The following is a 57,671-nucleotide window of genomic DNA, read 5'->3' on the forward strand; positions in this document are numbered from 1 at the left end:
GAACGAGCCCAGTGCGGCGACGAAGTAAATCCCGTGTTGCTCGCATGCTACGAGGGTAGGCATACGCGAGGGGAAAGTTGCCACCGCGAATAAGCGCAGCAATTTTGTAAGAATCCACGCGATCATTCTTAGTTTTACCGCCATGAATGGCCTTCATATAAAGGGCATGACCGAGAATGAAAGCAATGCCCTGGTCTTCACAGAAATCAGCGATCCAGTACCAGCAGTGCATGCATTCGACGCCGATGATCAGATCGTCCAGGTAGGGTTCGATCAGATGGAGCAAAGGTTCTGGTTTGGCTGGAATCTCTTTATGCAGAAGGGTGTCGCCCTGCTGATCCAAGATACAGACATACAGGCTACGGGCATGCAGATCAATTCCACAGTAGTGACGGTGAGTGCTATTGTAAAAGTTCATTGAGTCTTCTCCTGTTAGGTTTGGTCGCCTTTTCAGCTTAGCCAAACAGGCTGAGCTGGGGGAGAAGGCTCAATGAGTATCAAGCGCATGTTGTCGGACTGGTTTCCGCTGCGCTCCAAATCAGCCGCAAATGCGGGCGTTAATTTCAAAGGTGACCATGACTGACTGGAAGAAATATGAGCGTTTCATAGCCGAACTTTGCTCTGAGGACTATCAATCTCAAGATGTCACGGTCATCCCAAATGCCAAAATAAAAGGTTGCTTAAGTCAAACGATTAGGCAAGTAGATGTCCTTATAGACTCTCGCTTTGGTGACGATAGAAATCGTAGGATTATTGTAGATGCTAAGAAATATAGCCGCCCCCTAAATGTTAAAGACGTTGAAAGTTTCCATGGAATGATGATGGACTGCTCCTCAAAAGTCGGAATTTTAGTTTGTCCGAACGGTTATAGTGAGGCGGCAAAAAGAAGAGCACAAAATTATATTAATTTGAAAATTGTTGCTCTCTCTGAATTGGAAAATGTCGATCTCTCGCTGTGGGATAACTGTATAAGTGATAGTTGCAATGAAAGAAAAGAGCGAGGTCTAGTACTTTGGGATTCGCCTATTGGTATAGGAGCACCATCTACTCCAGTATCAATTACTACTATTGGTAAATGCGATGTCTGTGGGGATTTTCATATTTGGTGTTGGGACTGTGGTGGTAAATTTTTTTTGGGCGATGAAAGTGAGTTGAAGTGCAACTGCGACCACCCTTGGTTTTGGCTTACCGCCATCGAAGAAGATGAAAGTAGTGAAGGTGGCAACGAAGTATTGAAGTCTGTATACCTGCTTTTGGTTACTTTAACAGATGCATTAATCGCGGATAGAAAGCCGCTAAATTGAAATTAACAATCGCATATTGTTCGCCCCTGCGGGGCTGGGACCTTCGCTCCGCTGCGCTTCACTATGGCCCCAAATGCGGGCGTTAAAAACCAAAGATACTCGGAGTGCACATTGGAAATCGATATTATTGAAATGATGTCTCATGGAGAGAATCAAAAAGTTGAGTTTCTGCGCGCCGACGTCTCCCCACTCATCATCGCAAAAGTAGTGTCTGCATTTGCAAACACAGATGGTGGGACGATTCTGCTTGGGGTCAGTAATTCTTCTACTATAGATGGTGTAGACCCTGATGCAGCAAGGTCAAAGATCGAAAAAGCTCTTGGGATGCTCAGCTCATCTGATGTTGTGAGTTTCGATATAAAGCAAACACGTATCGTTCTAAATGTTGCTGTTATAAGGGTCGAAAAATCGGATCAAATTGTTTTTTGTGACTCAGGTGCCTACATACGAAGCGGCGAGAAAATTAGAGTGATGCACCAAGAGGAAATCAGATCACTAGTCGGCTCGTCAAGTGGTTCAATTGACGCCCTTTCTGGCGTTTTGGAAAAGCAAACTTTAATGATTGAAGCTCTAGAAAAGACCATTAGCAGCCTGAAAGGCGAAGTTGCTGAAGGAAATAGTCTCAAGTCGAAGATTAAAGACCATTCGATAGGAGGTATTGTTGGTGTGGTGGTCGGTATCGCTCTTGGCGCAATCGGTTTTTAACAAGGCTAGGCACGGCGACGGCTTTTTCGTTGCGGCTTCGCCTCCACTTCAAAGCTGCGCGTGTTGGCGGCGTTATATCAGCATTTCCTCAACATCCGCTCTTGACCGAGAACAGCCAAAACCAAAAAAGGACCCACGATTTCTCGCAGGCCCCTTTTTGGATTTTGGCGCGCCTGACAGGAATTGAATCTGCGACCTTCGGCTTCGGAGGCTACTTCCAAGCCCTTTAGAAAATGTCACTTGGTCAGCAAGTCTTTCTGAGAAAATTTAATTTACGGAAATAAAAACAACCGCTTAATAAAGAAAAACCCTTAATAGCTCTTTTACTCTTTATCCCGACTTATACCATTCGCTGCACAACGCCACCGTTATATCGGTCATATCGCGTGACTTTAAGATGTCCGGTTTTTGACCAGCTTTGACCTTTGGCGGTATAGATGGCGTGAACGATCGTCTGATGAACTGAAGCTCCGAAACCATCCATTAAGCCTAAAAGGATAATGTGCAGTAAATTTTTACAGTTAATGTTAAATTGCCAAGCAAACCACCCAATACTTCTGACGGAGGGAAATAATTCTTAAACATAAAATTTAAGAATATAACTTTTACCTGTAACCGCCTTGAGCTCTTCTTATCACACTATCAAAACGCATATATCTATTAAAAATAAAAAAACAAAGCTCTACATAAACTCAACCCACATTAAAAACCATAAAAATTTATCAAATATAACCATCTGATACAAAAATCTAAAAAAAAACCACTACTCTAACTATTAAAAGAGCCCTGCAAAACATTATATAAAAATAATAAATATTAAAAATAAGAATTATAAAATTGCTACAACGTTTTTATCAGACGAATCTGTTACCTGTGCGATTGATTTCAAAACACCAAAATTAATGACAACAGGTATCACAATGAAACCAACCCCTCTTGCGCTCTTCAGCCTTATCGGAATAAGTACTTTTTGCAGCAATGTTCAAGCACTGGATATCAAGCTTGGGCATGTCTTGGCACCAACTCATAACTGGCATGTCTCTGCGGAAGGTTTTGCTCATGACGTACGAGAAGCTACCGATCAGCGTGTAAATTTTCAGGTTTTTCCTAGCGGCCAGCTTGGCAATGAAACTCGGCTGATAGAAGGCATGCAAATTGGCAGTATGGATGCCGGAGTTATTGGGTGCGGATCCTTTCAATCCTTAGAACCCAAGTTTGGAATCGTTGAGCTGCCTTACTCTTGGGAGAGCCGAGAAGCAGCCTACGCAGCTTATGATGGTGAACTAGGCAGCATCCTCGAAGAACTGGCGGAAAATAAGAGTATTAAAGTTCTCAGTTGGTGGGAAAATGGTTTCCGTCACGTTACCAACAACCGGGGGCCAATTGAGTCTCCACACGACCTAGAAGGTCTAAAGATCAGGGTCACTCCTGACAGGATGCGTCTAAATACTTTTGAAGCACTCGGTGCAAACCCCGCCCCACTTTCCTTTGGTGAACTCTACTCGGCATTACAGCAAGGCGTCTTTGACGCTCAGGAAAACCCCCTTTCCATTATTCACTCCTCTTCTTTTTACGAAGTTCAAGATTACATCTCTTTAACGGGCCATGTTTGGGCTCCTGCTTGCTTAGCAATTGCTGGCCCCACTTGGAACAAGATCAATGCGGATGATCAGGCAGTTATCCAAGCTCTAGCAGACGAGTGGCGCGATAAGCAACGCGCTATGGCCCAGGAGGATGATAAAAACATGCTCGAAATGCTGGCTGCAGAAGGTATGCAGATAAATGAAGTCGACACAGCGTCCTTCAACGAGCGGGTTCAAGGAGTATGGAACGATTATTCCGATGTGTTTGGTGAGGAATTGATGGAGACCGTCAGACAGTACCAAACGGCTGAATGATATGACCTTTTCCAGGCTTGTAATGCGTATATCCCATCTAAGTTTGGCCGTAGCCGCCTGTGGAGCCGCCGCGTTGGCGGCCCTGGTTATCTATACGGTCTTTATGCGCTGGGTCGTGGGACAAACGCCTAATTGGGCGGAAGAGTTGCCGCGATTAGTGCTGATCTGGACAGCCCTATTGGGCTCAGTTACCTGCACATACCAACGCTCTCACCTCAATGCCGGGTTGCTGCCGCTGATCGTACGCTCCATCAACGTCCGCCGAGTCATCAACAAGGCCACGGATATTGTTCTACTAGTAATGCTTCTGGTGCTAGCCAAGGCTGGTTGGGATCTAGCAGTACTGACCATGAGCATGACCACTACAGCGTTAAAAATGCCTGTTGGTGTCATTTATCTCTCAGTGCCAGTGGGTTGCGTAGGTATGGCGTTGATGCAAGTACAGCACGTGTTGTCTCCAGGAGATTCGCTATGACCGCAGGTGCACTTACTCTGCTGGGCGTCTTTGGATTCGCTATTTTAGTTAATATCCCGATTGCCTTCAGCTTGATTCTCGCCGCTCTCGTCTATCTGCTCGTGTTTGGTGCGGCCCCTATGATGGTTTCAGCGCAGCAGTTCGTCGGAGGGATGGATAGCTTCACCTTGCTGGCGATTCCCCTATTCATTCTAGCGGCACAACTGATGAATAGCGCTGGCCTGACCAAGCGTATCGTGCATCTTTGCATGTCCCTAGTCGGCGATATTCGGGGCGGGCTAGCTGTCGTAGCAGTCATGGCCTGTATGTTGTTTGGTGCCTTATCGGGGTCAGGAGTGGCAGATGTTATTGCCATCGGCAGCATGCTGTTACCTGCAATGCATAAGAATGGCTACCACAAGGGTTTTAGCAGCGCACTCGTTGGGTGTGCAAGCTCCTTCGGAACAGTGATCCCTCCTAGTATCGTCATGATTGTCTATGGCACCACGTCTAATACATCGGTGGGTAAACTCTTCATGGGCGGCGTAATTCCTGGCCTGTTGTTGACCCTCTCATTAATAGGTGTAGCACTTTATATTTCGCGGAAACATGGCTGGGCTGGGGTCAAGCCTTCCGGCCCCGCAGAACGTCGCCGAGCGGTCATCGATGCACTGCCTGCACTCATGGTACCGGTGCTAATCATTGGTGGAATTCGCTTCGGCGTATTCACACCGACCGAAGCAGCGGCCTCCGCCATTCTCTATGCCCTTGTACTCGGCTTGGTGCTCTATCGCTGCCTCTCACTACGAGACATTATCAACTGCGTCATCGCCACAGCAGAAACGAGCGCCGCCATCTTAGTCATTATCGGCGCTGCTGGTCTCTTCGCCTGGGGGCTGACTTATGAGCAGGTACCACAAACCATCGCAGGGATCATCGGCGATTGGACAAATAGCACACACACTGTGTTGCTGTTGCTAACTGCAGTATTGCTGGTGCTCGGAACCTTTATGGAGAGCATCGCCATCATCATCATCATCACCCCCATCGTCATGCCTCTGCTCTCCCAGTACGGCATCGATCCTGTGCATTTCGGTGTGCTGCTGACCGTCAACCTCGCTATAGGTGCCAATACGCCCCCCCTGGGTATAGACCTAATGGCGGCCTGTCGTATTTCGGGTATCAGCGTTATGGAAACGTTACGCCCGCTTTCTCTAATGCTGATGTCCATGCTTGCCGTCCTAATGCTCATCACATTCGTGCCTGACATCGTGCTGTTCTTACCCAACCTGATGGAGTGACTTTAATGCTTCATAGCACACTAACAGGCTGTCGAAGCTGGCTTTTCGTACCAGGGCATGACGCCGATTGTTTGGCTGACGCGTTGGACTCTGGGGCCGATGCCATCGTTATTGATCTGGAGGAATTCACCCCGGCAGCATCACGCCATACTGCCTGCCAAGCGTTCGTCAGCATGGCCGAAAGCTGTCGGCAAAGAGGCGTCTCTCCCATGGTCCGAATCAATGCCTTAGATAAGGGAGGCCGAGCAGAGCTGAAACTGCTAATGGGTGCCTCTCCTGAGGCGGTCTTCCTGCCCAAAGTCGAGGAAGTAACACAACTGACGGCACTTTCGTCAGCACTTAGTCGCGAAGAAAAACACTGGGGTATAGCACCAGAAACTACCGCCATTATACCGACTATAGAGAGCCGCTTGGGGATCAAGCGGATCAGCGAATTATTACATTCTTGCCCGCGCGTTTTAGCCGCTCTGCTCGGCACTGGTGATTTAGCACATGACCTAAAGCTGTCTCCAGAAGAGCGTAGCGCCTCGCTAGCCCCCTTCCGACAGTTATTTCTCAGGGCTTGCGATGATGCCGGCATGTTGGCAATTGACGGCCCGTGGCCAGCAAAAAAAGGGTTCGAAGCAGACCAGTCTTGGTCTTATCAATGCGGCTTTCGAGCTCGTTGTGTTGTCGATTCTCGCCAGATTAAGCCCTTGCATCGGCTGTTATCTGCCCCGTCTACCTAACCATTCGTTCAAAGAGATCTTGCCCATGAGCAACGCCGTCACCCCGACACGCAACGGGGGCCAAATCCTGATTCAACAATTACGCCAGCATGGTGCTCGGCGCGTTTTTCTGGTCCCTGGCGAGAGCTATCTGCCCTGTATTGATGCACTTAATGAGCATCGTGATGCTATCGAGCCTATTGTCTGCCGCCAAGAGAGCGGTGCTGGCTACATGGCCGAGGCCTATGGCAAGCTAACCAACGAGCCTGGAATCTGTTTTGTCACCCGAGGGCCTGGCGCCACCAATGCATCAATTGCCGTCCATACGGCTTATCAAGACTCGACACCGATGATCCTTTTTATCGGACAAGTCGGCAACGATTTCATCGAACGCGAGGCCTTTCAGGAGATCGACTATCGCCGCATGTTCGGACCAATGGCCAAATGGGTAGCCCAGATTGACGACACTGCACGGATACCTGAGTTCATCGCCAGAGCCTACTCTGTCGCGACCAGTGGCCGCCCTGGCCCAGTAGTTTTGGCCTTGCCAGAAGACACGTTGTGGGGCGAAGCCTGTGTTGCTGATGTGGAGCCTCGGCAGCGCCTACACAGTTACCCTAGCCAACAACAATTGCGCGAGTTGCAACAGCATCTAGAGCGGGCCGAAAAGCCATTCCTATTACTGGGTGGTAGCGGATGGACCGAGCAGGCCCAAATGGATATTGCTGCGTTTGCCGAGCGCTACGCTCTTCCCGTTGGCGTTGCCTGGCGACGCCTAGAGTGTTTTAACCAACACCATGAGAATTTCGTTGGTCACGTTGGTAGCGGCATGCATCAAGCTTTGCGTGAGCAGCTCAAGTCCTGCGATCTGATTATTACGCTGGGGACACGATTAGGCGAACCTACGACAGAGGGCTACAGCTGGATCGAATCGCCCGTGCCAAGCCAGACATTAGTCCATATCTATCCCGACCCCGAAGAACTGGGGCATGTTTATCGTCCTGACCTTGCTATTAATGCCGACGTGGTTGGTTTTTCGGCAAGCCTAGGAGAACTAGCTCCCGAGATAACACCAGCATGGAAACAGGCGACGGCCACTGCTCGACGAGCCTATCTTGATACTCTTATACCTTTAGAGGCGCCTGGACGGCTTAGCCTAGATAAAGTCACCCGAACGGTAGATCGACTACTGAACGGCAAAGGCTGTATCACTGTCGGCGCTGGCAACTACGCACTTTATGCTCATCGCTATATCCAGTTTGGTGGACTTGGCAGCTCGTTAGCTCCCACGGTTGGTGCAATGGGTTACGGCCTTCCCGCAGCCATCAGCAGTAAGCTCGAGCACCCTCAACGGCCGGCCATCTGTTTTGCCGGTGACGGTTGCTTCCAGATGAATTTGCAGGAGCTCGGTGTGGCCCTGCAGTACCGACTGGGTATCGTCATACTCGTCTTCAACAATGGCATGTGGGGCACCATCCGCGCCCATCAGGAGAATGACTTTCCTGGCCGAGAGATTGCGCTGACATTCACCAACCCTAAGTTTGACTCCCTGATCAAGGCCTATGGCGGACATGGAGAGATCGTCGAGGACGACGCTTCGTTCGAAGCTGCCTTTAATCGTGCCCTAGCCTTTACTGAGCAAGAACACTTGCCCGCTTTGATTGAGCTGCGTTATGACGCTGATGGTATTGCACCAGGAGAGCGTCTAAGCGCAATCCGTGCTACAGCTCTTGAAAGCCAAAAATATAGTAATGACACAGGAGAGCTCTGATGACTGAGTCTACTTTCTCGACACTCCGCATTGATGGACAGCGCCTATGGCGCTCATTAATGAACCTTGCTGACATTGGTGCCACACCAAAGGGGGGCAATTGTCGGTTGGCGTTGACGGAAGAGGATCGACTTGGTCGTGAGCTTGTGTCTAGCTGGTTGCGAGACGCTGGCTTGACCATAGATGTTGATCAAATGGGCAATATCTTCGCTCGTCGTGCGGGAAGCCGTAATGACCTACCCCCGGTGGCCACCGGAAGTCACCTCGACACCCAGCCCACCGGTGGCCGTTTCGATGGCTGTTACGGTGTACTAGCCGGGCTGGAAGTTATGCGGGTTCTCAATGATCACTCTATTACTACTGAAGCACCACTAGAGGTAGTGATATGGACTAACGAAGAGGGCTGCCGCTTCGTTCCAGTCATGATGGGATCTGGGGTGCATGCTGGCGTAATCCCGCTTGAGACCGCGCTAGCTGCCAAAGATCGCAATGGAGACACTGTAGCTGCTTCGTTGGAACGTATCGGTTACAGCGGTGACATTCCTATGGGTAGCAAAACCTTCGGTGCCTATATCGAATCCCATATCGAGCAAGGTCCAGTACTTGAAGCAGAAGGAATAGCTGTTGGCGCGGTAACCGGCTCTCTAGGCTTGCGCTGGTTCGATGTTGTGGTCACCGGTCAAGAAGCCCATGCTGGGCCGACACCCATGCCCTATCGTCGTGATGCGCTAAAACGGGCCGCTGAACTCATCGGCGATATCCTAGCGCTGGCTGATCCGTATCAGCCGCACGGTCGCGTCACCTGTGGGGAGTTCGACCTTTATCCAAACTCACGTAATGTCATTCCTGGGCGAGTAACCTTCAGCGTTGATATTCGCCATTTGGAGAACGAGACGCTTGAACAGATGGAGCACGCTCTCCAAGATATCTGCTCAAAGCATCATGAGCCTGGAAAAGTAACCGTAGAACTGCAGGACGTTCAGCGGGTGCCACCGACACCATTCAACAGCGACCTAGTAGATCTCATTCGCGCTAGCAGCGATGGACTTGGCATACCCTACCGCGATATCGAGACCGGGGCCGGTCACGATGCCGTCTTCATAAGTCGTGTTGCACCCACGGCTATGATTTTCGTTCCCTGCGAAGATGGTATCAGTCACAACGAAAGCGAAAATGCTACACCAGAGGATCTTGAGGCTGGCGCCAACGTGCTGTTACACACCATGCTGCGCAAGGCCGGTATCGCAGCATCTTAAAATAAGGATATGACAATGCATGATAAAGCTTACTGGCAAACGCTAGCCAGCCGTCTACAGCTGACCACTCAAGCCTTCATCGACGGTGAATTTGTCAACAGCTTTGACGGCTCAACTCTAAAGGCTTACAACCCGGCGACAGGCCAGATGATAGCCAACGTGACCGCCTGCAGTGGTGTGGATATCGATCGTGCGGTACTTGCCGCACGTCGAGTCTTCGAATCGGGTGACTGGTCTCGCTGTCCTCCACTAGAGCGCAAACGAGTTTTGCTCCGCTTCGCCTCGCTTATCGAAACGCACGCTGAAGAGCTAGCGCTTCTACAAACACTCGAAATGGGAAAGCCAATCGCTGATAGTTTGGCCTTTGACTTGCCCGAAACAGCACGCTGTGTGGCCTGGTATGCCGAGGCGATCGATAAACAGTACGGTGAGATAGCCCCCACCAGCGAAGACGTTCATGCCACCATCACCCGCCAGCCTCTCGGTGTGGTTGCTGCTGTGGTGCCATGGAATTTTCCACTGATGATCGCCGCCTGGAAATTCGCCCCAGCACTGGCAGTCGGCAATAGCGTCATACTCAAGCCCGCCGAGGCCTCTAGCCTTAGTGCTCTCAGGCTAGCTGCACTAGCCAAGGAAGCGGGCCTGCCGGATGGCGTATTCAATGTCACCCCTGGCCACGGCGCTATCGCTGGCGAAGCGTTGGGAATGCATCCACAGGTCGATGCACTCGCCTTCACAGGATCCACCGCCACAGGCAAGCGATTTATGCGCTACTCCAGCGAGTCCAATCTAAAGCGGGTATGGCTCGAATGCGGAGGCAAATCTCCGCACATAGTCTTTGCTGACTGCCCAGACCTGGATGCCGCTGCACAAGCCGCTGCCGCGGGTATCTTTACCAACCAGGGGGAGGTGTGTATTGCAGGCTCTAGGCTGTATGTGGAAGCGTCTATTTTTGATGATTTCTTGCCACGACTGGTTTCCGCGGCAAAAAACATGCCAGCTGGCGATCCGCTGGATCCCTCTACGCGTATGGGAGCGTTAGTCAGCGCCGATCATCATGCCAAGGTATTAAACTTTATCGAGCAAGGACTCAGCGAAGGCATGGCTCTCCACCACGGAGGAAAGCATGCGACGCCTATAGAAGGAGGATGGTACGTTGAACCAACAATCCTGGAAGGAACCCAAACCACCACGGTGATGCGCGAGGAGATCTTCGGGCCAGTGTTAGGTATAAGTCGCTTCACCGACGAGACCGAGGCCCTCGCCTTGGCTAACGACTCGATCTATGGACTTGGAGCTGGACTCTGGACCGCTGACCTTGGCCGTGCGCATCGCGTATCAAAGCACCTTCAGGCTGGCTTGGTTTGGGTCAACTGCTATGCCGATGGTGATATTAGTGTTCCCTTCGGTGGCATGAAGCAGTCCGGTTTTGGTCGTGATAAATCTCTTCATGCGCTGGACAAGTATTCAGATCTAAAGACGACCTGGTTCAATTTAGCCTACAAAAAATAATACCATCAGCTATTTAGCTGTTTCGACATCAGACATTTCGTCGAACACTTCAAGTCCAGTGGTAAGCCGCTCCTCAAGCTGCACCTTGCCCATAGCATTAAGGAAAAACTCCATAAAGATGGTCTCAGCTTCGCTGAAACGAGCATCCTGATGCCACATCACGTGCAAATCGATTTCAGCGACACCATCATAGGGCGGAAGGGGCCAGAGCCGACCTTCCGCCACATCTCTCTGCACTAAATGCTCGGGCAGGCAGCCAATACCCCATCCAGCAATTACCATCCGCTGAATTTCTTGGAGACTGCTCGACTGACCTACCACATTCCCCTTCAACCCATGATGGGCACGAAACACGGCAAGCGAGGAGAGCACACCATCAAGTTGCTCGCTACCAAAGGAGACATAGTTTTCACTCCTTAGGCTATCCATCGGCAAGTTGTGACGCCCAAAAAGCGTATGGCTTTTGCCGCAGTAGAGCCGATACCGCTGCCGCGCTAGTATCTGACTATTCAGATTGCTCGGACACTGCAGTGCCAGACAAATACCCATGGCTCCCTGCCTTTGAGCCAGCGCATTCTGCACCTCTTGGCTCGACATATCCTCGATACTAAATGTGATCTGGGGGAACTGCTTATGAAAGCGCTCGAACACACTGTCCAGAAACCGGCATTGAATGCCCGTGATGAAGAGGAGAGAAATATGACCGACTACCTCAGGATCAAAATCTCCCACTGAAGCCGCTAATCGGGCTACGTTAGCATAAATATCGATGGCTTCTCGATAAACGAGATGACCAGCTTTTGTTACAGTAAAACTATGGCTATCGCGCTCAATCAGCCGTTGTCCTAGTCGCTCTTCCAGCCTCTTCAAAGAGAGACTGACCGCTGGTTGCGATAAGTACAACCTGCTTGCAGCCTTACTGACGCTCCCCTCTTGAACAATCACAATAAAAGTTCTGAGAAGATTCCAATCCAGAGTATCGTGAACGGGTCTCATAAAACCTCTTCTTTATTCTTAGCAACATAGTCCATTTTCATACCAAAAAAGACTTACTAAAAAATTAAAAACAATATAAACATAAAAAAACACGCAGAGCATAACACCGTCTTAACACTGCACCACAATGATGCTTGAGATAAATATGTTTATATTTTTTGTGCCAATTAAGTGCCAAAAGAATTAACTAAAAATTAAAAATAGGCTCTCTAACATCATACACAGAACCTCTACATGAAAAAGCAACCTTGTATAAATCTGATTAATCTTATTTATAAAAAATAGAAAACTCTAGATTTTTATATTCTATTGACCGTTAACCAGTGCCATGACTAGATTACAAAGCTTCATGCAGAAAAGCTAACTACTTAGTAAAAATACAAAGAGGTAGACAATGAACCGCTCCATTGCCGTAATCATCCTTACCCTGAGTGCATCACAAGCCATGGCCACCGAGCTGAGAATGCTCACTAGCTATGATCAAACCAGTGCTTATACCCGCGAAGTTGCCCAACGATATATAGCAAGAGTTGGGGAGGCCAGCCAAGGAGATATTAAGATCAACTTGAATGGCCCCGATGTTGTATCACCTTTCGAGCAGCTCGAGCCTGTGTCATCTGGTGTTTTCGACCTGCTTTACACCCATGGCGCCTACCATACCAATACCACTGGTGTAGGCGCCGCTATGGATGCCGTCTTCGTAAACCCTGATGCCACCCACGAATCAGGCCTCTGGGAATTTATCGATACATACTACAACGAGCTTGGGCTTAAGTTAATTGCAATCCCTCCATTGGGCAGTAGTGGCTTTCAATATGTACTCAAAGAGCCTATTGAGGGTACACCAGGCTTGGAGGGGCGCAGAGTTCGTGGCAGCGCGACTTATACCAGCACCACTCAAGGGTTAGGTGGAACACCTGTACTGATGTCTGGAGGCGATGTTTATTCGTCTCTTGACCGAGGAGTGATTGATGGAGCCGCCTGGGGACTCAACGGCGTCGAAGATTTCGGTTGGAACGAAGTTGCAGGATATTTTACCAAGCCTACCTTCGGCCAAACCTACACCTATCTGTTCATGAACCTGACAGCATTCAACGCGCTCGACGAGGCAAAACAGGACCTACTCCTCGAACAAGGCAGAGCGCTGGAAAATGAAACGGCCGCCATCCTTGATGAGCTGGCGCAGCAAGAGTGGGCTTCACTGAGAGAGAAGGGAATGCAGGAAACATACTTCCAGCCAGCTGATGCGGAGCGACTCGATGCCCTGGTCAATGAGGGTATTTGGCAGTTAGGGATCGACAAGTCCCCTGAAGCGGTTAGCAACATGCGTGAGATCGCCGAACAGAACAATATGACCGCAACTGTCGAGTAGGTACCACCATGCCCCACCCGATAGCTAGACTCCATGACCGTATCACGCGATTCGGGTTCTACCTTGGCGGTGCCACCTTGTGTGGCATCGTCCTATGCTTCTGGGTCGAAGTGGTCGCTCGTTACTTTTTTAATGCCCCGACTCTATGGTCAAGTTCCCTTGTGGCTTATTTTCTTTGTATCGCGGTATCGTTGAGCATGCCAGAACTAGCACGCACGAATGGCCACATCGCAATCACTGTACTACCTGAAAGGCTCTCTCCTATCATGCGACAGCGCTATGACCGGATGATCGCCCTAGTGGCTGGAAGCGTCTGTATTGTCACCGCCTGGATCATCGTTAAGGAAACACTCCGGCAATTTGATGGAGGCACGACAACCGCGCTGGGTCTTGATATTCCTAAATACTGGGTTTCAAGCTTCATCTGTTATGGCTTTATCAATACCTCTTTGCACTTCCTGCGCCACGCTTTGTTTGCGGCCCCCCCACACAACAGCAACGAGCAACAGGAGGCTTAAAACATGGAATGGTACATTTCTCTAGGTATTGCGCTCACATTGCTGATGGGGCTATTTGCTCTGGGCGTGCCGATTTTCATCGCCTTTCTTACCGTCAACGTCCTGGGGACTTTCTGGCTGATGGGGAGTGCGGGCTTCGGCATGTTCGCCAATAGCGTATACAGCACCGTTACGTCAGAGACTCTCACTACCATCGTACTATTCGTTCTAATGGGAGAGTTGCTGTTCCGCTCAGGCTCGATAGACGTCATTTTCGATGCTCTGGACACCCTTATGGGCCGCATTAAAGGACGCCTGTACTTTTTTGTCATTGTACTTGCCACTCTATTCGGTGCTCTATCGGGATCAGCGTTGGCGGTAACCGCTATGCTGAGTCGCTCAGCGCTGCCTACAATGCAGCAGCGTGGCTATGATGACCGCCTTTCTATCGGCCTGATTCTGGGTGGAGCCAGCTTGGCACCAATCATCCCCCCGAGCCTACTGGTCATCATAATCGGCTCCATGGTCGATATCTCAATCGCGCGACTGCTGATCGCCGGTATTATCCCCGGTATTCTCCTGGCAGGACTATTTGTCAGCTACGTCGTAGTGAAATTGATGCTCAATCCTTCCTTGGCACCTACTGCCGACGAAGGTGGGGGTGGAACGTGGCGAGCACGCGGAAAGGCACTACTGAAAATGGCACCGTTCAGTATCATTATTTTCTCAGTGCTTGGGCTAATCATGCTAGGGGTTGCCACGCCTTCGGAATCTGCAGCCACTGGCGTGCTTGGTGCCATGTTGGTAGCGGTTTACTACCGCCGATTCACTCTCAAAATGGCCAAGCAGGCGGTACTTTCTTCGCTGGGCATCAGTGCCATGATCATAGCTATCCTAGCCTGCTCGAAGTTGTTCAGCCAACTGCTCTCTTTCGCTGGTGCGACCTCCGGCCTAGTCGGGTTGGCTACCAGCCTAGAGCTGGACCCCATGTGGATGTTGTTACTACTGATGCTCGTGCCACTCATTGCGTGCATGTTCATCGATCAGATTGCGTTCATGATGGTTGTCATTCCGATTTATGCACCGTTAGTCAAGCTATACGGCTTCGACCCCATCTGGTTCTGGACTCTATTTTTGATCAATATCTCTGTCGGCAGCCTAACGCCCCCTTTCGGCTATAACCTATTTGCAGTGAAAGGCGGCGCACCATCAGTACCTATGCAAACGATCTTTGCCGCAGCTTGGCCGATCGTCATCTGCTTCCTCTTCGGCATGCTAGTACTGTTCTTCTTGCCCTCTCTTATCACGTTTTTACCCAGTTTGATCTGACCACTCGGAGATGTTTATGTATCACATCGCACAGATGCCAGCACCGATTGACACCCACATCAGTCAGCAACTACTCGAGTGTGAGACGGCCACTATTGGTCACTTCAGAGAAAATGGATTCATCGATCCAGCTATCCACTCATTGCTCGCTCAGACTCGGGTGGTTGGGACTGCTGTGACTCTCTCCCTTCCGCCTACAGATGGCACGCTGCTTAATCACGCGATGCGCTTAGTACGCCCTGGAGACATATTAGTTATCGACAGGCAAGGCGACGACCGACACGCATGTTGGGGTGGAGTGATGACTCACGTAGCCAAGAAGCTAGGTGTGGGAGGAGTCATCATCGACGGAATGGCGACGGACGCACAAACTATTCAAGAGCTAGGATTTCCGGTTTGGTGCCGAGGCATTTCAGCCTTGACGACTAAATTGGCGGGGTTGGGAGGCACTATGAATATGCCAGTAACTCTCGGAGGGCTCGTTATTCACCCTGGTGATATTATCCTCGCTGATGAGAGTGGTGTTCTAGTAGTACCTGCTCAAGAAGCCGTTACGATTGCCTCAAAGGCCATTATGCTACAACAACAGGAAGAGGCAATTCTCCAACGGGTGGCCCAAGGAGAGTGCTTACCTGATATTAGCGGAGCCACCGAAATCATTGAGCGAGTTAACAGAATAGAACCTTAACTAGTTATAAAGCTGACAGCTGCTAAACGAAGTCCGCTAAGAAAGTAATGTATTAGCCAGTGCTCTGTTGCCGCAGAAGCACTTTCCCATTTCCTATGCAGTTGACGGCCTCTCTAGTGTAGCGATACTCCTTCAAGCCTCCCCGAAGTGACGTCGAAAAGATAAAACTTATAGGCCTAGAGTACTAAGCATAAGTTTCAGCTGGTTATTTAGCATGGGCAGCCCTGGTTGTACCATGCAACCTAGACTCTTTGCTTTCTTTAAAAGATGAGTTTCTGAAGGATCCATAATAATATCAGCAACTACTTGATCTTTAGTCAAGCCATTAGCATTTAAAGGTAAAGGATCATTTTTTCTAAGCCCAAGCGAAGTAGCATTGACGACAAGGTCATGGCCTGCGGGATTATGATCACCTAATACGATGTTGATATTCGGATGTTCTTTTTTAAGGTTATAAATAAGTGCCTCTGCTTTTTCTAGCGTTCTATTAAAGATGGTGATTAATGAAACATTTTCTTCTGCTAGTGCAAAAGCAATAGCGCTTGCAGCCCCACCAGAGCCAACTAAATAAACAGAGCGACCTTTTGGTTCAAAACCGTTCGCTTTTAATCCGGCTACAAAGCCTTTTCCATCAAGAATATATCCATGATAATGCCCACCAGAGGTGCGACGAACTACATTAACAGCTTGTGCACAACGTGCATCCTCTGTTAACTGATCGCACAAATGTGACATAGCCGATTTATGTGGCACTGTAACTACGAAACCGGCTAGATTTTGCATAGAAGAGAGGCCTTTCACAAACTCTTCCAGGCGATCTCGATGCACATGAGCCGGGACCATAACAGCGTCAATACCATTCTCTTTACATAAATCATTAAATTTTTCTGGTGTTTTCACGTGTTCAATCGGATCAGCGATAATGAAACACACTTTAGTTTTTCCGGAAACATTCATATACCCCACCTTAAAAAGTCAATAGTTAAAGAAACTCATAATCATTTTATATAGATAACACCATCAAGCATTCAAATAAACATTCATCCTTTTCGCTGCCTGGCGCAAATGATTTTCAGCTGCCAATGCAGCGCCATCACAATTTCCACGTTTAATATTCTCAAATATCTCAGCATGCTCTGAAAAAACTTCATTTACTAAATCATGAGAATATTTAGAGGTATTTAGCCTGGCCTGACGAATCAGCTTTCTTACTGAATGATCAAGATGCTCATTTAAATCAATAAAATATCCGTTATGAGTTGCTTCAACTATCGATCTGTGGAAAAGGTAGTCCTCATGATCGGCAAGCTCCCCTTTAGCGATAGCCAACTCCATTCCCAGCAGCGCCTGTTGAATCTTTTTCAGGTCTGTACTATCGCGTTTTGATGCAGCAATTTTCGCAGCCCCTGATTCAAAAAATATCAAAAAATCAATAATTTCCTGAAAAGTTTCTTCATCCCTGGCTGGAAAATCACCAACTTTAAACGACCGAGCATGAGTGTTCTCGGCAACGGTTGTTTTTTTCCCCTGCCCAGTATCAATTACCCCCTCCTTTTTTAGGTAAGAGAGAGCTTCCCGAACTACCGTCCGGCTTACCCCAAACTGTTCACACAGCTCACGTTCGCTTGGCAAGCTATCCCCTGGTTTTAGGAGTCCATTGTTTAACTCTCTATAAAACCAGTTAACTAATGAGTCCGATAACGGCTTAGCAATATCCATTTTAGATAAAACCTCCAAAGAACTTTACAATTTTCTCTGACAATTGTTTTACATTACTTGTTTAGGTAACCAAGTAGCTATTTCAGGATATATCGCAATAAGCGCCATACCCAAGACAATCACTAAAACATAAGGAGTAACCGACTTATAAATATGCAGCATTGTAATTTCTTTTGGCGCGACCCCTTTCAGGTAGAAAAGATTAAATCCGAAAGGAGGAGTCATGTAACCAATTTCCATCATGATAATAAACATTATGCCAAACCAGATGGGGTCAATGCCGTTAGCTTGTATCAAAGGTACAAAAACAGGCAGAGTGATCATCATTATCCCAACTGGATCCATTACCATACCCAGTAAGAACACAATAAATAGCATAGCAAATACTACCCCCCATTCTCCCCCGGGTATAAACGCCATGATGTCTGTAATTACACGCTGGGCCCCCATAGAAGTATAAACGGTACTAAATGCATATGCCGAAAAAAGTATCCACATTATCATGGAAGTTAGAACTAAGCACTTAATCGAGGCATCAGAAATCAACTTAAATGTTAGTTGTTTATGGACAGCCGCTGATATTATAGACCCAAGTACTCCAACAGCAGCAGCCTCCGTTGGGGTGGCCATGCCACTAAGAATAGAACCCAGCACCAATGCCACAATCATAATCGGCAGTAAAACCCCTTTTAATGCCACAATTTTTTCATTCCAACTCCCTCTATCCTCCTTCGGTAGAGATGGGCCAAGGCTCGGGTTTATAAAGCACCGTATAGCAATATATGCGGATACCAAAATCATAAGCAAAATTCCTGGCATAACCCCAGCAGCAAATAGTGCTCCTACTGAAACACCTGTCAGCATTGAGTAAAGAATCATTACGATGCTTGGAGGAATTAAAATCCCAAAACCACCACCCGCATTAATGCACCCTAGCGCCATTTCTCTATTATAACCACGGGCAAGCATCGCAGGCAGAGCCACGGCTCCCATAGTCACAACGGCTGCGCCACTTACACCTACCATTGCCCCAAAAATAGCACATATAAATACTGTGCCAATCGCCAATCCTCCACGCACTCCTCCCCACCATAGGTGCATCATTCTATATAATGATAGTGCAACTCCAGACCGTTCTAGAATAATAGCCATTAAAATAAATAGCGGAACAGATATTAAGGTAAAGCTATTCATAGTACTCCACATTCTTGATGCAATCATATAGAATGCATCACTCCCCCATGTGAAGTATAAAAATATTACGGATATTCCTCCTAGAACCCAAGCGAGCGAAACACCTAAAAACAGAAAAAAAACTAAAGAACCAAAAAACAAAACTGTCAGCAATTCAGTACTCATGGATCCTCCTTTATATTGTTATTAAGAGAGTTATATCTCTATATTTTTCTCGATGAGAATTAGAAAATCTTCCACAAAATTAGCAATTCCTTGTAGTAAAAGCAGGCAAGCACCTACTGGAACAGCAAGTTTTACAGGCCATATTTGAGGGTTCCAGGCTGATCCAGACCTTTCGATTCTGCTTATGGAGTCACTGGCCAACTCCCACCCTTCGGTGATCAATACTAAGATAAAAGCAAAGAACAGAAATGACGTTAACAAATTAATGAAAGATTGAGTTCTCGGGCCTAAGTTTTGGTAGAAAATATCAACATTCACATGCCCCTTATTTGCTAACAAATAGGCGCCAGACAACATAACATATGCTCCGAAAACAAGCTGGGAAAGCTCTCCTGTCCATGTCGTCGGTTGCCTAAAAAAATATCTCATAATGACTTCAGCTATGAGCAATATAAATATCAAATATATGGAATATCCTACGACTCGACCAACCATCAAATTCATGGCGGTTATATAGCCACATAATGACTTAACGTAGTGCATATATAGCTCCAAAAAATTAAATTGTCTGCCCAGAGCTCATACTGGGCAGACGAATGATTAATGCTTGGAAATATCATCCCTAAAGCTTCTCAGCATTTCTATTGCTGCTGAAGCACTATCTCCTTTATTTCCCTCAAGCTCCCAAATATTATTTGCTTCGATCTCCATTTTTTCCCTTACATCATCAGGGAAACTTATAGAAGTAATATCCTGAGAGCTTTCAATTTTTCTTAAGGCGACTGCTTCACGATACATATGATCAATAGTCGTACTCCAAAAGTGATCCTCAAGTGTATCTTTTAGAATGTCTTGGATATCACCTGGAAGTCTTGCAATAGCATCTTCGTTAATTATATAGGCTTCCAACGCACCAATGAGAATAGGATCTTGTACACGATAAGAAGCAACTTCATAGAACCCCATATTGGATGCCTCTTGAACAGCCCCCCAAACTCCCGCATCAAATGTTCCTGTGGCAAGGGCTTGATAAAGCTCAGTGCCAGGGATAAACGAAGCTGCAGCACCAACATTTGTTAAGAAAGTTTGGGGAACTCCAGCAACCCGTATACGCATTCCTTCAAAGGTTTCGAGGCTGTCTATTTCGACTCTAGAGAACATCTCGTAGGGATAAACTTTGTCTGAGGCATAATATAGGCCGTAACCGGCTGCCTCTTCTCTAATGATCTCTTCAAACCCAAGGTTTTTAAAATAGTGAGCGGCTTGCCACACCTCATCGAATGCACCAGGAAGCCCGAAAGCAATGCCCGCTGTTTCGAGCTGATCTGTCAGATAGGCAGGTGAAGTCAAAGCCATAGGAATGACACCACGGCGAACTGCATTGAAAAGCTCAGTTGCTCCAAAGAGGCTATCAGCAGGATAAAGATCTAGAACTAACCTACCACCTGTGCGTTCTTCCAACGTATTTTTCAGCTTAACGAGGCTGTGTTCCCAAGTTGGACTTGCCATAGGAAGGTGTGTAGTTACTCGCCATACATATTGTTCATCTTCGGCAAGAACTTGAGAAATGCTAGCTGTCAGCAAAGTGGCTGAAATAGCGCCATGTGCAATAATTTTTAACACATTCATGAGCAACCTCTTAGGCGTTGTTTGTCAATTATTATATCTTGTCATACAAAATTCCCTTCTTGTATGACAAGATAGTCTTTAACAGCAGGCCTTGAGAGTCAATATATCCTTTGGTATTACATTTTTTCATATACTACTGATTTACAAGGAGTTATTCAGAAGAGTGATTTATTTAAATTCTCTCTTCCATCATACTTTTCGCCTCGCTTCACTCTGGATCCGCTGTTTTTTTTCAATCAACGGCACGGCCATCCAGTAGAATTATCTAATGTAATATTCTATGGATTAGATGTAGGGGGATATCGTCAACGGAACAACTCGGCTGACAAAAGGGTTAAGAAATGCGTTAGATAGGTAGCATTTTTAGCGCAAACAAGAGGATAGCGCTCTATTAGCCAACTGTGCATCAACATTAGAAATATATCCCGCCGCTGCTTACGCACAATCTCGGCGGGATATAATATGCCTAACTTAGTTGGTAGACACGGCCTGATAGATTTCTAAGCGTTTTGCAGCATTTTCGAGATGTTGTGAAGCTGCTTTCTCCGCTTCAACCACATCCTGAGCCTCGATGGCATTAAAAATAGCCTCATGCTCTTGCTGGACCAGTTTAACCATATCATTTCTACGAGCAGTTTTTTCTCTGGCGATGCGTATCAAATTTCTAACGCGCGATTCTAGAAACTCTCCAAAGCTTATAAAGTAGCCGTTGTGAGTGGCGTGCAAAATGGCTCGATGGAATTGCATATCTTCATCAACTCCATTTTGCCCCTTGCGAATAGCTGAACCTAGATCATCAAGATGCTTACGAATTGATTTGAGATCGTCATTATTTCGACTTTTAGCGGCCTGTCTTGTGGCAGCAACTTCCACTGACATCAAAAAGCTAAAGAGATGGGAAAGGTCTTCTTTGTCTTCAAGACTAGGGTCTAGCCTGAAAACGGAGGATCCCTGTGGATTAACGAATTGGCCACGCCCTTGTTGGGAGATAACTAACCCATCAGATTTTAGGATAGAGATAGCCTCCCTGATAACTGGGCGGCTAACCCCGTAGATATTTGCCAACTCATGCTGAGTGGGAAGGCGTTTGCCCGGCTGAATTTCCCCGCTGTCGATGGACACTCTAATGCGTTTGGCTACTTCATCCGGAAGGGAGTGGCCTCTCAAGATGTGATTTGAAGTGGTTGTGTTCATTTTTGTGTCCATTTAGAGAGCAATCTTGCCTTAGTAATGAGTGAGCCCCGCGTATGTCAATTAATGTATAAGCCGCCATTGACCTGGATTGCTTCGCCAGTTATGTAGCTAGCCGCATCGCTGCAGAGAAAATCGACAACGCTGGCGACTTCATCAGGCCGGCCTAATCGCTGCAAAGGTGTGGAATCAATCATATTCTGTCGCTTGACCTCATCCAATGATTTCATCATACGAGTATCAATCAACCCAGGGGATACAGCGTTAACGCGAGTAAGAGGAGAGAGCTCTTGTGCCAGTGAACGAGTCAAAGTGAGAACGCCCCCTTTGGCTGTAGCGTAGGGGGTATGATTGATACTTCCACGTTGGCCAGCCAATGAAGCAAGGTTCACGATGGAACTACGACGACTTAATAAAGGGCGCAATGCCTGAATAGTATAGAAAACCCCATCCAAGTTAATAGCAAGACTGTTGCGCCATTCGCTCACCCCGATCTCGCCTAACGGAAGATGTTGATACAAGCCAGCTGCGGTAACGATGTAGTCAACCTGGCCAAAGATTTCCTGGCATTTTAAGGCTAGGCGCTCAGCATCTTCTGCTTTTGATACATCTTGCATCATACCATAGCAGCTCTGCTCGCCTCCTAGTGACTCGACGAGTGGGGTCAGCGCTTCCATGCTGATATCGGCCAGTAGTAAGCGTATGTTTCGATCATGAAAACGTTTTGCGATTGCTGCTGGGATTTCGCCTGCAGCCCCGGTAATCACAGCAGTCTCACAGTCTTGTTTATTCATTGATAGCTCCTGCATAGACAAAAGTCTTATTGTAAGGTTGTCTTACAAGTTGCAGTTTAGAAGGTGTAAATAAGCATGGCAAGACGAACATTGCTGGATACACAACAAAACCTATAGAACCAAATGCCTGAATTTTTAGCATGAGGATATGCTCGCAGCCACTCGCAATAGTGGCTGAAAGGGGTAGCGCCTGCTTAGAAAAAGTGCATGTTGCATATGGTTAGACACTGCTTGCGTGCAGCTTGTCGGATCGATGTAGGCACCGGAGAGTTTCCTCAGCAAACGATGGGTATTTCCTAACGCATTTAGTGGCTTGCCCCACAGGGTTGCCTAAGAAATTCCTACGTTATAAAAATTTGTAAGGCAACCATATCAATTTTGAGGCGCCGTATGATGCAAAAACAAAGACAGCACTCTGAGCGGGGAGCAGTAGTAGTTACTGGGGGCGGAAGTGGTATCGGACGCACCATTGCGGAGCAATTCGCCCGTGCAGGCGAGGCAGTAATAATCTTTGATTACAACAAAGCGGCTGCCGAGCAGGTGGCGTCAGACCTGAAGATTACTGGCTACCGCGCTGCGGCCTTTGCCGGCTCAGTGAGTGATGAGGCTGACGTTTCTGCTGCTTTCGCCCTTGCAGATACCTGCTTTGATGGTGTCAAGACGCTAATCAACAATGCCGGTGTCTCTGGTAACTGCCCAACCATTGAGCTAAGCCTCGCCGAATGGCAGCGCAATATTGATGTGAACCTTACTGGGGTCTTTTTATGCGCCCGTGAAGCCGGACGACGCTTGATTAAAGCTGGTCGGCCGGGGGTAATCATCAATATGGCCTCCATGTATGGCGTAGTCGCTGCACCTAATCGAATAGCTTACTGCGGCACCAAGTCTGGCGTAGTGATGATGACTAAGACGCTGGCACTCGAATGGGCCAGCGCCGGTATTCGAGTTAATGGTATCGCGCCTGGATACGTGCATACCGCCCTGACTCAAGAACTAATTGAGACAGGCCGCTTGAATGCTGAGGCACTTAATCATCGCACTCCTTTAGGCCGCTTCGGGACGCCAGAGGAAGTGGCAGATCTCGCCTGGTTCCTAGCCTCCGATCAGTCTCGCTTCATCACTGGCCAAGTCGTCGGTGTTGATGGTGGCTGGTCTGCCAATGGCTATCTCTGATTATTTGCGAGGAGAATTCAGCATGCCCCGTTTCAATACATTAAAGTCAGAAGCCGCTTGGCGTGAACTCATTACCACCGACAAAGACTGGAAAGCGGCCGATGCCAATATGCTGCGTAGCCTATTAGTCAGCATGCACCTGATTCGGGCCTTCGAGGAGAAGGTGCTGGAGCTGGCTGGCCAAGGGTTGGTGCACGGCCCTGCCCACTCGGCGATTGGCCAGGAAGGGGGAGCCGTCGGCTCTGCACTGCCCATGCGAGCCAGTGATCAGGTGAACGGGTCGCATCGTGCCCATCACCAATTTCTCGCTAAAACGCTACATTACGTGAGCCCTGAAGGCTTAGACCTAGCTGCCCCCGTCAATGAGAAAACACAGTGGCTACTGCAAAAGACACTGGCCGAAATTCTGGGCTTGGACCAAGGCTTCTGCCGCGGTCGTGGCGGCTCCATGCACCTACGCTGGGCCGAGGCTGGTGTACTTGGCACTAATGCAATCGTTGGTGGTGGCGTACCCTTCGCTGCAGGAGCGGCCTGGGCACATCGCCAGGCAGGGACGGGGGATACCACATTCACTTACTTCGGTGACGGTGCGGTCAACATTGGCTCTGTGCTGGAGACTATGAACCTGGCTGCAGCGTGGAAATTACCGCTTTGCTTCTTTATTGAGAACAACCGTTACGCAGTCTCCACGGTGGTCGACGAGGCTACCGCGGAGGCGCGACTGTCTGCGCGTGGCCAAGCCTTCAACATTCCCTCCTGGAAAGTCGATGGCATGGACCCGCTTGCCGTCTATCTGGCTACCCAGGAAGCGATGGAAGTGATGCGCAGAGGTGATGGCCCAACCATTATCGAAGTCGATGTTTATCGCTTTTATCATCAGAACGGTCCGATGCCAGGCAGCGCCTTCGGCTACCGCAGTAAAGACGAAGAGAAGGCTTGGCGCGAGCGTGACCCACTGGATCTAGTCGCCACCAAGATGATCGAGCGCAAGCTGATTGATAAAGACGATGTACAAAGTCTTCGTCACCAAGCACAACAAGCGATGGACAAGGCTGCCGCTGAGCTACTCGATATGAGTGGTAAAAAACCTGCAATTCATGACCATTTGTGGCCTTCACGTGATTTTGTTGATGCGCTCGTACGTGGTGATCTATCAGAGTTCGACGGCGCTCATTATGCGGAACAGGAACAGTTCATCGGCAAGTTTGAGGAGCGCAAGTTCATTGATGCCGTGGCAGGTGTAATGAACCGCCGTATGGAGCAGGATGAGCGTATTGTCGTGATGGGCGAAGACGTACACCGCCTCAAAGGCGGCACCAATGGCGCCACCCGTGGCTTATCAGAGCGCTTCCCCGACCGCTGCCTGGGTACTCCCATCAGCGAAAATGCCTTCGTCGGTCTTGGTGGCGGGCTCGCCATGGACGGCCGTTACCGCCCTGTTGTTGAGTTCATGTATCCCGACTTCATGTGGGTGGCCGCTGATCAAGTATTTAACCAAATCGCCAAGGCCCGTCATATGTTTGGCGGAGATGGCAGCATGCCGCTGGTGTTACGCACAAAAATAGCCATGGGGTCGGGATACGGTTCACAGCACTTAATGGATCCCGCTGGCATTTTTTCTACCTCACCGGGTTGGCGCATCGTCGCTCCCAGTACCCCCTATGACTATGTGGGCCTGATGAACGCCGCGCTCCTTTGTGAGGATCCGGTGTTGGTCATCGAACACATCGACCTCTACAACGTAAAAGGGCCCGTGCCGACTGATGATCTCGATTATCTCATCCCGCTAGGCAAGGCCAAGGTGTTACGTGAAGGTAACGCCGTCACCGTGCTGAGCTACCTCAATATGGTGCATCAAAGCTTAGAAGTGGCCGAGCGCTTAGGCGTTGACGCGGAGGTTATCGACCTGCGCAGCCTTGATCGCGACGGCCTCGATTGGGAGACCATTGGTGCAAGTATCATGAAAACCAATAACGTTCTGATCGTCGAGCAGGGTTCAGTCGGCACATCCTACGGCACCTTGCTGGGTGACGAAGTCCAGCGCCGGTTCTTTGACTACTTAGACCAGCCCGTGCAACGCGTGCACGGCGGCGAGGCCTCGCCGAGCATCTCGAAGGTGCTTGAGCACGCGGCCTGCGCCGGCCCCGAAGAAATCGAGGATGGACTTCGCCGGGTACTGGCTGGGCAGGGACAGCCACTGTAAGCCCCCCGCGTTATGACCTGCGACTCGCTTGGTGAACGCCAGAGTTGCACACAGAACGGTATTGAGGAGTTCCACACATGAAAATGGTCGCACCATTGGAAGTGGGCATTTGCTGCCAAAACCTTGAAGCGCTCAAGCGTTTCTATATTGAGCAACTAGCATTTATAGAAACGAGCTACTTCCAAATAACCGCCGATAAAGCGGGCGATACCGGCCTAACCAAGGGCGCCTATCAAGTTGTGCGCCTACAGTCTCCCTACGGCGAACGCCTCAAGTTATTGGAGCCACAGACTGCACCCATTACCGCCAATCATAGCGACACCATCCTTGAGCGGAAGGGAAATGTGTATTTGACATTTATCGTTGATGACCTCGCGGCAATGCTGGCCAAGCTGAAAAAGATCGGTGCTGAGTTACTCAGCGGCGACGAAATCGTCGAGGTGCGGCCCGGTACTTATCTGATCTTCGCCCGTGACCCCGAAGGTAACATCATCGAGTTTGTCGAGTACTCCGACATCCTAGGCTATCGACCTGACCTAGTAGGAAAATAATTTATGGCTACTGAAATTTTGATGCCATCGCTGGCGGCTGGCATGGAAGAAGCCACGCTGATGCGTTGGCTAAAGCATGAGGGCGATACGGTGGCCAAGGGCGATGTCCTTGCCGAAATAGAGACCGATAAGGCCATAATGGAGATGGAGTCTGAGGTCGATGGTAGGCTGGGCCAGATTCTGGTGCCCGCGAGCCCTGAGGCCGTTCAGGTCGGCACTCTCATCGCTGTCGTACTGGACGAAGAGGAGCCCACTTCAGTACTGGCCACCTATCAAACCGCACAAACGGTTGCCCCGCAGCCCGATTCGGCAAGCTTCCCAGCTAGCCCGACTCCAGCGCCAAGCCCTGTTCCAGATCAAGCCCCGGTGCAGCACAGCACGTCGCTATCACAAACATCACATACCCAGTCTAGCAACAGTGCTGAACGGATTTTCGCTAGCCCATTGGCACGCCGTTTGGCCAATCAGGCTGGCATCACGCTGAATAGCCTGACCGGCAGCGGCCCGCGCGGGCGCATCGTACGATTAGACGTCGAGCGAGCTTTACAACAACCACCCGCTGCAACCGCCACGGTTGAGATCACAAGTCCCGATACTGCTATCTCACCGCAGGGTGGAACCGATGCCAGTGTTGAGCGTATTCCCAATAGCGGCATGCGCAAGACCATCGCTCGTCGACTATGTGAGTCTAAGCAAACCGTACCGCACTTCTATTTAACGGTGGATTGCCGAGTAGATGAACTATTAGAACTGCGCTCTAAACTCAACGCAAATGCTTTACAAGCCAAGCCAGCGTACAAGCTGTCGGTGAACGACTTTATAGTATTCGCCGCCGCCAAGGCGCTGCGCCGGGTGCCCGAGGTTAATGCCAGTTGGACTGAGTCTGAAGTGATTCGATACCTCGACGTTGACATCAGTGTGGCCGTAGCCACTGAGAGTGGACTGATTACCCCGGTGGTGCGAGAGGTAGATCGTAAAGGGCTGGCCGAGATTACGACCGAAGTACGCTCACTGGCAGACAGGGCTCGTGCCGGGAAGCTGGCTCCTCGCGAGTATCAAGGTGGCGGTTTCACCATCTCTAATCTGGGCATGTACGGTATCCGTGAGTTCAGTGCAATTATTAATCCCCCGCAGTCAGCCATTTTGGCAGTAGGTGCAGTAGAGAAACGTCCAGTGGTCGTAGGCGACCAGCTCGCTGTCGGGAGCATGATGACCCTAACCTTATCCGCTGATCATCGTGTCGTAGACGGCTCCGTCGGTGCTCGCTTTTTGTCCGAGCTCAAGGACTTGCTGGAAGAACCACTTAACCTGCTGGTGTAGAAATGATGGAAAACTATCAAGTACTCGTGATCGGAGCCGGCCCCGGTGGTTATGTGGCGGCCATACGCGCGGCACAACTTGGGCTAAAGACGGCTATTGTCGAGCGCGCTGAGCTGGGCGGGGTTTGCCTCAATTGGGGCTGCTTGCCGACTAAGACGCTGCTTCGCTCGACCGAGATTCTGCGCTTGGCCCGCGAGGGCACACCATACGGGCTGGTACTTGATTCAGCTCCGCGCTTTGATCTGACAACCGCCATCAAACGCTCTCGGGACGTGGCTAAACAGCTCAACCGAGGCGTGCACGGGCTAATGAAAAAAAACAAAGTAACAGTACTTACCGGCCATGCCCGTCTGCTGGGCAAAGGTAAAGTTGCCGTCGACAACGCTGGTGCTGAGCAGGCAGTACAGGCCCAACACATCATCCTTGCCACCGGAGCTCGTGCACGCGCCATCCCTGGTTTCGAACCAGATAGTGAATCCATCTGGACAGCACGTGAGGCGATGGTGCCAAAAGCCTTACCAAAGAGCATAACCGTTATAGGCGCTGGCGCCATCGGCGTCGAGTTCGCCAGTTTCTATGCCACTGCGGGCAGTAAGGTGACGATCCTAGAAGCTTCAGATCGCATTCTCCCAGTCGAAGATTCCGAGATCTCAGGCTTGCTAGCTGAACACCTGCGCAAGCAGGGTATTGAGATTTATACCGGTGCCTATGTAGAGAATAAGGAAACGACAACCTGCGGTATTAAAGTCAATTTCACGAAAGGCGGCAGCCCCCTGTCGGTCGAGTCTGAGAAAGTAATACTAGCAGTGGGCATTACTGGAAATGTCGAAGGCTTGGGCCTGGAGAATACTAAGATCCAAGTTGATCGCACGCATATCATTGTTAATGAATACTGCGAGACTGACGAGCCCGATATCTATGCCATTGGTGATATCGCAGGTCCACCGTGGCTTGCTCATAAGGCTAGTCATGAAGGCGTGATGGTGGCAGAGCTTATCGCCGGTGTGGAAGACGTACACGCCCTTGATCCTAAGTCTGTTCCCAGTTGCACCTATTGCCACCCTCAGGTTGCTAGCGTCGGTATCACAGAAGAACAGGCGTTAGAGCAAGGCTTCGAGGTGGATATTGGACGTTTCCCGTTTCTGGGAAATGGTAAAGCGCTATCGCTTGGCGAACCTGAAGGCTTGGTAAAGACAGTCATTGATAAAAAGACCGGAGAACTTCTTGGTGCCCATATGATTGGACCTGAAGTGACCGAGCTGATCAGTACTTACGCCTTGGCTCGAACCCTCGAGACGACAGAAGTTGAGTTGATGCAAACGGTGTTTCCGCATCCGACTCTTTCCGAGGCTTTACACGAGTCAGTACTTTCCGCATACGGAAAAGCGCTTCATATCTAAGCACTAGGCTGTGTTTCTGTGAGTTAGCGGCCACTGCTTCCGGCAGTGGAAACAACATAAATAATATGAATTTCCGTATAAGGACCCAATATGAAGCTGCAAGACCCGAATCTTCTGAAGAGTCAATGTTACATCGATAGCGTCTGGGTTAATGCCGATAATGACCAAACTATTTCTGTCACTGACCCAGCCACTGGAGAAACTATTACTAGCGTACCTAAGTGCGGTAGTAATGAGACCCGCCGTGCAGTTGACGCTGCGGAGTTAGCTTTCCAGGACTGGCATAAGAAAACCGCCAAAGAGCGGTCAGTGCTGCTGCGCCGTTGGTACGAGCTAATGATAGAGCATAAGGAAGACCTAGCTCTAATTATGACACGCGAGCAGGGCAAGCCCTTAACCGAGGCACGTGGTGAAATTGACTATGCTGCCAGCTACATTGAGTGGTTTGCCGAAGAAACCCGACGCGTCTATGGTGAAACTATTCCATCGCCTTGGGAGTCGGCACGCCTGCTCGTATTGCGCCAGCCCATCGGCGTTGCAGCTGCGATTACGCCATGGAACTTCCCTGCAGCAATGATCACCCGCAAGGCCGCTCCAGCACTCGGCGCCGGTTGTACCATTGTGGTCAAGCCCGCTTCACAAACACCGCTTACAGCACTGGCAATAGCAGAACTGGCCCATCGCGCAGGTTTTCCCCCAGGCGTGTTTAATGTGGTCACTGGTTCAGCCGCCGATATTGGCGAAGAGCTCACCAGCAATCCAAAGGTGCGCAAACTTTCATTTACTGGCTCCACTGAGATAGGCTCACAGTTGATGAGTGAGTCCGCAGCTACCGTGAAGAAAGTGTCATTGGAATTAGGTGGAAATGCACCCTTCATCGTTTTTGATGATGCTGACCTTGATGCTGCAGTCGAAGGCGTGATCATCTCCAAGTATCGCAACACTGGACAAACGTGCGTGTGTGCCAACCGCATTTATGTGCATGATAAAGTCTACGATATATTCGCCAGTAAGCTTGCTGCAGCCGTCGCGAAACTTAAGGTTGGCCCTGGCACCGAAGACGGCGTGACTCAAGGACCTTTAATAGATATGAGAGCAGTTGATAAAATGGAGTCTCATATCAACGATGCCACTTCCAAAGGTGCCAAGGTTATTCTCGGCGGCAAACGTCACAAACTGGGCGGCAGCTTCTTTGAACCTACTATTCTCACTGGCGTGACTCAGCAAATGATGGTGGCACAAGACGAAACCTTTGGCCCACTAGCACCTTTGTTCCGCTTCGAGACTGAAGAAGAAGTTATCGCTCACGCCAACGATACACGTTTCGGCCTAGCGGCATACTTCTACAGTCGCGACATTGGCCGCATCTGGCGAGTGGGTGAAGCATTAGAGTATGGGATGGTTGGTCTTAACACTGGCCGTATATCTACTGAAGTGGCGCCATTCGGCGGAGTTAAAGCATCTGGTATAGGTCGCGAAGGCTCACGCCATGGCATGGATGAGTATTTGGAAATAAAATACTTTTGCATGGATGGTCTCGACCGATAGGAGAACGCTAAACGATTTGGCAGTATGGCTAACTGTCCGCTTTTTTGTGTCAGAACGCCTGATGCACTGCATCGGGCATATTGCACTTCAGAGCCCAAGTTAGCCACAGACAAAACAAAAAGGTCTGCGATTTCTCGCAGACCTTTTTTCGTTAATTTTGGCGCGCCCGGCAGGAATTGAACCTGCGACCTTCGGCTTCGGAGGCCGACACTCTATCCAACTGAGCTACGGGCGCTTTGGGTGCGTATCGTACCCGTGTGAGCGCGTTGTGTCCAGCTGTTGGGCGGTTTTACGCGGCGCTTCGATTGACCGTTTTCTACTGAGTGGTGCATGCTTTGGGAGCACTTCCGAACCTTAGTGAAACCGGGAACACAATAAAATGAAAACATTTGCACGAAACACGCTGGCACTGGGCATTTCACTGGCGCTGGTAAGCGCCGCGAATGCTGCTGATTTTGCTGATATGGACCCCGTAACCCTGCGTTTGGCCCATGTGGTTAACGAACAAGACGGCTTTCATATTGCAGCGGTTAAATTTCAAGAACTGGTTGCCGAGCGCACTGAAGGCGCGGTTACCGTGGATATCTACCCCAATGCATCCCTAGGCGACGAGCGTACGCTGCTGGAAGGTATGCAGATCGGCACGGTGGATATGGGGGTGATTACCAACGGTCCGGTGGCTAATTTTGTGGAAGAGATGGCAGTGTTTGAGCTGCCGTTCCTATTCCCTTCACCTGAAGCCGCTTATGGCGTGCTGGATGGCCCCATTGGCCAGGAGCTGCTGGATAAGTTGGCGGACGTGAACCTGAAAGGCATGGCCTACGCCGAACGCGGGTTTCGTAACCTGACCAATAGCGAGCGGGCAGTGAATGCACCGGAAGACCTGAACGGCCTGCGCATCCGCGTGATGGAAAACCCAGTATATACAGATACCTTCCGTGAGCTGGGCGCGAACGCCATCCCCATGGCATGGACAGAAGCGCTAACGGCCATGCAGCAGGGCACTATCGATGGCCAGGAAAACCCCGTAAACGTCATCCATTCGTTCAAGCTGGACGAAACCCAAAACTATATGACGCTGTCTCGCCATACCTATGCACCGGCGATTTTTGTGATGGGTATGCCCGCCTGGAACCAACTGCCAGAGCACGCCCAAGAGGTACTGCTTGAAGCCGCCCAAGAAGCCGCTGAGCACGAGCGCCAAGTGAATGCGGAAATGGAAGCCGAACAGTTGGCTGCACTGCGCGAAGCCGGTATGGAAATTAACGAAACACCTGATTTGGAAGCCTTCCAAGCTGCTGTGGTTCCAGTGTATGAGAAGTATGGCGAGCAGTTTGGTGATTATCTGACACGTATTCAGGAGGCGCTTGAGTAAACGGTCTTTGCTACCTGCCCGGCTTCCCGTAGCGTGAGGTTGGTTTGATTGAAGTGACCGAAAGCTGTTCGCGCAGTGTCAACATACTGCGTGAACAGCCTTTGCCAATAAGAGACCAGCCTGATGACTGAACCAACCAATATTAAGTTGGCAACGAGACTGCACAAGATAAATCTCAATTTATTATTGGTTTTTCATACGCTTTATTGGAAAAGAAGCTTAACCCTTACCGCAGAAGCGCTCTGCCTGAGCCAGCCAGCAGTTAGCCATTCGCTAAAGAAATTGCGCCTGTTGATGGATGACCCGCTATTTATTAAAACGCTGGATGGCATGCAGCCAACCCCGCTTGCCCGGCAGATGGATGCCGCTGTGGCCAAAGGATTGTTCTACTTCGATCAGGCTATTTACAGCAATAGCGAGTTTTCGCCTGCCACGTCGAAACGCGAGTTTCGCGTCAGTCTAGTGGACTATGTAAGCCAGCAGTTACAGCCTAAGCTCATTCAGCACTGTTTAACCCATGCGCCCGACTTATGCTTCAACATGTTGTCTACCCGCATAGCCAGTGCCGAAGATGCTCAGCACGCTATACAAGCCCACGATATCGACCTCGCCATGGTGCAGTTGGAAAGCTTGCCCCTCACCTCTTATCACGAATACCTGTTTGATGATGTGATTGGCTGTGTTGGTGATGCCACCCAGTACGGGGAGAGCAACACGATCACGCTTGACGCTTTTTTAAACGCCCCGCAAATTGCATTATCTCATCGCGAAGATAGCCCACTGTTAATCAATGAAAAGTTGAGAACACTGGGGTTAGAACGCAAAATCGTCGCCAAGACGCCCTATATCACTCCTCTTCAAGAGATACTGGTCTCGACGAATTTACTCTGCGTGGTGACTGAGAGTGCTGCCAAGGTGATTTGTCGCAATAATAGCCTGAAGTTCTACGCCCTGCCCCTGGATGTAGCGCCCTTTAAAGTATGCCTGTGCTGGGACGAAAGAAAGGATCACGACTCAGGCATACACTGGTTAAGATCGCTAATTAGGGAGCTGATAACACCCGCTCCCTAAAGGCTGGCGGTGCTTACTGACTTTTCAGGCAAACGCTAGTCCAGTGCTATCACCTTGCCGGGGTTCAATAGGCATTTGGGATCCAGCGCGGTTTTCAGGCGTTTCATTAAGGCGATCTCCTCACTGGTACGGGAAACCGACAGGTAGTCCTTCTTCTCAAGGCCAATACCGTGCTCTGCAGAAATAGACCCACCAAACGCTTTTAGAGGCGAATAGACAAGCTGTTCAACCTGGCGTCGGCTGTCCGGCCTATCGTCGCGCACCGTGATCATAATGTGTAAGTTACCATCACCAAGGTGGCCAAATACCACCATTTTTCCTGCTTGAGGCCACTGGGTTTTAAGGTTCTCTTCTAAAATATCGACATACGCTTCCATGCTGGGAATCGGCAGGCTGACATCGTAGGAGAACATTGGCTTCAGCTCGCTCACCAGTGCTTCGATATCTTCTCTTATGGCCCAGATGGACTGACGCTGGGCTTGCGAGCTCGCTAAGACCGCATCGGTGATCAAATCGGCCTCTAGCGCCTTTTGCAGCACTTGGGAAAAGCGTTCGGCGTCCTCAGCCTCATCCAGCCCCAGTGTTTCAATAATGGCGTAGAAGGGTGAGTCATCCGCTAGCACAGGCGCGTGCTTACCGCTTTCGGTGGTCATCAGTTTATAGTGATTATTCCACAGCGCTTCAAAGGCACTGAGGCTATTGGCTAGCTCACGAGAGACAAGATTCAGCAGCTGGGTCAGCGCATCGAAAGAGGGCACCGCAACTAATGCCGTTTGTTCGCTGGGCATGTGCGGCTGTAACCGTAGTACTGCACGGGTAACGATTCCCAGCGTACCTTCACTGCCAATAAACAGCTGCTTCAGGTCGTACCCTGCATTGTTTTTCAGCATTTTATTCAATGAACTCACCACGGTGCCGTCACTAAGTACAGCCTCTAACCCCAGCACCTGCTGGCGCATCATTCCGTAGCGTATTACCCGTATGCCACCGGCATTGGTGGCGATGTTGCCACCAATGGTGCAGGAACCTCTTGCCCCCAGGTCAAGTGGGAACTGCATATCGATCTCTTGCGCGGCTTCCTGTACGCGCTGCAGAGTCACCCCAGCTTGAACCTGAATAGTGGAGCCAACCGGGTCGATCTCCTCTATTTGGTTCATCAACTCCAGTGAAACGACGATTTCATCTGGGCTTGCCACACCGCCATGCACAATGCCGGTCATGCCGCCGTGTGTCACCACGGGTTGGTCGGCCTGATAGCACACAGCCATGACACTGCTCAGTTGCTCTGTGCTGCGCGGCCTGACAATCGCCTTAGCGCGACAAGGCGCCCCTGTAAACCAATCTACGCTGCGCTGCGAGACATCGTCACCAAGCAGTACCCCCGAAGGGCCGACGATTGCCAAAAGGTCGTTCAGCAACTTATCCATTTCTTATTCCTGTTTTAGCTGGCTACACCATTGGTCTAAGCATTTGGCTTTTTAAAAGCCCTGCAAAGCTTTCTCCAAAAGTGCGCAATTAAAAGTAACCGCTTGCAGGCTAGCGCCAACCGACAAATCACTCAAGCCCAAGATCTATAAAGATTTTTTGGATTAGCAGAGCGAATAATGGAATAAAAATAAGTAATTTGTCCCCTAGGGTTAATGTGATATAGATGAGCGTTAAGAAGATAATAAAACCACGCCTCACTATAATAAGAACCACTAATTCTTAGGAGATAATGTGAATAACTTTGCCCGCTTTACGCTGAACACTGTGACGAAATCGACACGCCAACTGAAACAGTTAACACTCCCCCTTATTGGTGTAGGCCTACTCAGTATTCCCCTTGCTGGACACGCGGAAGAGATAGCCCCTACCACGCTGCGTCTGGCCCATGTGGTGAATACGGAAGATACTTACCATATCGCTGCCGAGCGCTTCCAACAGCTGGTTAGCGAACATACCGATGGCGCGGTTACCGTGGAAATTTATCCGAATGCCTCACTGGGCGATGAGCGTACCTTGTTAGAGGGTATGCAGATCGGCACTGTGGATATGGGCGTTATCACCAACGGGCCGGTGGCTAACTTCGTCGATGAATTCTCCGTTTTTGAGCTGCCGTTTCTCTTTCCCAGCTCCGAAGCGGCCTATGCTGTGCTGGATGGTGAGATCGGCCAGGAAATCCTAGGCAAACTACAGGATGTGAACCTGAAGGGATTGGCATACGCTGAGCGTGGCTTTCGGAATATCACTAATAGCCAGCATGCGATCAATGTCCCTGAAGACCTTCAAGGCCTAAGGCTGCGAGTCATCGAAAATGAGGTTTATGTTGATACGTTCCGCGGGCTCGGTGCCAACGCTGTCCCCATGGCCTGGACAGAGACATTAACCGCCTTGCAGCAAGGCACTATTGATGGCCAGGAGAACCCGGTTAATGCTATTCATGCCTTTAACCTTGCGGAAACCCAGGACTACCTAACGATGACTCGGCATATTTATGCGCCAGCAACGTTTATCATGAGCCTCCCCACCTGGAACGGCCTCCAAGCAGAACTTCAGCCCATTGTGCTGGACGCCGCCAAACAAGCATCTGCATACGCAAGGGAGCAGAATGCTATTATGGAAGCCGAGCAACTGGCTGAACTTCGCGAGGCAGGCATGGAGATCAACGAAACTCCAGATATGGAAGCCTTCCAGACCGCCGTGGCACCAGTGTATGAGAAGTATGGCGAGCAGTTTGGTGATTACCTACCGCGCATTCAGGAGGCGCTAAATCAGTGATGGCGTTTGCACAGCCACTTTTAACACTGCTACAACGCATCGAACGCGGGCTGGATGCCATCATCCAGCCCGTGGTGTTTGCCGGCATGGCAGCTTTAATCGGTGTCATTACCCTGCAGATTGTTTCGCGCGTCTTTTTCAGCGCTGTTGGCTGGACAGAAGAGGTGGCACGCTTTCTGCTGGTATGGATTACGTTTCTCGCTAGTACGCTAGCCTTTCAGCGAGGGCGGCATATTGCCGTTACCTTTGCGGTGGATGCCCTTCCCCTGCCGTTACGCAAACTGGCCCGTTTGGCTGCACTGGCCGTGATGCTGGCCTTTATGGTGATGCTGATCATCATTGGCTATCGCTATATGCAGGTGCAGAGTTTTCAGAAGTCTGCCTCACTACGGCTCTCCATGACCTATGTTTATGCGGTGATTCCGCTCTCTTCCGCCATTATGGCGTGGTACGCCTTAGTGGATATGATTGAAGTGCTGATTAACGGTGAACCGACGGCTGCCGCCGAGGAGAAACCGCTATGACACTGGTACTGTTTGGGCTGTTTTTCCTATTCATGTTATTGGGTGTCCCCATCGCCTTTGCCATTGGCGCCAGCGCTCTTTATGCCTTACATCAATCTGGTGTGCCGCTGATGGTGGTCACCCAGCAGATGTTTCAGGGTATTAACTCCTTTGCCTTGGTCGCTATCCCGATGTTTATTCTGGCCGGGGATTTAATGGCCCAGGGTAAGGTGAGTGAGCGGCTGGTAAGCTTTGCCGACTCTCTAGTGGGCTTTATGCGCGGTGGGCTTTCGGTGGTGTCGGTGATGGCGGGGATGTTCTTTGCAGCTATTTCCGGTTCCGGTGCGGCCACCACAGCGGCTGTGGGTTCAAGTCTGGTACCTGAGCTTAAACGTAAGGGTTACGACCCAGCTTCGGCGGCAAGCCTAATCGCTGCCAGTGGCACCATTGGCGTGGTAATTCCCCCTTCGGTGCCGATGATTATCTACGCCGTCATTGCCCAGCAGTCGGTGTCCAAGCTGTTTTTGAATGGCTTTTTACCTGGGTTGGCAATGGGGCTAGGCTTAATGGCCATCGCGATTACTCAGGCGTATAAGCGCCAGTATCCCAAAGGTACGCCGCTATCCCTGGCAACTATTTGGCGCACACTGAAGGCGGCCAGTTGGGGCCTGATGACCCCGGTTATCATTTTAGGCGGCATCTTCTCAGGTATCTTCACACCATCCGAAGCGGCGGTTGTGGCGGTGAACTATGCGCTACTGGTCTCGCTGTTTGTATACCGTGATTTGACGCTGCCCCAGGTGTATAAGCTACTCATTCGCTCGGCGATGACCACAGCGGTGATTATGCTGGTGATTGCCATGTCGGCAGTGCTGAGCTGGACACTGTCTAGCTGGCAAGTGCCCGGCGCCATCGCCCAGTCGGTGCTGTCGCTTTCCACCAACCCTTACGTGATTATGCTGCTGGTGGTGGCAGTGATTCTGCTAACCGGGGTGTTTATCGAAACCGCTAGTGCGTTGATCATTCTCACCCCGGTGCTATTGCCGTTGGTGCTACAACTGGGGATCGACCCGATTCACTTCGGCTTGATTATTGTAGTGGGGCTTTCCATTGGCATGATTACTCCGCCGGTGGCAATCAACCTCTACGTGGCCTCGTCAGTAACCCAGCTGCCGCTGGAACGCATCACTCAAGCCATTATCCCCTATTTACTGGGGCTGATAGGGGTGCTGTTACTGGTGGTTTACGTGCCTATTTTATTGGGTTGGTCGGGCCGATAAACCAACGTTTACAATCCCCTCAAGAGAGCCTTATTGGCTCTCTTTTTTTCGGCAGCGCTTACTTATTCGCAACCTGTATTTCAAGTGATGAACTTACGCTGAATACTCACCAGTCTGGCACGACTTTCGAAACTGCCCTGGTGTTACTTCAAAAAGCTGGAAAAAGCAGTTACGAAAATGGGAGATACTGACAAAGCCGGTAGCAACTGCCACCTCGGCAACGGGCTTATTAGTTTGTTGGAGAAGCTGGCGCGCACGCGTTAGGCGAAGCTCCATATAGTATCGAGACGGGCTGGCGTTAACGTAGTTACAAAACAAGCGCTCCAGTTGGCGTCTGGAAATATTGACCCAGTTGGCTATCTCAGAGATGGAGAGAGGTTCCTCAATATTATTTTTCATTAACTGTAGCGATATTTTAAGCTTTTCTGGCAACGTATAATTTTGGTCAACTCGTAACGTTGAAATATCAGGAGAGTCCAGGCCTTTGTCACAGCTAAGCATCTCCTCAACCGCGCTGACCACTTCATTACCACAGTCCGACCTTACCATTTCAAGCATCATACTCAGAGAACTACTCGCCCCTGCGCAGCTGAGTCGATTACGATCTACAATAAAGCTCCGGCTCGATACCGATACATCCCAGAACTGCTCTGCCATCATCGCACGTCCGTCGGGATGATAAGCGCACTGGTAGCCGCTCAATAGCCCCGCTTCTGCTAGAAAATAGGCACCGTTCCATAATCCTCCTAGCACCACACCTTTGCTGTCAGCACTTCTCAGCTTGCTGCGGAGAAGATTAGTTGTTTTAGGTGGCACACGTAAACCGCCACATACAATAATTACATCGACTTGAAGGCTGGCAATATCGAACATTTTCAAAGACACATCCGTTGCCACCTCAATACCCAAGTCAGAAACTGTTGCACTTCCCTCGTTACCTACTACCAATACTTCATATAGTGTGGCCGACTTCATTAAATTCGTCGTAACCAGCGCATCCACAGCGCCAGTAAAAGCCATCATTGAAAAGTTCTCCAGTAGTACAAATGCAACTTTTTTACTTTTTTTAGTTATTACTGAAGTGCCAGCACTATAAACATAGGGCATGTTTTTATTTTTCAATACACTTGAAAATTTATCTTTCATCACTCACCCCAAGTATTTTATTATATAAACAGCCTTTATTATTAAACAACTCATTTCATATACTTTAAATCTCCAACCAGATACTTAAGAAGGGCCTAAACAAGTAGCGGTATGCGTCAATTCTCACTTGAGCCGACAAAAACCGAAAAATCAGACACTATTCTCCCGCTCTTTGTGCATTTCTTGGCCGTATCCCCACTCTTTGTGCGGAAAACGGACACAGTAAGCCTATGACTTTCTGTTGCTTGGAGTACAGCTTCTGTCGGGTGCTGAGCCACCTCGCACTATACCCATAAACGTCGTTGCAGTGCAGCGCTCTGCCAAGGGCGTGGTGCTCTAGCAAGATTTTGCGGCGGGCCTTTCTCTTCCTGCCCTGGTGTTCGGCTTCGATGTGATCCATGGCAACACTGAACCCTATGCGGCTGATGATGGCCTTCTTATCGCTGATGCCTAGGAGTTATTCAGAGCCTCCATGGCATTCGGCTAGCATCAACGATACTCACAAGACAAAATCAGGCAAAATAAATGCCAAAAAAGCAAAATGCACCAAAAAACCTCTTATCAAATAATTTCAAATCGTATCGTTAGCTGTGAAATCATTATAACAAGCATCATATGCTTAACTGGCAGCTCCCTATCTCCTAAGCTCCCTATCTCCTAAAATGGCGTTTAAGAAAACCACTTCTCATATAGCAGAAATTTCATACGGCTTACCCACAACTATTTCACTAAAACTCATTCCTTTTTTTAAAGATGTCGCCATCCAATCCATAAATGTCGCAACAGCAACCTTTTTAATAATGAAACCTGATTCAAGATAAAGATCCACTTCGCTCCTCTGAGAAACATCGTTATGAACAATTCCAAAAGAAAAAAGTTCACTCTCTCTATATCTACTTTATTATCATTAACGTTTATTGGAGGTGCACAAGCAGATAATATCTCTCTAAAGTTTCATAGTGGACTTTCTCAATCCCGCCCCGAAGCAGAGCAGATTGATAAATTCGCTAGCCTAGTGAGCGAAAAATCAGGTGGTGAGCTTGAAATTGAAGTCTATCATGCGGGCGCTTTAGGCTTAAAAGAAGCCGACATGCTTAGGATATTGCAGCAAGGCATGGTCGATATGGCGCTACTGTATGGTGAATATTACACCCGTGATGCACCTTCTTTGGCCTCTGTATACGCTCAGGGCGCTATTACAGAGTCTTCGCAACATGATGAAATTCTTGATGTGATAAGAGAGCTCTATGAGGACGGCTTCTCAAACTGGAATATCCAAATCGTTGGTGGCGTTGTTGCTCCTATTTTCGATGTAGGTTTACACTGCAAAGAGCCGGTTCACTCCCTGGCAGACCTACAGGGTAAGAAAGTCCGCGTCTGGTCCAGGCATCTTGTGGATACCTTTGAATTGCTGGACGTTTCAGCTCAAGTCATCCCTCAAAATGATATGTACATGGCGCTTCAAACAGGTGTTGTAGACTGTGCCTACTACCTATCTACCGTGGCCCCTACTGTTTCGCTTCAAGAAGTCACCAAGTACGAATCTTACTTACATCCTTGGGCAGCCTCGCCTTGGCTTTTCGGTATCAGCGAAAGAGCGCTATCCCGTCTTAACAATAATCAGCGCCAAGCTCTGGAAGAAGCGGGTGAAGAGATTTGGAACGAGACCCGTGCCACTGCAGTAGATCCAGAGCGTGAGGCGCAGGCACGCCAAGTGCGCGAAGAACTGGGAATCGTCATGCTTCCCGATTTCTCGGACGATGATGTCGAAACATTCGTTGGAGCTGCCTGGCAGGCGTGGAAAACCATGGCAGAAAACGCCGGAGAGGACGGTACACGCTACTACAACACGGTGACCCAAGTAATTTCCGAAGAGTAAAAGGGTATTTAAACCAACCTTAGAAAAGAGCCAATTTTTCTTGGCTCTTTTTTTGGAGTTAAACCGTGATGATTAAAAGAGTCAACAATATCCTTAATAATATCGCTTACCTCTCATTTTTACTTGGCGTAGCCAGTGGAATTGCGATGACATCACTTATATTTGTCAGCACATTAATGCGCTATTTAGGTGGTCGCCCTTTACGATTTTCTGATGAACTAGCAGGTTTATTATTCTTAACTCTAACCTTTCTCTGCCTACCTTACGTGCTTAATAAAGGTCGCCACATACGCATAGAGATACTCGTTAGTCTAATGCCAAAGAGTATCGTCAACATAATGGATTTTATCGCCGTTATCGTGCTGCTTACGTTCTGCTCTATATTCGCCTACGAGTCCTGGAACTTCATGCACTTCTCACTCTCGCTAAGCTCGCGTACTGATATAAGCGGCATACTTCTATGGCCTTGGATGAGCATTATGACATTTTCAATGGTGCTTTGTATTTTGATTCAGCTAAGCCATGGTTTTACACAACCAACCGCCAATGTAACTTCAACTGAGGATGTAATCTAATGAGTTGGTTACTTTTAAGCGGAAGTTTGGTTTTATTTCTTACCAGCGGTGCGATTTTAGGCGCTGCGTTAGGTCTTACAGGCCTATTCCTACTCTATTTTCAAGCAAACGGCGCCACACCCTTAGCGATTAATGCTACCTGGAATATGCTGACGGACTTTACACTAAGTGCGGTTCCACTATTCATATTTTTAGGTGAAATACTTCTTGCAAGCGGTGTATCCAGACGCGTCTACAACGGCTTAACCCCTATGTTCGCGCGTGTTCCCGGACAGTTACTCCATACCAACATCGCAGTCTGCACGCTGTTTGGTGCGGTGAGCGGTTCCAGCACATCCACAGCCGCTGCCATAGGTGCGGTTGGCTACCCAGAGCTTAAAAATAGAGGATATAACCCAAACGTTGTGGTCGGCACACTGGCTGCCGGCGGTACACTTGGGCTCCTCATTCCTCCTAGCTTGGCCCTTATCATTTACGGCGCCACTCAAAATGTATCCATCGGGAAACTCTTTATCGCGGGTATGCTCCCTGGCTTATTGATCGCTCTAGCCTTTTCTACCTGGATCATTATTCGCTCTAAAATTGGAGAGCCTGTCACACCGACGTTCAAGGAAAAAGTTTCACTCTCGCATATTGTGCACGGATTAAAAGAGATCTGGCCCTTACCTGTGCTCATTTTTTTCGTGCTCGGAACTATTTACATGGGTATTGCAACCCCCACAGAGTCCGCTGCTCTTGGCGTTGTGGCCAGCATTATTCTAGGACTAACGTGGGGCGATTTAAACTTAAAGCGCCTTTGGCAGGCATTTAAACATGCGTCTATCATGTTTACCGCTATTGGTATGATTCTAATTGGCACGGTTATCCTTTCTCAAGCGGTCAGCCTGTTAGGTATTCCCCGTGCAGCGGTAGAAACCATTGGCAACTTTGGTCTAGGCCCTTATGGCATCTTATTGATGATCGTTATCGTTTATATAGTTCTGGGATGCTTTTTTGATGGTATTTCACTGCTGTTAATGACACTGCCTATTACTTTTCCGATGATAACAAGCTTAGGATTTGATCCCATTTGGTTTGGTATCATTGTTACTCTACTTATTGAGATTGGCATGATAACGCCTCCTGTAGGGCTTAACCTGTTTGTCTTATCATCCATCTCTAAAAATGAAGTGGACTTAACCGCTGCCGCAAAAGCCTCACTCCCTTATTGGCTTATTTTATTAGGGGCAGTGGGACTGTTCACACTCTTCCCCAGTATCATCCTGTGGTTCACTCATTACTGAAAAGCATGAGGGCCCTCTCACCTTGAAGAACGCCCCACTCTTTAGTTAAAGAGTGGGGCGTTTACGTTATTGGCTGGTTTATTACGTGAATGAATGTAGCCCCTATAAAAAGCTGCCGATCTCGATCACGCTGCCACACTGGCTGGGGCTATAGCCCGGCAGCCCCTGCACCGCCTTTTGAAAGGCAACACTGCGCAATACCTGCAAAAAGTCGTCAAATTTAGGCTCTTTCAGAGCGCGTTTGTTGCAGGCCAGCAAATAGTCTTCCGTGGCCAGCGGCACAAAACCAAGCCCAAACCGCTGCGCGGCGGCTTCGACACCAAAGCCTGCATCCGCCATTCCCGCCGCCACATAAGCCGCTACCGCCGAGTGGGTGTACTCCTCAATCTCGTAACCGTTCACGTTGGATGACACAATACCCGCCTCATCCAGAAGGCTATCCAGCAGTTCCCGGGTGCCCGACGACGCCTGACGGTTGATAAACGTGATCTGTCTTTCGGCCAGTGCGGCAACACCATCAATGCCCAACGGGTTACCCGGCGCCACCATTAACCCCTGTTGGCGGGCGATAAACCCCACCAGCCGCTGATAGCGTGGCTTGAGCAGGCGGCGGTATTTGCGCCGCGCCTTTTCACCTACTGTCCCCCGGGGCAGATGGCAACCCGCCAGATCGCAGCCATTGCGGTTAAGGGCCGCCAGCGCCTCCAGCGGGCTGCAGTACTGCAGATCAAGCTGCAGCTCGCCCAAATGCTGCGGCAGCAGCTCTATCGCAAAACCGTGGCTGGCGTGGAGGCGCAGTACCGGGTGCACGCCTTCCTGGTGCTGCTGAATGGCAAGATTCAGCTCTGAGCTCAGGCTATCAAGCTGCGGGCTTAGCCGGGCGGTGGCGCGCTGCTCAGCCCACAGCAGCTTCTCACCCAGCGTCGATAACCGCGCCCCGCGCCCTCGCGCCATTTCTACCAAAGTGACACCAAAAAACTCCCCGCCCTGGTGCAGTAAATTCCACGCGTGACGATAGGAAATACCCGCCTCTTCGGCGGCATGGGTCAACTTGCCGTGGCGATGAACCGCGCCCAGCAGGCTCAGAAGGTGGGTATCGAGCCGATGCCCCTCTTCATCGCTAAAGCACCAGGTGGGCGTTACCTTGATCCGTTTCATAGGCACACTATTTCATATTTTTAAGTCGATAACTTGATGCTAGCGTTGTCTTAACCGTGATGCACGTCTTTTTAAATATGAAAAGCAGTGCATATTTAAAACACAATAAGCAGTCGTGAGGAGGGCATCATGAACCATTCCCAGAAGTGGGCGCCGCAGGCAATTCAGGCCGAGGTCGACGCTCTGAAACACAAGCCCGGCGCCCTACTGCCGATCCTCCACGCCCTTCAGGATCGTCTCGGCTTCATCCCAGAGGCAGCGGTGCCGATCATCGCCGATGCCCTCCACCAGAGCCGTGCCGAGGTGCACGGTGTCATCAGCTTCTACCACCACTTTCGCACCACGCCGCCGGGGCGCCACGTCGTACAGATCTGCCGCGCTGAGGCGTGTCAGTCGGTAGGGGCGCGCCAGCTCGAAGCCCACGCCAAGGCGCGTTTGGGGGTCGACTACCATCAGACCACGCCAGATCGCGAAATCACCCTCGAAGCCGTTTACTGCCTGGGCAACTGCGCCTGCGGCCCATCGATCCGCGTGGACGACAGCATACGCGGCCGCGTTACCCCAGAAGCCTTCGATGCGCTAGTGGATGAATTGCAAACACGGCCGTTGGAGGTGATGGGATGAGCATCCGCGTTTATGTACCCCGGGATACCACCGCGCTTTCACTGGGCGCCGATACGGTCGCCCGCCGACTGGAGAGGGAGGCAGCCGCACGCGGATACCCCATTACGCTGGTGCGCAATGGCTCTCGTGGGCTGAGCTGGCTTGAGCCGCTGGTGGAAGTCGACACCCCCATCGGCCGGTTCGCTTACGGCCCGGTAGCCCCCAGCGATGTCACCGCGCTGCTCGATAGCGGCCTGCTGGAAGGCAGCGTCAGCCACCCACTGGCGCTGGGCCCCACGGAAGACATTGACTACCTCGCCCGCCAGCAGCGGCTGACCTTCGCGCGTATCGGTATTACTGACCCGCTGTCGATTGACGACTATCGCGCCCATAACGGTTTTTGCGGCTTGGAGTCTGCTCTGCAACGCGAGCCCCAGGATATCGTCGAGGAAGTCAAAGCTTCCGGCCTGCGCGGGCGCGGCGGGGCCGCTTTCCCGACCGGCATCAAGTGGCAGACCGTGCTCGACACACCCGCCGACCAGAAATATATCGTCTGCAATGCCGACGAGGGCGATTCCGGCACCTTCGCCGACCGGCTGGCCATGGAGTGCGACCCGTACATGCTGATTGAGGGGATGGCCATCGCCGGGCTTGCCGTTGAGGCAACCCAGGGCTACATCTACCTGCGCTCCGAATACCCACTGGCGAAACAGGTGCTCGACGAAGCCATTGCCCGCACCGAGCAGGCCGGTTACCTGGGCGACAATCTTTGTGGCAGTGGCCGTACCTTCCACCTGGAAGTGCGCCTCGGTGCCGGTGCCTATATCTGCGGTGAAGAAACCTCGCTACTTGAAAGCCTCGAAGGCAAGCGGGGCCTGGTGCGTTTCAAGCCGCCGCTGCCCGCCATCGAAGGGCTGTTTGGCCGTCCAACGGTGGTCAATAACGTGCTCTCGTTGGCCGCCGTGCCGTTCATTCTGGCCGAAGGTGCCGAGGCCTACGCCAATCACGGCATGGGCCGCTCCCGGGGCACGTTGGCTCTCCAGCTGGCGGGCAACGTCAAGCGTGGCGGCCTGGTGGAGCTGGCCTTTGGCACCACCCTGCGCACGCTGATGGAGGAGTTTGGCGGCGGTACGCGCACCGGCAAGCCCTTGCGCGCCGTTCAGGTGGGCGGGCCGCTGTGCGCCTACCTGCCCGAAAGCCAGTGGGATATGCCGCTGGATTACGAAACCTTCGCCGAGGTGGGCGCAGGCGTCGGCCATGGAGGCGTGGTGATGTTCGACGACAGCGTCGACATGGCCGAACAGGCGCGCTTTTCGATGGAGTTCTGCAAGGTGGAGTCCTGCGGCAAGTGTACGCCCTGCCGAATCGGCTCGACCCGAGGTGTGGAGGTGATCGACCGTATCCGCGCCAACGACAACCGCGAAGCCAACCTCACTCTACTCCACGATCTCTGCGAAACGATGGTGGATGGCTCACTCTGCGCCATGGGCGGCATGACCCCCTTCCCGGTGCAGAGCGCGCTCAAACACTTCCCCGACGACTTCCAGCGGGCGGCGAACGGAGACAGATCATGATTGAACATTACGATCCACGGCGTCAGGCCAACCGCGTCGATTTTTCCAAGGACTATGGCACGCCCTCCCCCTCACCGGGCGCCGCCACCGTCAACCTGGAGATCGACGGCGTTCCCGTCAGCGTACCGGAGGGCACCTCGGTACTGCGCGCGGCGGCGCTGGCGGATATCAACATTCCCAAACTGTGCGCCACCGACAGCCTGGAAGCCTTTGGCTCCTGTCGGCTGTGCGCCGTGCAGGTAGAGGGACGCCGGGGCTTTCCCGCCTCCTGCACCACGCCGGTGGTGGAAGGCATGAAGGTCATCACCCAGAATGAGCGGCTGGCCAAGCTACGCCGCAACGTGATGGAGCTGTACATCTCCGACCACCCGCTGGACTGCCTGACCTGCCCCGCCAACGGCGACTGCGAGCTACAGGACATGGCCGGTAGCGTGGGGTTGCGCGAGGTGCGCTACGGGTTCGAGGGCGAGAACCACCTCAAGGCGACCAAGGACGAATCCAACCCCTACTTCACCTTCGATGCCAGCAAGTGCATCCTCTGCTCGCGCTGCGTGCGCGCCTGCGACGAAGTGCAGGGCACCTTCGCCCTGACCATCGACGGCCGCGGGTTCGACTCCACCGTATCGGCGGGCCAGAACGACGCCTTCATGGACTCGGACTGCGTCTCCTGCGGCGCCTGCGTGCAGGCCTGCCCCACCGCCACGCTGATGGAAAAAAGCGTGATCGACCACGGCGTGCCGGATCGCAGCGTGGTGACCACCTGCGCCTACTGCGGCGTGGGCTGCTCGTTTGAAGCCCAGATGAAGGGCGACAAACTGGTGCGCATGGTGCCCTACAAGGGCGGCGACGCCAATCACGGCCACTCCTGCGTGAAGGGGCGCTTTGCCTTCGGCTACGCCACCCACCCGGACCGCCTGACCACGCCGATGATTCGCGACAGCATCGACCAGCCCTGGCGGGAAGTCAGCTGGGAAGAAGCCATCGCCTTTGCCGCCCGCCGCCTGAAAGCGATTCAGGCCGAACACGGCCGCGAGAGCATTGGCGGGATTACCTCATCGCGCTGCACCAACGAAGAGACCTATCTGGTGCAGAAGCTGATCCGTGCGGCGTTTGGCAACAACAACACCGACACCTGCGCGCGGGTCTGCCACTCGCCTACCGGCTACGGGCTGAAGACCACGCTGGGCGAGTCGGCGGGTACCCAGACGTTTGATTCGGTGATGAAGGCTGACGCGATCATCGTGATCGGTGCCAACCCCACCGACGCCCACCCGGTGTTCGGCTCGATGATGCGCAAGCGCCTGCGTCAGGGGGCGAAGCTGATCGTCGCCGACCCGCGCCGCATCGACCTGTTGAAAACACCCCACCTGAACGAGGCCCAGCACCTGCCGCTGCGCCCGGGCACCAACGTGGCGCTGGTCAACGCCCTGGGCCACGTGGTGGTGACGGAAGGTCTGGAAGACAAAGCGTTCGTCGCCAAGCGCTGCGACACCGATGCCTACAACCGCTGGCGTGAGTTCATTGCTGAACCGCGCCACTCCCCGGAGGCCAGCGAAGCCATTACCGGCGTTGCCGCCGAGGCCGTGCGTCAGGCAGCACGCACTTATGCCACGGCAGGCAACGGTGCCATCTACTACGGCCTGGGCGTCACCGAGCACAGCCAGGGCTCCACCATGGTGATGGGCATTGCCAACCTGGCCCTGGCCACCGGCAACATTGGCCGCGAGGGCGTGGGCGTGAACCCGCTACGCGGCCAGAACAACGTCCAGGGTTCCTGTGACATGGGCTCCTTCCCCCACGAGCTGCCGGGCTACCAGCATGTGGCCGACCCCGTCGCCCGGGGCCGCTTCGAGGCCGTGTGGGGCGTGACACTCGACGACGAGCCGGGCCTGCGCATTCCCAACATGTTCGACGCTGCCATCGAAGGAACCTTTAAAGCACTTTATGTGCAGGGTGAAGATATCGCCCAGTCCGACCCCAACACCCAGCACGTCGAGGCGGCGCTCACGTCGCTGGAGTGCCTGATCGTGCAGGATATTTTCCTCAACGAAACGGCCAAGTTCGCCCACGTGCTGCTGCCCGGTTCAAGCTTTTTGGAGAAGAATGGCACCTTCACCAACGCCGAACGGCGCATCAACCGGGTACGCAAGGTAACGCCCCCGGTGGCTGGCAAGGAGGACTGGGAAATCACCCAGGATCTGGCCAACGCGCTGGGCTACCCGATGCACTATACCCATCCCACCGAGATCATGGACGAGATCGCCCAGTTGACGCCAAGCTTCGCGGGCGTCAGCTACGCCAAACTGGAGGAGCGCGGCAGCCTGCAGTGGCCCTGCAACGCCGAGTACCCGCTGGGCATGCCGACCATGCACGAGGTTGAGTTCCCTATCGGGCTGGGGCGCTTTGCGATTACCGAGTACGTGGCCACCGAAGAGCGCGCCAACCGCCGCTTCCCGCTGCTGCTCACCACCGGGCGGATTCTTAGCCAGTACAACGTGGGCGCCCAGACCCGGCGAACCGACAACCAGCGCTGGCACGACGAGGACGTGCTGGAACTGCACCCATCCGATGCGGAACTGCGCGGCGTGCGTGACGGCGACTGGCTGGGCATCACCAGTCGTTCGGGCCAGACAGTCCTGCGCGCACGGCTCAGTGAGCGCATGCAGCCCGGGGTGGTCTACACCACCTTCCACCACCCTGGCAGCGGCGCCAACGTCATCACCACGGACAACTCGGACTGGGCCACCAACTGCCCGGAGTACAAGGTCACGGCGGTGCAGGCGGAGAAAGTCAGCCAGCCCTCCGCCTGGCAGCAACGCTTTAACACGTTCGATCTGATCCAGCGTGACCACCTGGCCAACGCGCATCAGGAGGCGCCATGAGCACCCACAACACCCTTGATGTAGTAGCGCGCCAGCCGGTGGAGGTGCGCCGGGGCGCCAACGGCTGGTACACCGATACCCAGCAGGATCGACTGGCCCTGGAAAGGCCAGTGGCACTGGTCTACAACGGCATCTCCCACGCCGTGATGATGGCCAGCCCCGCCGACCTCGAGGAGTTTGCCCTGGGCTTCAGCCTTTCCGAAGGCATTCTGGCCAATATCGATGAGTGCTACGACCTCGATATCCACGCAGCGCCCCAAGGCCTCACCGTTCAGCTCACCATTGCCAGTCAGCGGATGGCCGAACTCAAACAGCGGCGGAGAAGCCTGACAGGACGCACCGGCTGCGGCCTGTGCGGCACCGAAGCGCTGGAGCAGGCCATTCGTCCGATTCCCTCTGTCGTGGCACCGTCGCTTAGCGATGCCGCCATTCAGCGCTCCCTGCAGGAACTGACCACCCACCAGCCGCTGCAGGCAGCCACTGGCGCAAGCCACGGTGCTGCCTGGTGCGATGCTCAAGGGCGCATCCAACGGCTGCGCGAAGATGTGGGTCGCCATAACGCCCTGGACAAACTGATTGGTGCCCTTGCCCGCGAGGCCCTGCCCCTCGGTGAGGGGTTCGCGCTGGTCACCAGCCGCGCCAGCTACGAGATGGTGCATAAATGTGCCAGTGCCGGTATTGGCGCCCTGGTGGCGGTCTCGGCGGCCACGGCCCTGGCAGTGGAACAGGCCCAGGCGTCAGGGCTGCTGCTCGCTGGCTTTGCTCGGCCCGGTCGCCATTTGATCTACCACCGACCCGCCACGGCGGCAATGGCCACGGCTTAGGAGATACACCATGTCATCGCACCACGATACTCACCTGATTCACATGACCAACCAGATCGCCGCTAACCTGGGCGGCGGTCGCGATGAAGAAACAGCGGCAGCGGCTACCTGCCGTCACCTGGAAACCTTCTGGGCACGCTCCATGAAGCACCGCCTGGTCGCCACACTGGAACACGAGGATACCGCGCTTTCACCACTGGCAAAGCGCGCCGTCACCTTGCTGGCGGAAAGAGTTGCCCAGCGCCATAGAGGATAATCATCACTGACGTTAACGCAACGGGGCTTGCCATCTGGCAAGCCCCGTTTTATACCCATCTCATCAGTGCTGATATCAGCCGCACTGCTTGTCAGCGTTAGAACTCTTCCCACTCATCTACGGCATACTTCGCCGGTGAGGGCTGTGATGAGGCGTGAGATGAAAGCGCAGGGCGCTTCAGACCGCTAGTACTGCTACGCTGTTGAGGGGCTGGCGATGCTAGTGCTTCGTGCTGCGGAGTGGGCTCATCGTCACCAAGCACGAAGGAATTAATCAGCTCATTTAGGTGCTCTGCATGGCGGCGCATATCGGCGGCGGCGGTGGTGGACTCCTGCACCATGGTAGCGTTCTGCTGGGTCATGGTGTCCATTTCTGCTACCGCGGTATTGATCTGGCCGATACCGCTGCTTTGCTCTTTGGCTCCGGCGCTAATCTCGCCAATTACATCGGTAACCTTGGCAACACTTTCTACGATGTCGCGCATAGTAGCCCCTGCGGTGCGCACTAACTCAGCACCGGTGTAGGTGTGCTGCACCGAGCTATCGATTAGTCCACGAATCTCTTTAGAGGCATCGCTGGAGCGACTTGCCAAGCTGCGCACCTCTTGGGCAACTACTGCAAAACCACGCCCATGCTCACCGGCTCTTGCGGCTTCAACCGACGCGTTGAGCGCCAGGATGTTGGTTTGAAAAGCAATCGCGTCGATCATCGAAATAATCTCGCTGATACGCGTGGCCGAATCGTTTATATCGCGCATCGTGCGCTCAACCTGGCCCATCGCCTCTTCCCCCTGATGGGCTACTTCAGCGGTGGATTGCACCAGCTTGTTGGCCTGTTGGGCATTATCCGCACTATGGTTCACCGTGGATGTAATCTCTTCCATGGACGCCGAGGTTTCTTGCAGATTAGCGGCTGCCTGCTCTGTGCGGGTGGCCAGCTCTTCTGAGCTATGAGAGATTTCCCCTGCCGAGTGGTAAACACTGATAGTACTGCGGCGTACATCACGCAGGGTCTCCTGCATACGCTCCACAAAAGCATTGAACTGAACCGCAAGGTTGCCCACTTCATCGTTGCTTTCAATGGCTAAACGGCGGGTAAGGTCACCTCGCCCCTGGGCAATATCAGACATAGCACTCGCGGTGCGCTTTATAGGCCCTACCGTGCGGCGTACAAAGCCGTAGGAGAGTAACGCTACTACCGCAAAGAGAGCGATACCCAGCAGCGCTGTATAGAGTATCGATTGGCGCAAACCAGTAGTAGCGGTAACTTCAAGTTCGGCGACGGCGGTATCCACATCGGTAACGTAAACACCCGCGCCAATCAGCCAGCCCCATTTTTCAAGGGTGTCGACGAAAGAGTGCTTAGGTTCAATGTTACGCGAGCCTGGGTACTCCCATAAATAGTTGTAAAAGCCGCCCCCTTCCTGCGCCAATTGGATAATCTCACGAATGAGATAGGTACCATCGGGGGTTCTCACATCGATCATATTGGTGCCTTCCCGCTCTGGCGCGGGAGCCGTGACGATATTGTTACCCTCGAAATCGTAGATAAAAATGTAGTTATTGTCTTCAAAACGCATGGAGCGCACCAGCTCCGCTACCTGCTGTTTTGCAGCCTCATCGTTAGCACCTGCACGGTCATAAATAGGCGCGATGGCAGTAGTCGCCATTTGCACAACATCACGCACAGCGTTACGGCGCTCGTTAATCAGTAGTTCACGCTGTGAAGCAAGTGTGTTGCGGGTATCTTGGGTTCGGTTGTAAGTATCAAACACCACCAGAGCAACCGTCACTAATAGTAGTGGGAGCAACACAAGCGTGAGCACTTTTGCTTGTAGCCCAAACGTTCTCCCAGAGGAAGTCGGGAAAGAAGTAGCCATGGGGTCGGTTTCCAATGCAGTCGTAAGAGTTTTAATAGTTGTATGCTTTAGACATCGGCTAAAAGTGTGCCAACTTTAGCCACTTCTTCTGCTTTTTTACTTATTGAACAGACGATTACCCATGTATTAGCATCATTGATAACATAGGTTAATGTCATCAATGACCTATCGGTTCATTGTAGGGGAGTGGGGGCCAGGGATGGTCCGTTTTAGCAGGATGCTAGCCACGCCCTTCTGCTGCCCTGACCGTTTCCCGCCTGGTCAGGGCATCTTTTTTATAGCAGCTTTTCGGGAAGCGGCTTATCGCACTTAGGCTGTCGTAGCCTGCGGCCGACGCTCATCTAACATGCCTTTATCGAGAATAAAGCGGATAATCTCTTCAAGACCAACGCCGTCGTACAGGTTGGTGAATACAAAGGGACGCTCGCCGCGCATTTTCTTCGAGTCACGCTCCATCACTTCAAGGGATGCATGCACCTGTTCGGCAATATCAATCTTATTGATAATCAGCAGGTCCGACTTTGTGATGCCTGGCCCACCTTTACGGGGGATCTTATCGCCTGCAGAGACATCGATCACGTAAAGCGTTAGGTCTGAAAGTTCGGGGCTGAACGTCGCGGAGAGGTTGTCACCCCCGGACTCCACCAGCACCAGCTCTAGCTTTGGGTGGCGGGCGTGCAGTTCATCGATGGCCGCCAGGTTCATTGAGGCGTCTTCACGGATGGCCGTATGCGGGCAGCCGCCGGTTTCCACGCCAAGGATACGGTCAGCGGGCAGCGCATCGTGTTTGAGCAGGAAGTCAGCATCTTCGCGGGTATAGATATCGTTGGTTACTACTGCAATATCGTAGTAATCCCGCAGCGCCGAGCAGAGCTGTTTGAGCAGTGCAGTTTTGCCGGAACCAACCGGGCCACCCACACCCACACGTAAACAATGCGTCATGTCTCTCTCCTAAATCGTTGCTTACTTATTAACTGGTTAACTTCTAAACAGACGTGAGTATTGTGTCTCATGTAAAGCACTGGCGAGCGCCACGCCGGGCAACACAGGGCTAAGGTCGTCATCACCTAGCAACAGCGCTTGGTCAACGGCGATCACCAACTCCCCGCGCAGCTGTTCAATCACCCGCTGTGCGGCGGTATGGCCCAAAGGCAACGCTTTGCAGGCCACCGCTAGCTGATTTTCCAGCCATGCCCAGCCAAACCCCAACAGCGCCTGGCGCAGTGTCACACGGCGCATAAAAGCAGCGTAGCTAAACAGCGTTACGTAACCGGCATGAGCCGGTAGTAAGTTACCGCTTGGCCCGTCCGCGTTTGGTAATAAATCCAGGCTACCCAGCAGGCGCTTGAGTGAGGCACCTAAGCGACTATCTTCAGCGGCCAGCTCAGCGGTTTCGCGGGTGGCGGCCAGCCATTCATCCCACTGGGCTATCGCGTCGCGGTCGGTGTGCTCAAAAGCGTTGTAGAAACGGGCGATCAGCGGCAGTTCGCAGCGGGTCAGGCCATCTTCCAGTACGCCGGAAAGCCACTCAGCCAGGTTTTGTTCATCGCTTACCCAGCCCAATTCAAAGGCGCTTTCCAGCCCTTGGGAGAAAGCAAAGGCGCCGATGGGCAGCGCCGGGCTTACCAGTTGCATTAGCCCTAGCAGGGCTAAGTCATTGCTTTGGTTCGCTAGCCCGGCGCTTTCAGTGGGCATGGTGGTGCTCATGCTCGTGGGGGTGATCATGGCCATGATCGTGGGAATGGGAATGACCATGCCCGTGTGAATGTCCCTGTGAATGACCATGCGAATGCCCGTGCCCACCGCCTACTTGGTTATAAGCACCGGGTTCGGGGTCAAACATGGCGTTGTGGTGCTCTAGCTCTGCCCCTAGCAACTCCGCCAGCTCTTCTAGTACGTGGTCGGGTGGGAAGCGTACCCAACCGCCACGTTCATCTTCACCCAGCGCTAACTGCACATGGCGGTTGCCTAAGTGGTATGCCAGCCGCGCCAGGGGTAAGCCAGTGCTTACTCGTGCAGTCACCACCGGCTCAACCGCGGCACGTATACGCACTATTTCGCCGCCTTCGGCTTTTAGGCCTTCGCCATCGCGTAGCACCGGGCCACGGTCTAGAAATAGCCCCAAGGCTTGGCCGCTATCACTTTCCGCTTTTAAGCGCCCACGAATGCGTAGCTCAAAAGGCAGTGTCAGCGTATCACTGGCGGCGCTTTCCTCTATCGGCCCTAAGCGTTCTATTAGTTTCAGCATGAGGACTCCTTAAAATAAATGATAGCGCTGAGCTAGCGGTAGTTCAGTGGCAGGCTCGCAGGTAAGCAGCTCGCCATCGCAGCGTACTTCGTAGGTTTGCGGGTCGACCGTTAGCTCTGGGCAGGCGTCGTTCAGCTTCATATCCTGTTTGCGCACACCGCGTACATTTTTACAGGCGGCTAACGTGCTCTGCAGGCCCAGGCGCTCTTTAATGCCCGCATCAATTGCTGCCTGGCTAACAAAGTTGAGCCGGGTTTGGCTGGCAGCACGACCAAAGGCACCAAACATATGCCGGTAGTGTACCGGTTGAGGCGTAGGAATAGAGGCATTGGGGTCGCCCATGGGCGCCGCCGCAATCATGCCGCCTTTTAAAATCAGCGAGGGCTTTACGCCGAAAAATGCAGGCTTCCACAGCACCAAATCAGCTAGTTTACCGACTTCGATAGAGCCAACCTCATGGGCAATACCGTGGGTAATAGCAGGGTTGATGGTGTATTTGGCGATATAGCGCTTGGCGCGCAGGTTGTCGGCCCCGAGGGCTTCGTCTTCCGGCAGTAAGCCACGCTGCACTTTCATTTTATGGGCAGTTTGCCAGGTACGGCAGACCACTTCACCCACACGCCCCATGGCCTGGGAGTCCGACGCAATCATCGAGATCACGCCCAGGTCGTGGAGAATATCTTCAGCGGCGATGGTTTCACGGCGAATGCGCGAGTCGGCAAAGGCCACGTCTTCTGGAATATTAGGGTCCAGGTGGTGGCAGACCATCAGCATATCCAGGTGCTCATCGATGGTATTCACCGTATAAGGCCGCGTCGGATTGGTGGACGAGGGCAATACGTAGGATTTCGAACAAGCAGTCAGGATATCCGGTGCGTGGCCTCCGCCAGCACCTTCGGTGTGGTAAGTATGAATACCCCGTTCTTTAAACGCCGCTAGGGTGTCTTCCACAAAGCCTGATTCGTTAAGCGTATCGGTGTGGATCGCGATCTGTACATCGTATCTTTCCGCTACGCTTAGGCAGGTATCAATCGATGCAGGTGTGGTGCCCCAGTCTTCGTGGAGCTTGAGCCCCATGGCACCCGCTTCTAGCTGCGCTTCTAACGCTTCTGGCAGGCTGGCGTTGCCTTTACCCAGCAGGCCAATATTCATCGGCAGGTCGTCCACCGCTTGCAGCATTTTGCCAATGTGCCAGGCACCGGGAGTGCAGGTGGTGGCGTTAGAGCCAGTTGCCGGGCCAGTGCCGCCGCCAAGCATGGTAGTCACGCCGCTCATCAGTGCTTCTTCTACCTGTTGAGGGCAGATAAAGTGAATATGAGCGTCAATGCCTCCAGCGGTGAGAATCTTGCCTTCGCCTGAGATAATTTCAGTGCCAGGGCCAATGACGATCTCAACATCCGGCTGGGTGTCGGGGTTGCCTGCCTTGCCAATGGCAGCGATACGACCGTTCTGCAGCCCCACATCGGCTTTAACGATGCCCCACCAGTCTAAAATCAGCGCGTTGGTAATCACCGTGTCCATGACAGAGGCGTCATTAAGCTGACTTTGACCCATGCCATCGCGAATTACCTTACCGCCGCCGAACTTCACTTCATCACCGTAGTGGGTGGCATCTTTTTCGACTTCAATCCACAGCTCAGTGTCACCCAGGCGCACGCGGTCGCCCACCGTGGGGCCGTACATATCGGCGTAGGCTTGCCGACTTATCTTGTTAACCGGCTTCATTGTTTATCTCCGTCAAGCGCGCCCATAACATCACCACGGAAGCCATAGATTTCCCGCTTACCAACAAACGGAATTAGCGTGACCTCGCGGGTCTGGCCAGGCTCAAAGCGAATCGCGGTGCCTGCAGCCACATCCAAGCGAAAGCCACGGGTTTTCGTGCGATCAAACACCAGCGCAGGGTTGGCTTCAGCGAAGTGGTAGTGAGAGCCGATCTGAATGGGGCGGTCGCCGGTATTGGCCACTTCGACGCTAATCCGCTCGCGGCCCACACATAGCTCAATATCACCCTCTTTTAACTGGTACTGTCCTGGAATCATTGGGCCGGAAATCATGGCAGCCTCCTGGTTGCTGACGACTAGTTGATTGGCGTGTGAACGGTCACGAGCTTGGTGCCGTCCGGAAAGGTGGCTTCTACTTGCACCTCATCCACCATTTCCGCCACGCCATCCATGACGTCGTCACGGCTAAGGATTTCACGGCCGTAGCTCATTAAGTCGGCGACACTTCTGCCGTCACGGGCACCTTCGATAATTTCAAAGCTGATCAGCGCGACGGCCTCGGGGTAGTTAAGCTTTAGGCCACGTGCTTTGCGGCGCTCGGCAAGCTGGGCAGCAGAAAACAGCAGCAGCTTGTCTTTGTCTCGTGGGGTCAGTTCCATGGGGCAAGTCTCCATCAGTGCATCGCATTGATGCCAATTAGGTTAACCAAATTCGCGGTGTATGCGCCTCGCGCTCAATCCAGCGCGGGCGCAAACGTTGCCAGGCCTGTTCACACAGTGCCCAGGCTTCATTCCGGGAGTTGCCAAGGTAGCGCAATAGCAGTACACCTTGGCGCACAGTGACCGCCCAACGAGGATTGTCCGGCAGTACATCGCGTAGTTCATCAATGGCTGCGCTGGCGTCTTCTAAACCAACTGCCCACAGCGTGGCCTGTACCGTGGCACCGCCCTGCCCCCAGCGCCCGCTAAAGCGTGGATGCAGTGGGTCAAGAGGCTGACGCTCCAACCACAGCGGCTTGCCATCCAGCGTTAAACGAAAGTGCTGCTCAATACGACCTGATACATAAGGTAGCTCACTTGCTGGGCGGCCCAGCGCCATAATTTCCCAACCCAAGCAGCGAGCACTGCCGTGCAGCGCTATATGAGTTCGCTGGGTACCCTTGGAGCCATCAAAAGCGATCGTTTCTTGGGGTAGCCACTCAAGAATGCCGCCATCATCTACGTTAAGCTCGGTATGTTGGGCCCAGGCGACGCCCTGACTGTCGGCTTTATAGAGCTTGTTGGCCGCCGGTGTGGTGAGCAGCGCGTGGGCATCACGCTCTATCTGGGCGCGAATTGTCAAGGCATCCCCGCTGACGAGGCCTCCGGGTGGATGCAGCACGTACACATGGCAGGCTTCCGTGCTGCCTTCAGGGTAAAAAGGACGCTGCACCCGTAGTGGGCCCTGATGACGCGCCTGCACTAGCCGCGTGGTGCCTTCACGGTTAGCAAAACGCAGCGCCAGCGATGCCGCCCAATGGCGCTCTTCGTCGAAGCGATGACCTGAGCCAGCTGCGGGTGTCGCGAGTTCACACAGAATCATGGGCGCTGTCGCTTCCTTTTAATAAATATTTCAACTTCAAATGCAAGGAATGCGCCAAAATGGTGAAAACGGCGTTCGCCCCCTGCTACAGCGGCTTACTTAAAAGTTAACCATCTCCTCCAATACCTCATGAGCACCAAAATGAATCAAGAAAGCGCCTTTATCGCACCAATAAGGTGCGGAAGAAGATGACTTAAGCAACATGAATACACTGCTGTTAGCCTGCTAGCGACATATTGCCACCCCTCTATCGCTTTACGTTTTGCCAACCTCAGATACTCTTTAGTGCTTTATCGTATGCCGTCTAGCGGCCTGGAACTCTGTGATGACCACCACCTCCCCCCAAACAAAGCGAAAAGCGTCATTAGACCTATATCGTGCTGTGTGGCGCTG

54 protein-coding genes and 1 tRNA gene (1 of these 55 running past the window's edge) are annotated in these 57,671 nt (G+C 51.9%); 33 read left to right on the forward strand and 22 right to left on the reverse strand.

Annotation, left to right across the window (positions count from 1 at the left end):
* On the reverse strand, positions 1 to 418 hold a 418-nt coding region (locus CPA45_RS07930; RefSeq protein WP_165771522.1), incomplete at its 3' end, for an IS110 family transposase.
* A 157-nt stretch (positions 419 to 575) separates the two neighbouring features.
* On the opposite strand from CPA45_RS07930, the gene CPA45_RS07935 reads away from it, so the two are divergent.
* From CPA45_RS07935 to CPA45_RS07975, 9 genes are all read left to right on the forward strand, one after another.
* Positions 576 to 1,304 (forward strand): restriction endonuclease, encoded by a 729-nt coding sequence (locus CPA45_RS07935; RefSeq protein WP_096651029.1) that lies wholly within the window; start codon positions 576 to 578, stop codon positions 1,302 to 1,304.
* A 111-nt stretch (positions 1,305 to 1,415) separates the two neighbouring features.
* Entirely contained in the window at positions 1,416 to 2,009 is a 594-nt protein-coding gene (locus tag CPA45_RS07940) for an AlbA family DNA-binding domain-containing protein (RefSeq protein WP_165771523.1), read from the forward strand.
* A 920-nt stretch (positions 2,010 to 2,929) separates the two neighbouring features.
* Positions 2,930 to 3,907 carry a TRAP transporter substrate-binding protein gene (locus tag CPA45_RS07945; protein WP_096651031.1) on the forward strand — a complete coding sequence of 326 codons (978 nt, stop codon included), beginning with the start codon at positions 2,930 to 2,932 and terminating at the stop codon, positions 3,905 to 3,907.
* 22 nt (positions 3,908 to 3,929) lie between these two features.
* A complete protein-coding gene (locus tag CPA45_RS07950; RefSeq protein ID WP_096651198.1) occupies positions 3,930 to 4,382 on the forward strand; it encodes a TRAP transporter small permease in 453 nt (150 codons plus the stop codon).
* Complete coding sequence (locus CPA45_RS07955) at positions 4,379 to 5,662, forward strand: TRAP transporter large permease (RefSeq protein ID WP_096651032.1); 1,284 nt, start codon at positions 4,379 to 4,381, stop codon at positions 5,660 to 5,662. Before CPA45_RS07950 ends, CPA45_RS07955 begins: the two co-directional genes overlap by 4 nt.
* Before the next feature lie 5 nt (positions 5,663 to 5,667).
* Positions 5,668 to 6,390 (forward strand): HpcH/HpaI aldolase/citrate lyase family protein, encoded by a 723-nt coding sequence (locus CPA45_RS07960; RefSeq protein WP_096651033.1) that lies wholly within the window; start codon positions 5,668 to 5,670, stop codon positions 6,388 to 6,390.
* Positions 6,391 to 6,415: 25 nt separating this feature from the next.
* The gene (locus CPA45_RS07965) at positions 6,416 to 8,140 is read left to right on the forward strand and encodes a thiamine pyrophosphate-binding protein (RefSeq protein ID WP_096651034.1); all 1,725 of its coding nucleotides are present in this window, start codon (positions 6,416 to 6,418) and stop codon (positions 8,138 to 8,140) included.
* Positions 8,140 to 9,396, forward strand: a complete 1,257-nt coding sequence (locus CPA45_RS07970) for a Zn-dependent hydrolase (RefSeq protein WP_096651035.1) — start codon at positions 8,140 to 8,142, stop codon at positions 9,394 to 9,396. Before CPA45_RS07965 ends, CPA45_RS07970 begins: the two co-directional genes overlap by 1 nt.
* Before the next feature lie 9 nt (positions 9,397 to 9,405).
* Positions 9,406 to 10,908: an aldehyde dehydrogenase gene (locus tag CPA45_RS07975; protein WP_096651036.1), complete on the forward strand. Its 1,503-nt coding sequence runs from the start codon at positions 9,406 to 9,408 to the stop codon at positions 10,906 to 10,908.
* A 9-nt stretch (positions 10,909 to 10,917) separates the two neighbouring features.
* Here the strand turns inward: CPA45_RS07975 and CPA45_RS07980 are convergent, their stop codons facing one another.
* Positions 10,918 to 11,904, reverse strand: coding sequence for a LysR family transcriptional regulator (locus CPA45_RS07980; protein WP_096651037.1), 987 nt, complete (start codon positions 11,902 to 11,904; stop codon positions 10,918 to 10,920).
* Positions 11,905 to 12,298: 394 nt separating this feature from the next.
* Here CPA45_RS07980 and dctP (CPA45_RS07985) point away from each other — a divergent pair, with 394 nt between their 5' ends.
* From dctP (CPA45_RS07985) to CPA45_RS08000, 4 genes are read left to right on the forward strand one after another with little or no spacing between them, the layout of a single operon-like run.
* Positions 12,299 to 13,276, forward strand: coding sequence for a TRAP transporter substrate-binding protein DctP (dctP, locus tag CPA45_RS07985; RefSeq protein ID WP_096651038.1), 978 nt, complete (start codon positions 12,299 to 12,301; stop codon positions 13,274 to 13,276).
* A gap of 8 nt (positions 13,277 to 13,284) precedes the next feature.
* Positions 13,285 to 13,794 (forward strand): TRAP transporter small permease, encoded by a 510-nt coding sequence (locus CPA45_RS07990; protein WP_096651039.1) that lies wholly within the window; start codon positions 13,285 to 13,287, stop codon positions 13,792 to 13,794.
* Between the two features lie 3 nt (positions 13,795 to 13,797).
* On the forward strand, positions 13,798 to 15,102 hold the full coding sequence (locus CPA45_RS07995; RefSeq protein WP_096651040.1) for a TRAP transporter large permease: 1,305 nt from the start codon (positions 13,798 to 13,800) through the stop codon (positions 15,100 to 15,102).
* Between the two features lie 16 nt (positions 15,103 to 15,118).
* A complete protein-coding gene (locus tag CPA45_RS08000; protein ID WP_244287552.1) occupies positions 15,119 to 15,790 on the forward strand; it encodes an RraA family protein in 672 nt (223 codons plus the stop codon).
* Between the two features lie 168 nt (positions 15,791 to 15,958).
* Here the strand turns inward: CPA45_RS08000 and CPA45_RS08005 are convergent, their stop codons facing one another.
* The 7 genes from CPA45_RS08005 to CPA45_RS08035 form a co-directional block, all read right to left on the reverse strand.
* Positions 15,959 to 16,747: a shikimate dehydrogenase family protein gene (locus CPA45_RS08005; protein ID WP_096651041.1), complete on the reverse strand. Its 789-nt coding sequence runs from the start codon at positions 16,745 to 16,747 to the stop codon at positions 15,959 to 15,961.
* 63 nt (positions 16,748 to 16,810) lie between these two features.
* On the reverse strand, positions 16,811 to 17,509 hold the full coding sequence (locus CPA45_RS08010) for a FadR/GntR family transcriptional regulator (protein WP_096651042.1): 699 nt from the start codon (positions 17,507 to 17,509) through the stop codon (positions 16,811 to 16,813).
* Positions 17,510 to 17,557: 48 nt separating this feature from the next.
* Entirely contained in the window at positions 17,558 to 18,868 is a 1,311-nt protein-coding gene (locus tag CPA45_RS08015; protein WP_096651043.1) for a TRAP transporter large permease, read from the reverse strand.
* A 30-nt stretch (positions 18,869 to 18,898) separates the two neighbouring features.
* On the reverse strand, positions 18,899 to 19,411 hold the full coding sequence (locus tag CPA45_RS08020) for a TRAP transporter small permease subunit (protein WP_096651044.1): 513 nt from the start codon (positions 19,409 to 19,411) through the stop codon (positions 18,899 to 18,901).
* A 57-nt stretch (positions 19,412 to 19,468) separates the two neighbouring features.
* Entirely contained in the window at positions 19,469 to 20,497 is a 1,029-nt protein-coding gene (gene dctP, locus CPA45_RS08025) for a TRAP transporter substrate-binding protein DctP (RefSeq protein WP_096651045.1), read from the reverse strand.
* Between the two features lie 471 nt (positions 20,498 to 20,968).
* Positions 20,969 to 21,691, reverse strand: a complete 723-nt coding sequence (locus tag CPA45_RS08030) for a FadR/GntR family transcriptional regulator (RefSeq protein WP_096651200.1) — start codon at positions 21,689 to 21,691, stop codon at positions 20,969 to 20,971.
* A gap of 56 nt (positions 21,692 to 21,747) precedes the next feature.
* On the reverse strand, positions 21,748 to 22,482 hold the full coding sequence (locus tag CPA45_RS08035; protein ID WP_165771524.1) for an SDR family NAD(P)-dependent oxidoreductase: 735 nt from the start codon (positions 22,480 to 22,482) through the stop codon (positions 21,748 to 21,750).
* 393 nt (positions 22,483 to 22,875) lie between these two features.
* Here CPA45_RS08035 and CPA45_RS08040 point away from each other — a divergent pair, with 393 nt between their 5' ends.
* The 6 genes from CPA45_RS08040 (at position 22,876) to CPA45_RS08065 (ending at position 30,677) form a co-directional block, all read left to right on the forward strand.
* Positions 22,876 to 23,655, forward strand: coding sequence for an SDR family NAD(P)-dependent oxidoreductase (locus CPA45_RS08040; RefSeq protein WP_096651047.1), 780 nt, complete (start codon positions 22,876 to 22,878; stop codon positions 23,653 to 23,655).
* 22 nt (positions 23,656 to 23,677) lie between these two features.
* Positions 23,678 to 25,858: an alpha-ketoacid dehydrogenase subunit alpha/beta gene (locus tag CPA45_RS08045; protein ID WP_096651048.1), complete on the forward strand. Its 2,181-nt coding sequence runs from the start codon at positions 23,678 to 23,680 to the stop codon at positions 25,856 to 25,858.
* A 77-nt stretch (positions 25,859 to 25,935) separates the two neighbouring features.
* On the forward strand, positions 25,936 to 26,409 hold the full coding sequence (locus tag CPA45_RS08050; protein ID WP_096651049.1) for a VOC family protein: 474 nt from the start codon (positions 25,936 to 25,938) through the stop codon (positions 26,407 to 26,409).
* Between the two features lie 3 nt (positions 26,410 to 26,412).
* A complete protein-coding gene (locus tag CPA45_RS08055; RefSeq protein WP_096651050.1) occupies positions 26,413 to 27,729 on the forward strand; it encodes a pyruvate dehydrogenase complex dihydrolipoamide acetyltransferase in 1,317 nt (438 codons plus the stop codon).
* Positions 27,730 to 27,731: 2 nt separating this feature from the next.
* Positions 27,732 to 29,129: a dihydrolipoyl dehydrogenase gene (lpdA, locus tag CPA45_RS08060; protein WP_096651051.1), complete on the forward strand. Its 1,398-nt coding sequence runs from the start codon at positions 27,732 to 27,734 to the stop codon at positions 29,127 to 29,129.
* Between the two features lie 90 nt (positions 29,130 to 29,219).
* On the forward strand, positions 29,220 to 30,677 hold the full coding sequence (locus CPA45_RS08065; protein ID WP_096651052.1) for an NAD-dependent succinate-semialdehyde dehydrogenase: 1,458 nt from the start codon (positions 29,220 to 29,222) through the stop codon (positions 30,675 to 30,677).
* A gap of 158 nt (positions 30,678 to 30,835) precedes the next feature.
* Here the strand turns inward: CPA45_RS08065 and CPA45_RS08070 are convergent.
* Positions 30,836 to 30,912: transfer RNA gene (locus CPA45_RS08070), tRNA-Arg, on the reverse strand.
* A gap of 144 nt (positions 30,913 to 31,056) precedes the next feature.
* Between CPA45_RS08070 and CPA45_RS08075 the strand changes: the two genes are divergently transcribed.
* The gene (locus tag CPA45_RS08075; RefSeq protein WP_096651053.1) at positions 31,057 to 32,052 is read left to right on the forward strand and encodes a TRAP transporter substrate-binding protein; all 996 of its coding nucleotides are present in this window, start codon (positions 31,057 to 31,059) and stop codon (positions 32,050 to 32,052) included.
* A 123-nt stretch (positions 32,053 to 32,175) separates the two neighbouring features.
* Entirely contained in the window at positions 32,176 to 33,123 is a 948-nt protein-coding gene (locus CPA45_RS08080; protein ID WP_096651054.1) for a LysR family transcriptional regulator, read from the forward strand.
* A gap of 35 nt (positions 33,124 to 33,158) precedes the next feature.
* On the opposite strand, the gene CPA45_RS08085 is transcribed toward CPA45_RS08080, so the two are convergent.
* Entirely contained in the window at positions 33,159 to 34,550 is a 1,392-nt protein-coding gene (locus tag CPA45_RS08085) for an FAD-binding oxidoreductase (protein WP_096651055.1), read from the reverse strand.
* 292 nt (positions 34,551 to 34,842) lie between these two features.
* Here CPA45_RS08085 and CPA45_RS08090 point away from each other — a divergent pair, with 292 nt between their 5' ends.
* The 3 genes from CPA45_RS08090 to CPA45_RS08100 are packed head-to-tail and all read left to right on the forward strand — an operon-like array spanning position 34,843 to position 37,666.
* A complete protein-coding gene (locus CPA45_RS08090; RefSeq protein WP_096651056.1) occupies positions 34,843 to 35,883 on the forward strand; it encodes a TRAP transporter substrate-binding protein in 1,041 nt (346 codons plus the stop codon).
* A complete protein-coding gene (locus CPA45_RS08095) occupies positions 35,883 to 36,407 on the forward strand; it encodes a TRAP transporter small permease (protein WP_078089362.1) in 525 nt (174 codons plus the stop codon). Before CPA45_RS08090 ends, CPA45_RS08095 begins: the two co-directional genes overlap by 1 nt.
* Positions 36,404 to 37,666 carry a TRAP transporter large permease gene (locus CPA45_RS08100; RefSeq protein WP_096651057.1) on the forward strand — a complete coding sequence of 421 codons (1,263 nt, stop codon included), beginning with the start codon at positions 36,404 to 36,406 and terminating at the stop codon, positions 37,664 to 37,666. Before CPA45_RS08095 ends, CPA45_RS08100 begins: the two co-directional genes overlap by 4 nt.
* Positions 37,667 to 37,759: 93 nt before the next feature.
* Here the strand turns inward: CPA45_RS08100 and CPA45_RS08105 are convergent, their stop codons facing one another.
* Together CPA45_RS08105 and CPA45_RS22820 are read right to left on the reverse strand one after the other, a co-directional pair.
* Positions 37,760 to 38,812 carry a GlxA family transcriptional regulator gene (locus CPA45_RS08105; RefSeq protein WP_096651058.1) on the reverse strand — a complete coding sequence of 351 codons (1,053 nt, stop codon included), beginning with the start codon at positions 38,810 to 38,812 and terminating at the stop codon, positions 37,760 to 37,762.
* Between the two features lie 685 nt (positions 38,813 to 39,497).
* Positions 39,498 to 39,641: a hypothetical protein gene (locus CPA45_RS22820; protein ID WP_165771525.1), complete on the reverse strand. Its 144-nt coding sequence runs from the start codon at positions 39,639 to 39,641 to the stop codon at positions 39,498 to 39,500.
* Between the two features lie 24 nt (positions 39,642 to 39,665).
* On the opposite strand from CPA45_RS22820, the gene dctP (CPA45_RS08115) reads away from it, so the two are divergent.
* The 3 genes from dctP (CPA45_RS08115) to CPA45_RS08125 all read left to right on the forward strand — a co-directional run bounded on the left by dctP (CPA45_RS08115) (position 39,666) and on the right by CPA45_RS08125 (position 42,549).
* Entirely contained in the window at positions 39,666 to 40,691 is a 1,026-nt protein-coding gene (dctP, locus tag CPA45_RS08115) for a TRAP transporter substrate-binding protein DctP (protein WP_096651060.1), read from the forward strand.
* Positions 40,692 to 40,759: 68 nt separating this feature from the next.
* Complete coding sequence (locus CPA45_RS08120) at positions 40,760 to 41,266, forward strand: TRAP transporter small permease (protein ID WP_096651061.1); 507 nt, start codon at positions 40,760 to 40,762, stop codon at positions 41,264 to 41,266.
* Positions 41,266 to 42,549, forward strand: coding sequence for a TRAP transporter large permease (locus CPA45_RS08125; RefSeq protein WP_096651062.1), 1,284 nt, complete (start codon positions 41,266 to 41,268; stop codon positions 42,547 to 42,549). The genes CPA45_RS08120 and CPA45_RS08125 overlap by 1 nt, the downstream gene beginning before the upstream one ends.
* 102 nt (positions 42,550 to 42,651) lie before the next feature.
* Here CPA45_RS08125 and CPA45_RS08130 read toward each other — a convergent pair whose 3' ends face one another.
* Positions 42,652 to 43,707 (reverse strand): substrate-binding domain-containing protein, encoded by a 1,056-nt coding sequence (locus CPA45_RS08130; protein ID WP_096651063.1) that lies wholly within the window; start codon positions 43,705 to 43,707, stop codon positions 42,652 to 42,654.
* Positions 43,708 to 43,836: 129 nt separating this feature from the next.
* On the opposite strand from CPA45_RS08130, the gene CPA45_RS08135 reads away from it, so the two are divergent.
* Genes CPA45_RS08135 through CPA45_RS08155 form a run of 5 tightly spaced genes read left to right on the forward strand, consistent with a single transcriptional unit; the run spans position 43,837 to position 49,846 of the window.
* Complete coding sequence (locus CPA45_RS08135; protein WP_096651064.1) at positions 43,837 to 44,331, forward strand: formate dehydrogenase subunit gamma; 495 nt, start codon at positions 43,837 to 43,839, stop codon at positions 44,329 to 44,331.
* A complete protein-coding gene (locus tag CPA45_RS08140) occupies positions 44,328 to 45,884 on the forward strand; it encodes a formate dehydrogenase beta subunit (protein WP_096651065.1) in 1,557 nt (518 codons plus the stop codon). The genes CPA45_RS08135 and CPA45_RS08140 overlap by 4 nt, the downstream gene beginning before the upstream one ends.
* On the forward strand, positions 45,881 to 48,766 hold the full coding sequence (gene fdhF / locus CPA45_RS08145) for a formate dehydrogenase subunit alpha (RefSeq protein WP_096651066.1): 2,886 nt from the start codon (positions 45,881 to 45,883) through the stop codon (positions 48,764 to 48,766). The genes CPA45_RS08140 and fdhF overlap by 4 nt, the downstream gene beginning before the upstream one ends.
* Entirely contained in the window at positions 48,763 to 49,590 is an 828-nt protein-coding gene (gene fdhD / locus CPA45_RS08150; protein WP_096651067.1) for a formate dehydrogenase accessory sulfurtransferase FdhD, read from the forward strand. Before fdhF ends, fdhD begins: the two co-directional genes overlap by 4 nt.
* 10 nt (positions 49,591 to 49,600) lie before the next feature.
* Positions 49,601 to 49,846 carry a formate dehydrogenase subunit delta gene (locus CPA45_RS08155; RefSeq protein WP_096651068.1) on the forward strand — a complete coding sequence of 82 codons (246 nt, stop codon included), beginning with the start codon at positions 49,601 to 49,603 and terminating at the stop codon, positions 49,844 to 49,846.
* A 97-nt stretch (positions 49,847 to 49,943) separates the two neighbouring features.
* On the opposite strand, the gene CPA45_RS08160 is transcribed toward CPA45_RS08155, so the two are convergent.
* From CPA45_RS08160 to CPA45_RS08195, 8 genes are all read right to left on the reverse strand, one after another.
* Positions 49,944 to 51,725 (reverse strand): methyl-accepting chemotaxis protein, encoded by a 1,782-nt coding sequence (locus CPA45_RS08160; protein ID WP_096651069.1) that lies wholly within the window; start codon positions 51,723 to 51,725, stop codon positions 49,944 to 49,946.
* Positions 51,726 to 52,034: 309 nt separating this feature from the next.
* A complete protein-coding gene (gene ureG / locus CPA45_RS08165) occupies positions 52,035 to 52,667 on the reverse strand; it encodes an urease accessory protein UreG (RefSeq protein WP_096651070.1) in 633 nt (210 codons plus the stop codon).
* A 36-nt stretch (positions 52,668 to 52,703) separates the two neighbouring features.
* Entirely contained in the window at positions 52,704 to 53,420 is a 717-nt protein-coding gene (locus tag CPA45_RS08170) for an urease accessory protein UreF (protein ID WP_096651071.1), read from the reverse strand.
* Positions 53,410 to 53,973: an urease accessory protein UreE gene (gene ureE / locus CPA45_RS08175; protein ID WP_096651072.1), complete on the reverse strand. Its 564-nt coding sequence runs from the start codon at positions 53,971 to 53,973 to the stop codon at positions 53,410 to 53,412. Before ureE ends, CPA45_RS08170 begins: the two co-directional genes overlap by 11 nt.
* 9 nt (positions 53,974 to 53,982) lie before the next feature.
* Positions 53,983 to 55,698 (reverse strand): urease subunit alpha, encoded by a 1,716-nt coding sequence (gene ureC, locus CPA45_RS08180; RefSeq protein ID WP_096651073.1) that lies wholly within the window; start codon positions 55,696 to 55,698, stop codon positions 53,983 to 53,985.
* Positions 55,695 to 56,015, reverse strand: a complete 321-nt coding sequence (locus tag CPA45_RS08185; protein ID WP_096651201.1) for an urease subunit beta — start codon at positions 56,013 to 56,015, stop codon at positions 55,695 to 55,697. The genes ureC and CPA45_RS08185 overlap by 4 nt, the downstream gene beginning before the upstream one ends.
* Positions 56,016 to 56,053: 38 nt before the next feature.
* Entirely contained in the window at positions 56,054 to 56,356 is a 303-nt protein-coding gene (locus tag CPA45_RS08190) for an urease subunit gamma (RefSeq protein ID WP_009723133.1), read from the reverse strand.
* 37 nt (positions 56,357 to 56,393) lie between these two features.
* On the reverse strand, positions 56,394 to 57,278 hold the full coding sequence (locus tag CPA45_RS08195) for an urease accessory protein UreD (protein WP_096651074.1): 885 nt from the start codon (positions 57,276 to 57,278) through the stop codon (positions 56,394 to 56,396).
* Positions 57,279 to 57,603: 325 nt separating this feature from the next.
* Here CPA45_RS08195 and CPA45_RS08200 point away from each other — a divergent pair, with 325 nt between their 5' ends.
* On the forward strand, positions 57,604 to 57,671 hold the beginning of the coding sequence (locus CPA45_RS08200) for a PepSY-associated TM helix domain-containing protein (protein ID WP_096651075.1). 1,300 nt of this gene lie beyond the right edge of the window; only the first 68 of its 1,368 coding nucleotides appear in the window; it begins with the start codon at positions 57,604 to 57,606; its stop codon lies beyond the right edge, outside the window.

Origin of the sequence: Vreelandella nigrificans, assembly GCF_002374315.1 — a bacterium.
Taxonomy (GTDB): domain Bacteria; phylum Pseudomonadota; class Gammaproteobacteria; order Pseudomonadales; family Halomonadaceae; genus Vreelandella; species Vreelandella nigrificans.

Coding starts and splice junctions, on each gene's coding strand:
- CPA45_RS07935 (WP_096651029.1), top strand. CDS start 576: ATGACTGACTGGAAGAAATATGAGCGTTTCATAGCCGAACTTTGCTCT.
- CPA45_RS07945 (WP_096651031.1), top strand. CDS start 2,930: ATGAAACCAACCCCTCTTGCGCTCTTCAGCCTTATCGGAATAAGTACT.
- CPA45_RS07950 (WP_096651198.1), top strand. CDS start 3,930: ATGCGTATATCCCATCTAAGTTTGGCCGTAGCCGCCTGTGGAGCCGCC.
- CPA45_RS07955 (WP_096651032.1), top strand. CDS start 4,379: ATGACCGCAGGTGCACTTACTCTGCTGGGCGTCTTTGGATTCGCTATT.
- CPA45_RS07960 (WP_096651033.1), top strand. CDS start 5,668: ATGCTTCATAGCACACTAACAGGCTGTCGAAGCTGGCTTTTCGTACCA.
- CPA45_RS07965 (WP_096651034.1), top strand. CDS start 6,416: ATGAGCAACGCCGTCACCCCGACACGCAACGGGGGCCAAATCCTGATT.
- CPA45_RS07970 (WP_096651035.1), top strand. CDS start 8,140: ATGACTGAGTCTACTTTCTCGACACTCCGCATTGATGGACAGCGCCTA.
- CPA45_RS07975 (WP_096651036.1), top strand. CDS start 9,406: ATGACAATGCATGATAAAGCTTACTGGCAAACGCTAGCCAGCCGTCTA.
- CPA45_RS07980 (WP_096651037.1), bottom strand. CDS start 11,904: ATGAGACCCGTTCACGATACTCTGGATTGGAATCTTCTCAGAACTTTT.
- dctP (WP_096651038.1), top strand. CDS start 12,299: ATGAACCGCTCCATTGCCGTAATCATCCTTACCCTGAGTGCATCACAA.
- CPA45_RS07990 (WP_096651039.1), top strand. CDS start 13,285: ATGCCCCACCCGATAGCTAGACTCCATGACCGTATCACGCGATTCGGG.
- CPA45_RS07995 (WP_096651040.1), top strand. CDS start 13,798: ATGGAATGGTACATTTCTCTAGGTATTGCGCTCACATTGCTGATGGGG.
- CPA45_RS08000 (WP_244287552.1), top strand. CDS start 15,119: ATGTATCACATCGCACAGATGCCAGCACCGATTGACACCCACATCAGT.
- CPA45_RS08005 (WP_096651041.1), bottom strand. CDS start 16,747: ATGAATGTTTCCGGAAAAACTAAAGTGTGTTTCATTATCGCTGATCCG.
- CPA45_RS08010 (WP_096651042.1), bottom strand. CDS start 17,509: ATGGATATTGCTAAGCCGTTATCGGACTCATTAGTTAACTGGTTTTAT.
- CPA45_RS08015 (WP_096651043.1), bottom strand. CDS start 18,868: ATGAGTACTGAATTGCTGACAGTTTTGTTTTTTGGTTCTTTAGTTTTT.
- CPA45_RS08020 (WP_096651044.1), bottom strand. CDS start 19,411: ATGCACTACGTTAAGTCATTATGTGGCTATATAACCGCCATGAATTTG.
- dctP (WP_096651045.1), bottom strand. CDS start 20,497: ATGAATGTGTTAAAAATTATTGCACATGGCGCTATTTCAGCCACTTTG.
- CPA45_RS08030 (WP_096651200.1), bottom strand. CDS start 21,691: ATGAACACAACCACTTCAAATCACATCTTGAGAGGCCACTCCCTTCCG.
- CPA45_RS08035 (WP_165771524.1), bottom strand. CDS start 22,482: ATGAATAAACAAGACTGTGAGACTGCTGTGATTACCGGGGCTGCAGGC.
- CPA45_RS08040 (WP_096651047.1), top strand. CDS start 22,876: ATGCAAAAACAAAGACAGCACTCTGAGCGGGGAGCAGTAGTAGTTACT.
- CPA45_RS08045 (WP_096651048.1), top strand. CDS start 23,678: ATGCCCCGTTTCAATACATTAAAGTCAGAAGCCGCTTGGCGTGAACTC.
- CPA45_RS08050 (WP_096651049.1), top strand. CDS start 25,936: ATGAAAATGGTCGCACCATTGGAAGTGGGCATTTGCTGCCAAAACCTT.
- CPA45_RS08055 (WP_096651050.1), top strand. CDS start 26,413: ATGGCTACTGAAATTTTGATGCCATCGCTGGCGGCTGGCATGGAAGAA.
- lpdA (WP_096651051.1), top strand. CDS start 27,732: ATGATGGAAAACTATCAAGTACTCGTGATCGGAGCCGGCCCCGGTGGT.
- CPA45_RS08065 (WP_096651052.1), top strand. CDS start 29,220: ATGAAGCTGCAAGACCCGAATCTTCTGAAGAGTCAATGTTACATCGAT.
- CPA45_RS08075 (WP_096651053.1), top strand. CDS start 31,057: ATGAAAACATTTGCACGAAACACGCTGGCACTGGGCATTTCACTGGCG.
- CPA45_RS08080 (WP_096651054.1), top strand. CDS start 32,176: ATGACTGAACCAACCAATATTAAGTTGGCAACGAGACTGCACAAGATA.
- CPA45_RS08085 (WP_096651055.1), bottom strand. CDS start 34,550: ATGGATAAGTTGCTGAACGACCTTTTGGCAATCGTCGGCCCTTCGGGG.
- CPA45_RS08095 (WP_078089362.1), top strand. CDS start 35,883: ATGGCGTTTGCACAGCCACTTTTAACACTGCTACAACGCATCGAACGC.
- CPA45_RS08100 (WP_096651057.1), top strand. CDS start 36,404: ATGACACTGGTACTGTTTGGGCTGTTTTTCCTATTCATGTTATTGGGT.
- CPA45_RS08105 (WP_096651058.1), bottom strand. CDS start 38,812: ATGAAAGATAAATTTTCAAGTGTATTGAAAAATAAAAACATGCCCTAT.
- dctP (WP_096651060.1), top strand. CDS start 39,666: ATGAACAATTCCAAAAGAAAAAAGTTCACTCTCTCTATATCTACTTTA.
- CPA45_RS08120 (WP_096651061.1), top strand. CDS start 40,760: ATGATTAAAAGAGTCAACAATATCCTTAATAATATCGCTTACCTCTCA.
- CPA45_RS08125 (WP_096651062.1), top strand. CDS start 41,266: ATGAGTTGGTTACTTTTAAGCGGAAGTTTGGTTTTATTTCTTACCAGC.
- CPA45_RS08130 (WP_096651063.1), bottom strand. CDS start 43,707: ATGAAACGGATCAAGGTAACGCCCACCTGGTGCTTTAGCGATGAAGAG.
- CPA45_RS08135 (WP_096651064.1), top strand. CDS start 43,837: ATGAACCATTCCCAGAAGTGGGCGCCGCAGGCAATTCAGGCCGAGGTC.
- CPA45_RS08140 (WP_096651065.1), top strand. CDS start 44,328: ATGAGCATCCGCGTTTATGTACCCCGGGATACCACCGCGCTTTCACTG.
- fdhF (WP_096651066.1), top strand. CDS start 45,881: ATGATTGAACATTACGATCCACGGCGTCAGGCCAACCGCGTCGATTTT.
- fdhD (WP_096651067.1), top strand. CDS start 48,763: ATGAGCACCCACAACACCCTTGATGTAGTAGCGCGCCAGCCGGTGGAG.
- CPA45_RS08155 (WP_096651068.1), top strand. CDS start 49,601: ATGTCATCGCACCACGATACTCACCTGATTCACATGACCAACCAGATC.
- CPA45_RS08160 (WP_096651069.1), bottom strand. CDS start 51,725: ATGGCTACTTCTTTCCCGACTTCCTCTGGGAGAACGTTTGGGCTACAA.
- ureG (WP_096651070.1), bottom strand. CDS start 52,667: ATGACGCATTGTTTACGTGTGGGTGTGGGTGGCCCGGTTGGTTCCGGC.
- CPA45_RS08170 (WP_096651071.1), bottom strand. CDS start 53,420: ATGCCCACTGAAAGCGCCGGGCTAGCGAACCAAAGCAATGACTTAGCC.
- ureE (WP_096651072.1), bottom strand. CDS start 53,973: ATGCTGAAACTAATAGAACGCTTAGGGCCGATAGAGGAAAGCGCCGCC.
- ureC (WP_096651073.1), bottom strand. CDS start 55,698: ATGAAGCCGGTTAACAAGATAAGTCGGCAAGCCTACGCCGATATGTAC.
- CPA45_RS08185 (WP_096651201.1), bottom strand. CDS start 56,015: ATGATTCCAGGACAGTACCAGTTAAAAGAGGGTGATATTGAGCTATGT.
- CPA45_RS08190 (WP_009723133.1), bottom strand. CDS start 56,356: ATGGAACTGACCCCACGAGACAAAGACAAGCTGCTGCTGTTTTCTGCT.
- CPA45_RS08195 (WP_096651074.1), bottom strand. CDS start 57,278: ATGATTCTGTGTGAACTCGCGACACCCGCAGCTGGCTCAGGTCATCGC.